Annotated in this window: 53 protein-coding genes, 2 pseudogenes and 1 CRISPR repeat array (2 of these 56 only partly in view); of the genes and pseudogenes, 34 read left to right on the forward strand and 21 right to left on the reverse strand. The window is 66.6% G+C overall.

Going from position 1 to position 55,256, the window contains the following annotated elements:
• A protein-coding gene (locus tag ACFPU0_RS19945; RefSeq protein WP_377695006.1) for a hydroxymethylpyrimidine/phosphomethylpyrimidine kinase crosses the window boundary here: on the reverse strand, nt 1–522 show its 5' portion. Its footprint begins 276 nt before the window's first position; 522 of the gene's 798 nt are visible here — the first part of the coding sequence; its start codon is at nt 520–522; its stop codon lies off the left edge, out of view.
• Nucleotides 523–776: 254 nt separating this feature from the next.
• Here ACFPU0_RS19945 and ACFPU0_RS19950 point away from each other — a divergent pair, with 254 nt between their 5' ends.
• The 14 genes from ACFPU0_RS19950 (at nt 777) to amn (ending at nt 18,635) form a co-directional block, all read left to right on the forward strand.
• Nucleotides 777–3,173, forward strand: a complete 2,397-nt coding sequence (locus tag ACFPU0_RS19950; RefSeq protein WP_377695007.1) for a hybrid sensor histidine kinase/response regulator — start codon at nt 777–779, stop codon at nt 3,171–3,173.
• 314 nt (nt 3,174–3,487) lie between these two features.
• Nucleotides 3,488–4,135 (forward strand): TetR/AcrR family transcriptional regulator, encoded by a 648-nt coding sequence (locus tag ACFPU0_RS19955; protein ID WP_377695008.1) that lies wholly within the window; start codon nt 3,488–3,490, stop codon nt 4,133–4,135.
• Nucleotide 4,136: 1 nt separating this feature from the next.
• Entirely contained in the window at nt 4,137–5,786 is a 1,650-nt protein-coding gene (locus ACFPU0_RS19960; RefSeq protein WP_377695009.1) for an acyl-CoA dehydrogenase family protein, read from the forward strand.
• Between the two features lie 328 nt (nt 5,787–6,114).
• On the forward strand, nt 6,115–6,366 hold the full coding sequence (locus ACFPU0_RS19965) for a type II toxin-antitoxin system Phd/YefM family antitoxin (RefSeq protein WP_377695010.1): 252 nt from the start codon (nt 6,115–6,117) through the stop codon (nt 6,364–6,366).
• Complete coding sequence (locus ACFPU0_RS19970; RefSeq protein ID WP_377695011.1) at nt 6,366–6,791, forward strand: type II toxin-antitoxin system VapC family toxin; 426 nt, start codon at nt 6,366–6,368, stop codon at nt 6,789–6,791. The genes ACFPU0_RS19965 and ACFPU0_RS19970 overlap by 1 nt, the downstream gene beginning before the upstream one ends.
• Nucleotides 6,792–6,961: 170 nt before the next feature.
• Nucleotides 6,962–9,643: a CRISPR-associated helicase Cas3' gene (gene cas3 / locus ACFPU0_RS19975; RefSeq protein ID WP_377695012.1), complete on the forward strand. Its 2,682-nt coding sequence runs from the start codon at nt 6,962–6,964 to the stop codon at nt 9,641–9,643.
• A complete protein-coding gene (casA, locus tag ACFPU0_RS19980; RefSeq protein ID WP_377695013.1) occupies nt 9,640–11,193 on the forward strand; it encodes a type I-E CRISPR-associated protein Cse1/CasA in 1,554 nt (517 codons plus the stop codon). Before cas3 ends, casA begins: the two co-directional genes overlap by 4 nt.
• Entirely contained in the window at nt 11,190–11,732 is a 543-nt protein-coding gene (gene casB / locus ACFPU0_RS19985; protein WP_377695014.1) for a type I-E CRISPR-associated protein Cse2/CasB, read from the forward strand. Before casA ends, casB begins: the two co-directional genes overlap by 4 nt.
• A gap of 10 nt (nt 11,733–11,742) precedes the next feature.
• The gene (gene cas7e / locus ACFPU0_RS19990) at nt 11,743–12,885 is read left to right on the forward strand and encodes a type I-E CRISPR-associated protein Cas7/Cse4/CasC (RefSeq protein ID WP_377695015.1); all 1,143 of its coding nucleotides are present in this window, start codon (nt 11,743–11,745) and stop codon (nt 12,883–12,885) included.
• 2 nt (nt 12,886–12,887) lie between these two features.
• The gene (gene cas5e, locus ACFPU0_RS19995; protein WP_377695016.1) at nt 12,888–13,550 is read left to right on the forward strand and encodes a type I-E CRISPR-associated protein Cas5/CasD; all 663 of its coding nucleotides are present in this window, start codon (nt 12,888–12,890) and stop codon (nt 13,548–13,550) included.
• Entirely contained in the window at nt 13,525–14,139 is a 615-nt protein-coding gene (gene cas6e, locus ACFPU0_RS20000) for a type I-E CRISPR-associated protein Cas6/Cse3/CasE (RefSeq protein ID WP_377695017.1), read from the forward strand. Before cas5e ends, cas6e begins: the two co-directional genes overlap by 26 nt.
• Nucleotides 14,139–15,053 carry a type I-E CRISPR-associated endonuclease Cas1e gene (gene cas1e, locus ACFPU0_RS20005; RefSeq protein ID WP_377695018.1) on the forward strand — a complete coding sequence of 305 codons (915 nt, stop codon included), beginning with the start codon at nt 14,139–14,141 and terminating at the stop codon, nt 15,051–15,053. Before cas6e ends, cas1e begins: the two co-directional genes overlap by 1 nt.
• On the forward strand, nt 15,053–15,352 hold the full coding sequence (gene cas2e / locus ACFPU0_RS20010; RefSeq protein ID WP_377695019.1) for a type I-E CRISPR-associated endoribonuclease Cas2e: 300 nt from the start codon (nt 15,053–15,055) through the stop codon (nt 15,350–15,352). The genes cas1e and cas2e overlap by 1 nt, the downstream gene beginning before the upstream one ends.
• Nucleotides 15,353–15,418: 66 nt before the next feature.
• Nucleotides 15,419–16,912: direct repeats of the CRISPR family, unit length 29 nt; unit sequence GTGTTCCCCGCGCCAGCGGGGATGAACCG.
• A 241-nt stretch (nt 16,913–17,153) separates the two neighbouring features.
• Nucleotides 17,154–18,635, forward strand: coding sequence for an AMP nucleosidase (gene amn / locus ACFPU0_RS20015; protein WP_377695020.1), 1,482 nt, complete (start codon nt 17,154–17,156; stop codon nt 18,633–18,635).
• Between the two features lie 169 nt (nt 18,636–18,804).
• On the opposite strand, the gene ACFPU0_RS20020 is transcribed toward amn, so the two are convergent.
• Nucleotides 18,805–19,851: an MBL fold metallo-hydrolase gene (locus ACFPU0_RS20020; protein WP_377695021.1), complete on the reverse strand. Its 1,047-nt coding sequence runs from the start codon at nt 19,849–19,851 to the stop codon at nt 18,805–18,807.
• A 153-nt stretch (nt 19,852–20,004) separates the two neighbouring features.
• Here ACFPU0_RS20020 and ACFPU0_RS20025 point away from each other — a divergent pair, with 153 nt between their 5' ends.
• Complete coding sequence (locus ACFPU0_RS20025; protein ID WP_377695163.1) at nt 20,005–20,571, forward strand: pseudouridine synthase; 567 nt, start codon at nt 20,005–20,007, stop codon at nt 20,569–20,571.
• 101 nt (nt 20,572–20,672) lie between these two features.
• Here the strand turns inward: ACFPU0_RS20025 and ACFPU0_RS20030 are convergent, their stop codons facing one another.
• The 4 genes from ACFPU0_RS20030 to ACFPU0_RS20045 form a co-directional block, all read right to left on the reverse strand.
• On the reverse strand, nt 20,673–20,876 hold the full coding sequence (locus ACFPU0_RS20030; RefSeq protein WP_377695022.1) for a DUF2788 domain-containing protein: 204 nt from the start codon (nt 20,874–20,876) through the stop codon (nt 20,673–20,675).
• Between the two features lie 175 nt (nt 20,877–21,051).
• Nucleotides 21,052–21,531, reverse strand: coding sequence for an Lrp/AsnC family transcriptional regulator (locus ACFPU0_RS20035; RefSeq protein ID WP_377695023.1), 480 nt, complete (start codon nt 21,529–21,531; stop codon nt 21,052–21,054).
• Between the two features lie 383 nt (nt 21,532–21,914).
• Complete coding sequence (locus tag ACFPU0_RS20040) at nt 21,915–22,802, reverse strand: cation diffusion facilitator family transporter (protein WP_377695025.1); 888 nt, start codon at nt 22,800–22,802, stop codon at nt 21,915–21,917.
• 87 nt (nt 22,803–22,889) lie between these two features.
• On the reverse strand, nt 22,890–23,309 hold the full coding sequence (locus tag ACFPU0_RS20045) for a polyribonucleotide nucleotidyltransferase (RefSeq protein WP_377695027.1): 420 nt from the start codon (nt 23,307–23,309) through the stop codon (nt 22,890–22,892).
• Nucleotides 23,310–23,436: 127 nt separating this feature from the next.
• Between ACFPU0_RS20045 and hrpB the strand changes: the two genes are divergently transcribed.
• Nucleotides 23,437–25,959, forward strand: coding sequence for an ATP-dependent helicase HrpB (hrpB, locus tag ACFPU0_RS20050; RefSeq protein WP_377695028.1), 2,523 nt, complete (start codon nt 23,437–23,439; stop codon nt 25,957–25,959).
• A gap of 251 nt (nt 25,960–26,210) precedes the next feature.
• Here the strand turns inward: hrpB and ACFPU0_RS20055 are convergent, their stop codons facing one another.
• The gene (locus tag ACFPU0_RS20055) at nt 26,211–27,296 is read right to left on the reverse strand and encodes an endonuclease/exonuclease/phosphatase family protein (RefSeq protein WP_377695029.1); all 1,086 of its coding nucleotides are present in this window, start codon (nt 27,294–27,296) and stop codon (nt 26,211–26,213) included.
• Between the two features lie 88 nt (nt 27,297–27,384).
• Here ACFPU0_RS20055 and ACFPU0_RS20060 point away from each other — a divergent pair, with 88 nt between their 5' ends.
• Entirely contained in the window at nt 27,385–27,633 is a 249-nt protein-coding gene (locus tag ACFPU0_RS20060; protein WP_377695030.1) for a CDGSH iron-sulfur domain-containing protein, read from the forward strand.
• A gap of 26 nt (nt 27,634–27,659) precedes the next feature.
• On the opposite strand, the pseudogene ACFPU0_RS20065 reads toward ACFPU0_RS20060, so the two are convergent.
• The 4 genes and pseudogenes from ACFPU0_RS20065 to ACFPU0_RS20080 form a co-directional block, all read right to left on the reverse strand.
• Nucleotides 27,660–27,831: pseudogene (locus tag ACFPU0_RS20065) on the reverse strand (VOC family protein); the annotation flags it as partial.
• A 47-nt stretch (nt 27,832–27,878) separates the two neighbouring features.
• Nucleotides 27,879–28,541 carry a YciC family protein gene (locus ACFPU0_RS20070; RefSeq protein ID WP_377695031.1) on the reverse strand — a complete coding sequence of 221 codons (663 nt, stop codon included), beginning with the start codon at nt 28,539–28,541 and terminating at the stop codon, nt 27,879–27,881.
• Nucleotides 28,542–28,676: 135 nt separating this feature from the next.
• Entirely contained in the window at nt 28,677–29,402 is a 726-nt protein-coding gene (locus ACFPU0_RS20075; protein ID WP_377695032.1) for a substrate-binding periplasmic protein, read from the reverse strand.
• A 161-nt stretch (nt 29,403–29,563) separates the two neighbouring features.
• Nucleotides 29,564–30,136, reverse strand: a complete 573-nt coding sequence (locus ACFPU0_RS20080; RefSeq protein ID WP_377695033.1) for a cysteine hydrolase family protein — start codon at nt 30,134–30,136, stop codon at nt 29,564–29,566.
• 79 nt (nt 30,137–30,215) lie between these two features.
• Here ACFPU0_RS20080 and ACFPU0_RS20085 point away from each other — a divergent pair, with 79 nt between their 5' ends.
• Both ACFPU0_RS20085 and ACFPU0_RS20090 read left to right on the forward strand, forming a co-directional pair.
• Complete coding sequence (locus ACFPU0_RS20085) at nt 30,216–30,695, forward strand: NYN domain-containing protein (RefSeq protein ID WP_377695034.1); 480 nt, start codon at nt 30,216–30,218, stop codon at nt 30,693–30,695.
• A gap of 22 nt (nt 30,696–30,717) precedes the next feature.
• On the forward strand, nt 30,718–31,329 hold the full coding sequence (locus ACFPU0_RS20090; RefSeq protein WP_377695035.1) for a PolC-type DNA polymerase III: 612 nt from the start codon (nt 30,718–30,720) through the stop codon (nt 31,327–31,329).
• Nucleotides 31,330–31,421: 92 nt separating this feature from the next.
• Here ACFPU0_RS20090 and ACFPU0_RS20095 read toward each other — a convergent pair whose 3' ends face one another.
• Nucleotides 31,422–31,898 (reverse strand): Lrp/AsnC family transcriptional regulator, encoded by a 477-nt coding sequence (locus ACFPU0_RS20095; protein ID WP_377695037.1) that lies wholly within the window; start codon nt 31,896–31,898, stop codon nt 31,422–31,424.
• Between the two features lie 162 nt (nt 31,899–32,060).
• Between ACFPU0_RS20095 and yedA the strand changes: the two genes are divergently transcribed.
• From yedA to ACFPU0_RS20135, 8 genes are all read left to right on the forward strand, one after another.
• Entirely contained in the window at nt 32,061–32,987 is a 927-nt protein-coding gene (gene yedA, locus ACFPU0_RS20100; protein ID WP_377695039.1) for a drug/metabolite exporter YedA, read from the forward strand.
• 61 nt (nt 32,988–33,048) lie between these two features.
• The gene (locus ACFPU0_RS20105) at nt 33,049–34,368 is read left to right on the forward strand and encodes a DEAD/DEAH box helicase (protein WP_377695040.1); all 1,320 of its coding nucleotides are present in this window, start codon (nt 33,049–33,051) and stop codon (nt 34,366–34,368) included.
• Between the two features lie 272 nt (nt 34,369–34,640).
• Nucleotides 34,641–35,465 carry a response regulator transcription factor gene (locus ACFPU0_RS20110; protein ID WP_377695041.1) on the forward strand — a complete coding sequence of 275 codons (825 nt, stop codon included), beginning with the start codon at nt 34,641–34,643 and terminating at the stop codon, nt 35,463–35,465.
• 472 nt (nt 35,466–35,937) lie between these two features.
• On the forward strand, nt 35,938–37,056 hold the full coding sequence (locus tag ACFPU0_RS20115) for an ABC transporter ATP-binding protein (RefSeq protein ID WP_377695042.1): 1,119 nt from the start codon (nt 35,938–35,940) through the stop codon (nt 37,054–37,056).
• A 53-nt stretch (nt 37,057–37,109) separates the two neighbouring features.
• A complete protein-coding gene (locus tag ACFPU0_RS20120; protein ID WP_377695043.1) occupies nt 37,110–38,255 on the forward strand; it encodes an ABC transporter substrate-binding protein in 1,146 nt (381 codons plus the stop codon).
• A 112-nt stretch (nt 38,256–38,367) separates the two neighbouring features.
• Nucleotides 38,368–39,279, forward strand: coding sequence for an ABC transporter permease (locus ACFPU0_RS20125; RefSeq protein ID WP_377695044.1), 912 nt, complete (start codon nt 38,368–38,370; stop codon nt 39,277–39,279).
• Nucleotides 39,279–40,091: an ABC transporter permease gene (locus tag ACFPU0_RS20130; protein ID WP_377695045.1), complete on the forward strand. Its 813-nt coding sequence runs from the start codon at nt 39,279–39,281 to the stop codon at nt 40,089–40,091. Before ACFPU0_RS20125 ends, ACFPU0_RS20130 begins: the two co-directional genes overlap by 1 nt.
• A 19-nt stretch (nt 40,092–40,110) precedes the next feature.
• On the forward strand, nt 40,111–41,577 hold the full coding sequence (locus ACFPU0_RS20135; protein WP_377695046.1) for an aldehyde dehydrogenase family protein: 1,467 nt from the start codon (nt 40,111–40,113) through the stop codon (nt 41,575–41,577).
• An 88-nt stretch (nt 41,578–41,665) separates the two neighbouring features.
• Here ACFPU0_RS20135 and ACFPU0_RS20140 read toward each other — a convergent pair whose 3' ends face one another.
• From ACFPU0_RS20140 to ACFPU0_RS20150, 3 genes are all read right to left on the reverse strand, one after another.
• Entirely contained in the window at nt 41,666–42,127 is a 462-nt protein-coding gene (locus ACFPU0_RS20140; RefSeq protein ID WP_377695047.1) for a PAS domain-containing protein, read from the reverse strand.
• 3 nt (nt 42,128–42,130) lie between these two features.
• On the reverse strand, nt 42,131–43,105 hold the full coding sequence (locus ACFPU0_RS20145) for a response regulator (protein ID WP_377695164.1): 975 nt from the start codon (nt 43,103–43,105) through the stop codon (nt 42,131–42,133).
• 183 nt (nt 43,106–43,288) lie between these two features.
• Complete coding sequence (locus ACFPU0_RS20150) at nt 43,289–44,527, reverse strand: TIGR03862 family flavoprotein (RefSeq protein WP_377695048.1); 1,239 nt, start codon at nt 44,525–44,527, stop codon at nt 43,289–43,291.
• A 353-nt stretch (nt 44,528–44,880) separates the two neighbouring features.
• Here ACFPU0_RS20150 and ACFPU0_RS20155 point away from each other — a divergent pair.
• The 5 genes and pseudogenes from ACFPU0_RS20155 to ACFPU0_RS20175 form a co-directional block, all read left to right on the forward strand.
• A pseudogene (locus tag ACFPU0_RS20155) lies at nt 44,881–45,027 on the forward strand (GNAT family N-acetyltransferase); the annotation flags it as partial.
• Between the two features lie 2 nt (nt 45,028–45,029).
• Complete coding sequence (locus ACFPU0_RS20160) at nt 45,030–46,634, forward strand: nitroreductase family protein (protein ID WP_377695049.1); 1,605 nt, start codon at nt 45,030–45,032, stop codon at nt 46,632–46,634.
• A gap of 31 nt (nt 46,635–46,665) precedes the next feature.
• A complete protein-coding gene (gene tesB, locus ACFPU0_RS20165) occupies nt 46,666–47,535 on the forward strand; it encodes an acyl-CoA thioesterase II (protein WP_377695050.1) in 870 nt (289 codons plus the stop codon).
• 47 nt (nt 47,536–47,582) lie between these two features.
• Nucleotides 47,583–48,140: an HAD family hydrolase gene (locus tag ACFPU0_RS20170; protein ID WP_377695165.1), complete on the forward strand. Its 558-nt coding sequence runs from the start codon at nt 47,583–47,585 to the stop codon at nt 48,138–48,140.
• An 82-nt stretch (nt 48,141–48,222) separates the two neighbouring features.
• Nucleotides 48,223–48,561, forward strand: a complete 339-nt coding sequence (locus tag ACFPU0_RS20175) for an endonuclease domain-containing protein (RefSeq protein ID WP_377695051.1) — start codon at nt 48,223–48,225, stop codon at nt 48,559–48,561.
• Nucleotides 48,562–48,685: 124 nt separating this feature from the next.
• Here the strand turns inward: ACFPU0_RS20175 and ACFPU0_RS20180 are convergent, their stop codons facing one another.
• The 3 genes from ACFPU0_RS20180 to ACFPU0_RS20190 all read right to left on the reverse strand — a co-directional run bounded on the left by ACFPU0_RS20180 (nt 48,686) and on the right by ACFPU0_RS20190 (nt 50,973).
• Entirely contained in the window at nt 48,686–49,558 is an 873-nt protein-coding gene (locus ACFPU0_RS20180; protein WP_377695052.1) for a neutral zinc metallopeptidase, read from the reverse strand.
• 67 nt (nt 49,559–49,625) lie between these two features.
• Nucleotides 49,626–50,480 (reverse strand): PhzF family phenazine biosynthesis protein, encoded by an 855-nt coding sequence (locus ACFPU0_RS20185; protein ID WP_377695054.1) that lies wholly within the window; start codon nt 50,478–50,480, stop codon nt 49,626–49,628.
• Nucleotides 50,481–50,538: 58 nt separating this feature from the next.
• On the reverse strand, nt 50,539–50,973 hold the full coding sequence (locus ACFPU0_RS20190; protein ID WP_377695055.1) for a DUF411 domain-containing protein: 435 nt from the start codon (nt 50,971–50,973) through the stop codon (nt 50,539–50,541).
• A 141-nt stretch (nt 50,974–51,114) separates the two neighbouring features.
• Here ACFPU0_RS20190 and ACFPU0_RS20195 point away from each other — a divergent pair, with 141 nt between their 5' ends.
• Nucleotides 51,115–51,501 (forward strand): DUF4345 domain-containing protein, encoded by a 387-nt coding sequence (locus ACFPU0_RS20195; protein WP_377695056.1) that lies wholly within the window; start codon nt 51,115–51,117, stop codon nt 51,499–51,501.
• A 183-nt stretch (nt 51,502–51,684) separates the two neighbouring features.
• Here ACFPU0_RS20195 and trmA read toward each other — a convergent pair whose 3' ends face one another.
• Nucleotides 51,685–52,779 (reverse strand): tRNA (uridine(54)-C5)-methyltransferase TrmA, encoded by a 1,095-nt coding sequence (trmA, locus tag ACFPU0_RS20200; RefSeq protein ID WP_377695057.1) that lies wholly within the window; start codon nt 52,777–52,779, stop codon nt 51,685–51,687.
• Entirely contained in the window at nt 52,779–54,071 is a 1,293-nt protein-coding gene (locus tag ACFPU0_RS20205) for an NCS2 family permease (protein ID WP_377695058.1), read from the reverse strand. Before ACFPU0_RS20205 ends, trmA begins: the two co-directional genes overlap by 1 nt.
• Nucleotides 54,072–54,266: 195 nt before the next feature.
• Here ACFPU0_RS20205 and ACFPU0_RS20210 point away from each other — a divergent pair, with 195 nt between their 5' ends.
• Nucleotides 54,267–54,833, forward strand: a complete 567-nt coding sequence (locus ACFPU0_RS20210) for a DJ-1 family glyoxalase III (RefSeq protein WP_377695059.1) — start codon at nt 54,267–54,269, stop codon at nt 54,831–54,833.
• 126 nt (nt 54,834–54,959) lie between these two features.
• Here ACFPU0_RS20210 and ACFPU0_RS20215 read toward each other — a convergent pair whose 3' ends face one another.
• Nucleotides 54,960–55,256: the final stretch of an MFS transporter gene (locus tag ACFPU0_RS20215; RefSeq protein WP_377695060.1), read on the reverse strand. It continues 912 nt past the right edge of the window; only the last 297 of its 1,209 coding nucleotides appear in the window; the start codon falls outside the window, past its right edge; the stop codon is at nt 54,960–54,962.

Consider the following 55,256-nt stretch of genomic DNA (forward strand, 5'->3'; position numbering starts at 1 on the left):
GATCAGCAGGTTGCGGCAGAAGGGCAGGAGCTTTTCCGCACACTGGTCCGGGGTGCCTTCCGGCAGTTCGGCGAGGATGCGCGCTTCCGGCAGGTTCGGGGTGGCGATGGCGGCCACCGGCAGCAGGCGTTCGCGGATGGCGTAGCCCACTTCGTCCTTGCCCAGGGCGCCGCCGCCGCCGGCGCGCAGCACCGGGTCGCAGACCAGCGGCACGCCCGGCAGCGACTGCATGATTTCCAGCACGGTCTCGACCATCTCCACCGAACCGAGCATGCCCAGCTTGACGGCGGCTACCGGCAGGTCGGCGATCACGGCACGGGCCTGGGCCAGCACCCATTCGCGGTCGAGCACGCGGAAGTCGGAAACGTTGACGGTATCCTGCACGGTCAGGGCGGTCACCGCCGGGGCGGCGTGGCAGCCTTGCGCGATCAGGGCTTCGATATCCGCCTGGAGACCGGCGCCACCACTGGGGTCGTGGCCGGACAGGCAGAGGACTACGGGGCGAGAGTTGGTCGTTTTCATGGTCGGCGAGCTTACCACTAATCATCTCGCCGGGCCGCACCGGCGGCGCTTTGCCTCAGGCCCGCCGTGCTGCCTTCCGTCCGCCGCGTTGAAAGTACCGGGATAGAGCTGTTCGTGGGTGATGGCAATGTGCAGCTTTCAGCCGCCTTGCGCTGTGCTAGAGTGGTCGCATTTCGAACAACCTGGCCCTGGGTGGCGCGTCAGACAAGGAGGTGGGGCTCCAGGACGCGGTCAATAGGCCATTGCGGGGCTGCATGCGTATCGTCCTCCTTCTGTTCCTTTGCCTGTCGGCGAGCCTGGCCAGTGCCGTGGAGTTCGACGAGCAGCTGCGCAGCCTTGCGCTGGGCCGGCACCTGGACGTGTTCGAAGACGTGCGCGGCGATGCGAGCATCGAAGACATCAGTTCTCCCGCCCTGGAGTCCAGCTTTCGCCGCAACGAAAAGGCCGTGCTCAACGCCGGCTATTCGCGTTCGGTGTTCTGGTTGCGCGTCGACCTGGACTATCGCCCGCGCAGCAAGGGTGGCTTGCAGAAGTGGCTGCTGGAACTGGCCTACCCGCCACTGGATCACCTCGATCTCTACCTGCCGGACGGCCAGGGCGGCTACGCGCTCGTCCAGCGTACCGGCGACGCCTTGCCCTTCTCCAGCCGGGAGATCCGGGAGAACAACTATGTCTTCACCATCGACCTGCAGCCCAACCAGTCGCAACGGGTCTACCTGCGCCTGCAGAGCGAGGGCTCGATCCAGGCACCGCTGACGCTCTGGTCGCCCCAGGCCTTCCTCGAGGAGCAGCCGAGGCGCATCTATGTGCTCGGCATCATCTACGGCGTGCTGCTGGTGATGCTGATCTACAACCTGTTCATCTACCTCAGCGTCCGCGACACCAGTTATCTCTACTACATCCTCTATATCGCCTCCTTCGGGTTCTATCAGATATCGGTCAACGGGGCCGGCATCCAGTACTTCTGGCCGGACAACCCCTGGTGGGCCAATGCGGCCACGCCCTTCCTGATCGGGTCGGCGGCGCTGTTCGGCTGCCAGTTCTCCCGCAGTTTCCTGCACACCGCCGACCACAGCCCCTGGATGGACCGCGCACTCCTCGGCCTGATGTTCCTCGGCGGGCTGGCGATGGTCCTGGCGCTGACCGCCAGCTATGGCCTCGCGCTGCGCCTGGCCACCTCCCTGGCGCTGATCTTTACCGTGGTGATCTTCGCCGCCGGCGTGCTCGCCTGGCTGCGCGGCATGCGCGTGGCGCGCTACTTCATCATCGCCTGGAGCGCCTTCCTCCTTGGCGGGGCGATCAATACCCTAATGGTGCTGGGCTACCTGCCCAACGTCTTCTTCACCATGTACGCCAGCCAGATCGGTTCGGCACTGGAGGTGGGCCTGCTGTCCCTGGCACTGGCGGACCGCATCAATGCCATGAAGGAGGAGCGCACGCGCATCCTCCAGGACGCCGGCCGCAAGCTGGAGGCGCTGAACCAGGAACTGGCCAACAGCAACCGCTTGAAGGATGAGTTCCTCGCCACCGTCACCCACGAGCTGCGCACCCCGATGAATGGCGTGATCGGCTCGCTGGAACTGATGCAGACCCTGCCGCTGGACGACGAACTGGAGCAGTACCAGCGCACCGCCGCCAGTTCGGCGCGGGACATGATGCGGCTGGTCAACGATATCCTCGCCATGACCGAACTGCAGGCCGGCAAGCTTTACCCCAGGCGCGAGCCCTTCAGCCTGCGCGGGCTGGTGGACAGCCTGCGGGTGCAATACGAACCCCGGGCGATGGAGAAGGGCCTCACCTTCGAACTGGAACTCGACCACAAGCTTCCGGACACCCTCGAAGGCGACGCCGGCAAGCTGGCCCAGGCCCTCGGTTACCTGCTGGACAACGCCATCAAGTTCACCAGTCGCGGCAGCGTCGGCCTCCGGGTCAGCGGCCAGGAACCGGTCGACGGCAGCCTGGCCTTGAGCATCGAGGTGACGGACACCGGTATCGGCTTCACCACACCGTCGGATGGCCGGCTCTATCGCCGTTTCTTCCAGCTCGATGGCTCCATGACCCGGGAGTATGGGGGGCTGGGCATCGGCCTGGCCCTCAGCCAACAGCTGGTCGAACTGCTCGGCGGCAGCCTGGCGCACCAGTCCCAGCCCGGCTGCGGCAGTACCTTCACCCTGGCGTTGAACCTGGTGCTGCCGGCCCAGGCACCGGCCATACCGCTGCGTCGCCCCGGCGGCCAGCCCCTGCGCGGCCCGGAGCAGTGCACCGTGCTGGTGGTGGAGGACAACGCCATCAACCAGTTGGTGACCCGCGGCATGCTGCTCAAGCTCGGTTACCGGGTGCGCACCGCGGACAACGGTGCCGAAGCCCTGGAGCAACTGCGCCGCGAGCCCATCGACGCCGTGCTGCTGGACTGCCAGATGCCGGTGATGGACGGCTTCGCCACCTGCCGCGCTCTGCGTGCCATGCCCGGTTGCGCCGACCTGCCGGTGCTGGCCATCACCGCCCACAGCCACAGTGGCGATCGCGAGCGCTGCCTGGCGGCGGGCATGAGCGACTACATGGCCAAGCCGGTGAAATTCGAGGAGTTGCGCGCGTTGCTCCACGACTGGCTGCTGTGCCGGCAGCAGCAGAGCCTGAAGTCCCTGGGCTGAGCAACTGGGCAGGCCGTTTCGCGAATGAATTCGCTCTTACAAGGTGGCGCTATGTCAGCCGTGTAGGGTGGATAGCGCTTTTCTATCCACCAGCGAGGCGGTGCAAGACACTGATGGTGGAATTCCCCAAAGGGCTTTCCACCCTTGCGCTGAGCCGGTGGGCAGGCCTTCGGCCTGCTCGGCGAATGAATTCGCCCCTACAGGATAATCCACAGCCCATTCGCGGCAGTTCTGCCGCCTTTCGCGGCATGTATCCCTCTTTCTGCAAAGTCTGAATCCTGATTCACTGAAAGAAGTGAACCAGGATTCAGATCATGGCCTACCGCATTACCGCTTCCCGAATCGACCGTGACCAGGCGCTGCGTGGCCGCATCCTGGCCTGCGCCCACGAGCGGGTGGTGGAGGGCGGGTTCGCCGCGCTGACCATGCAGGCCCTGGCCGAGGACGCCGGCATCGCCACCGGCAGTCTCTATCGTCATTTCGGCAACAAGGGGGAGTTGGCGGCGGAGGTCTTCGCCCGGGCCAGCCAGCAGGAAGTGGACAGCCTGGCCCAGGTGCTGCGCGGCGAAGGCCCTGCCGCCGAACGCCTGGCGAGGGGGCTGCGCCAGTTCGCCGCCCGTGCCTGGCACAGCCGGCGCCTGGCCTTCGCCCTGATCGCCGAGCCGGTGGACCCTGAAGTGGACGAGCAGCGCCTGCGCTACCGCGAGGCCTATGCCGAACTGTTCGGCCGCCTGCTGGAGGAAGGCCGGGCCAGCGGCGAGTTCCAGGTGCCCTCCATTCCCCTGACCGCGGCCTGCCTGGTCGGCGCCATCGCCGAATCCCTGGTGGGCCCGCTGTCGCCCCAGGCCCGCGCCCAGCGTGAAGCCGATCACGCGCCGGACGACCTCGAAGCCGTCTGCGCCAACCTCGTCACTTTCTGCCTGCGCGCCCTTGGCGCCAGCCAACCTGCCCCGGAGACCTGAGATGAGCCTGCACGAGTTCGCCGAAACCCACGAAGTCTTCAACCAGGTGCCGCCACTGGATGGCGCCAACCTCTATCGCGTCGACCTGCCGCTGCAGGAGTGGGTGCGCCGCTACCAGGGCGGCTGGGCGGAACAGCGCCTCGATATCTACGGCGCCTTGGCCGGCGGTCCGCTGATGGCGGCGGGCTTCCTCGCCAACGAGAACAAGCCGGTGTTCAAGAGCCATGACCGCTACGGCCACCGCATCGACCTGGTGGAATTCCACCCGGCCTACCACGAGCTGATGCGTGCTTCCATCGAACACGGCATTCCCTCCATGCCCTGGACCGATCCCCGCGCTGGCGCCCAGGTGGCCCGCGCCGGCCTGAGCTACCTGCACAGCCAGGCCGAGGCCGGCACCGGTTGTCCGCTGACCATGACCTTCGCCAGCGTGCCGGCGCTGCGCCTGCAGCCGGATATCGCCGGGAAATGGCTGCCGAAGATCCTTTCCACCGAGTACGACCCGCGCAATGTACCCATGGAGCAGAAGGCCGGCGTCACCATCGGCATGGCCATGACCGAGAAGCAGGGCGGCACCGATGTCCGCGCCAACACCACCCGTGCCCATCCGATCGGCGTTCCCGGTCCGGGCCAGGCCTACGAGCTGGTGGGGCACAAGTGGTTCTGTTCGGCACCCATGTGCGATGCCTTCCTCACCCTGGCCTACACCGACAAGGGCCTGTCCTGTTTCCTGCTGCCGCGCCACCGTCCGGACGGCAGTCGCAACCAGTTCTACATCCAGCGGCTGAAGAACAAGCTGGGCAACTGGTCCAACGCCTCCAGCGAGGTGGAATATCGCGGCGCCCTGGCCTGGATGATCGGCGAGGAGGGCCGTGGCGTGCCCACCATCATCGAGATGGTGGCCCTGACCCGCTTCGACTGCATGATCGGCTCCAGCGCCCTGATGCGCCAGGCCCTGACCCAGGCCGCGCACCACTGCGCCCACCGCAAGGTCGGCGGCCGGGTGCTGGCCGAGCAGCCGCTGATGCAGAACGTGCTCGCCGACCTGGCCCTGGAAAGCGAAGCCGCGCTGGCCCTGACCATGCGCATGGGCCGCGCCCTGGACAATGCCCACGACGAGCAGGAGGACAAGTTCGCCCGCCTGGTCACCGCCGTGGGCAAGTACTGGATCTGCAAGCGCGCCCCGGCGATGATCAACGAGGCCGCCGAGTGCCTGGGCGGCGCCGGCTACGTGGAAGACACCATCCTACCGCGCCTCTACCGCGAGGCGCCGGTGAACTCCACCTGGGAAGGCTCGGGCAACGTGCAGTGCCTGGACGTGCTGCGCGCCCTGTCGAAGGAGCCGGGCGTGCTCGATGCGCTCTTCGCCGAGCTGGGCGACGGCCATGGCGATGCGCGCCTGGCGGCCTTCATCGGCAACCTGAAGAAGGGCTTCGCCGACACCGCCGACATCCAGTTCCGCGCCCGCCAGCTGACCGAGGACGTGGCGGTGGCCCTGCAGGCCAAGCTGCTGCTGGAAGCGGGCAACGCCACCGTCGCCGACGCCTTCATCGGCAGCCGCCTGGAAGGCCACGGCCGGGTCTACGGCACCTTGCCGCGCGGCGTCGACGTAGAGGCGCTGGTGGCGCGCTCCACTCCGCATCTGGCCTGAGGCGCATTTGTCCTGATTATTCACAAGGAAAGATCGGCAGGTTTTTAGCCACCGATTTTTCCTTTTGAGAACGCCTTGGGGGAACTCATGTGCTTGATCTGCATGTTCCCCGCGTTACAAGCCTCGCGCAGCTGTTACCAGTTGTAGGAACACCTGCATTTACCCTGTCGTCGAAGGCGGGAGCGCCCTGTTCGGCGGGGTGATGCAAGAACGGCGAAGCACGGGCAATCTGCTGAGACGCGGCGAGAGCTGCATTGGTAAAGGTTGCCAGTCGGTATTAGCGATCTAGAATGTAGAAACGTTTATACATTTTGGCGAGAGGTGGAGCATGCAAACCATACTCAGTAGTCGCGAGTTCAATCAGGACACCAGTGGCGCCAAGCGGGCTGCCGAGCATGGTCCGGTATTCATCACCGATCGTGGCAAGCCTGCCCACGTCCTGCTGAGCATTGAGGAGTACCAGCGTCTGACCGGTGGTGCCGGCAGCATCATTGATCTGCTGGCCATGCCGGGCGTCGAGGACATCGAGTTCGAGGCGCCGCGAATTGGCAATCTGTTGCGTCCGGCGGACTTCTCCTGATGTTTGTGCTCGATACCAATGTGGTGTCCGAACTGCGCAAGGCGAAAGCCGGCAAGGCCGACCCTAGCCTCACCGCCTGGGCGCGTACTCTGCTACCGGGTCAGTTGTTCATCTCGGCGATCACCGTGCTGGAGTTGGAGACCGGGGTGTTGCTGAGCGAGCGCCGCGACCCGGCCCAGGGAGCCATGCTGCGCACCTGGCTGGAGGGGCACGTGTTGCCCGGGTTCGCCGGGCGGGTCCTGCCGGTCGATACCACTGTGGCGCAATGTTGTGCCCGCCTGCACGTTCCCGATCCGCGGGCTGAGCGTGATGCGCTGATCGCTGCCACCGCGATGGTGCACGGCATGACCGTTGCCACGCGCAATCTGGCGGACTTCACGCCTACCGGAGTGGCACTGGTCAATCCCTGGGAGTTTCGTGTCTAGCTTGATCCTCTGTTGGGAATGATGGCACCTTGATGCGCCAGGTGACTTGATCCTTGATCTGGTTATAGGAAGGTTCAAATGGATTTGTGCGTTCTGTGCCTGGATCGCCACGGCGCACCCCGCCAGTCATTAAATGGCCGCCTCGGGGCAATGCCTGCAGACAGCGTCGTATGACGGCATCGACAGTGGCGCGCTTCTCGGAGCTGTCTGGCCAGGCTCGCAGGCTTTGGGCCAAGAGTGGCGAAGGCTTCGGCCATGGGGTGCTGGCGCACCTGCTGGATGTGGCTGCGGTGGCCGAATGCATCCTGCAGCGCGAACCTGCAAGCAGTCTCGATTGGGCAGCACAGGTCCTGGGTCTGGAGCGTCAGCATGTGGTGCGGTGGATTGCCTGCCTCATAGGCCTGCATGATTTCGGCAAGGCCATTCCCGGTTTCCAGGACAAGTGGCCCGAGGGGCGGCAGGCTGATGAGGCCTTGGGCTTGCCTTTTCCCGCTCGTTCGTTGAGCGTCACCGATCATGCCTGCGCCAGCGCCGCGTTGCTGTGGGAACACCTGCCGCGCCAGGGAATTGGTCATCTGTTATGGATACGCCATGTGCTGCAGGCCATCAGTGCCCACCATGGCTATAACTTCAGCCAGGCTGAATTCAATCGCGCCAAGCCTCCCTTCGAACCCCCTGTCTGGGGAGAGGCACGCCGGGAAATCTTCGATGCTTATTGGGCTGTGTTGGCGCCGCAAGGCGCGCCGCAGGTCGAGGCTCTGTCGCAGTCGGCCGTGCAATGGCTGGCTGGATTGACCAGCGTGTCCGACTGGATCGGTTCCAACCCCGAATGGTTTCCCCTGGGGGAGCGCCATGAGCTGCTGGCCGCTCATTACGCCGATGCGCGAGTGCGTGCGGACAAGGCCCTGGCTGCAGTCGGCTGGTCGCACTATCGCGCATTGCTGAACGAGCCGGCCGACGCCGACCGCCTGGTCGGGCGCATCGTCCAGCGCCCTGAGTTCAGCGCCCGGCCCTTGCAACGCGAGGCCGATCGTCTGCTCGAAGGTGTACAGGGGCCGGCCTTGATGCTGGTCGAGGCCCCCATGGGCGAGGGCAAGACCGAGCTGGCCTTTCTCGCCCATCTGCGCTTGCAGGCGGCTAACCAGCATCGTGGCCTGTATGTCGCCCTGCCGACCCAGGCCACCGGCAATGCGCTGTTCAGTCGCGCCCTGACCTTTCTGCGCAGCTTTGCCGGCGATGCAGTCGTGGATATGCAATTGGTGCATGGCGGGGCGATGCTCAACGAGCAGGTCGTAGCGTTGCGTGGCATTTATGGCTCGCCTGGAGACAGTGTGGCCTCGTCCGCCTGGTTCTCCCAGCGCCGCCGCCCTCTGCTCTCGCCCTACGGCGTCGGCACCGTGGATCAGGCGCTGTTCGCCGCGCTCAACGTCAAGCATCACTTCGTTCGCCTTTGGGGCTTGAGCAACCGGGTGGTGGTGCTCGATGAGGTGCATGCTTATGACACCTACACCGGCGGCCTGATCGAAGCCCTCCTGCGTTGGCTGAAAGCCATGGGCAGCTCGGTGGTGCTGATGAGCGCGACCCTGCCCCAACTGCGCCGTGATTCCTTGCTAGGTGCCTGGGGCGTAGCCAATGAGACGATCCCTGATTTGCCCTACCCACGCCTGCTACTGGCTGATAGCCGAGGTTTGCATGGCGCAACCTGCGAATCACGGCCTCTGCCACCGATCAGCCTGCAGGCGGTCGCCGAGAATCTCGACAGCCTGGCCGCCTGTGCGCTGGAGCGCTTGCAGTTCGGCGGCTGCGGCGCGCTGATCGTCAATACCGTGGACCGTGCCCAGGCTTTGTATCTCAAGCTGAAAGAGCAACTGGGCGCGAGTGCGAAGCTGCTGCTGTTCCATGCCCGCATCCCCGCCGACCGGCGCGGCGAAGGGGAACAGGAGGTGCTGGCCAGTTTCGGCCAGGGCGGCGAACGGCCGGCCAAAGCCCTGCTGATCGCCACCCAGGTGGCCGAGCAGAGCCTGGATATCGACTTCGACTTCATGCTGACCGACCTGGCACCGGTCGACCTGATCCTGCAGCGCGCCGGTCGTCTGCATCGCCACCAGCGGCAAAGGCCGGCAGCCCATGCCGAAGCACGCTTATTCGTCGCCGGTCTTGACCCCGAGCGGCTGCCCGATCTGAAAACCACCGCCTGGGAATATGTCTACGAGCCCTACATCCTCGGCCGTACCTGGGCGCTGCTGTCGCGCGAATCCGTAGTGCAGTTGCCACAGGATATCGATCGCCTGGTGCAGGCGGTGTATGGGTATGACGAGTTGCCGGCCGACCTTGCCGAAGATGATCGCGCCTTTATTGAAGATGAGTCTTATGGCAGTCACATCGGTAAACGTCAGACCGAGCGAATGATGGCGATCAATGTGGCGATCGACCCGGATGACGAGCCGCAGAATGCCTATTTGCAGAAATGCAGAGGATATGAAGACGGTGAGGAGGGCCTTGGCCTGCCCAACTACACCCGCCTGGGTGAGGAGTCCATCACCCTGGTTCCGGTGCATAAGGTCGCGGGTGGCTGGAGCCTGACGCCCGATGGTTCCGCATTCGATCCCGAGCAATTGTTGTCCGATGCCATGGCTCAAGCGCTTTATTCCCGCCAACTCAAGACTTCGCACAAGGCGCTGGTCAAGCACGTCCAGGCTGAGGATGCGCCTCGGGCTTTTTCTGAACATCCGTTGTTGCGTCATCTTAAACCGCTGCAATTGGAGGACGGCTTTTTGCACATCGGCCGGTTGAGGGTTCAGCTGGATGATGAGTTGGGCCTGGTTTATCAAAGGAGTGAGGACAAGGAATGAGTGTGAGCTTCAACCTGCTCGATGAGCCATGGTTGCCGGTGCGCCTGCAGGATGGGCGTGTCTGTGATCTCGGCCTGCTGGAGCTGTTCGAACGTGCCGGCGAGATCAGTGCCCTGGCGGAAACCGCACCACCCAGCCTGATTGCCCAGTACCGCCTGCTGCTGGCCATCACCCATCGCGCGCTGAGCCACACTCAGGGGCGCTGGACGGATGCCGACAGGGCGCGCTGGCATCAGAATGGTTTGCCGGTCGAGGCCATTCGTGAGTATCTGGAGCATTGGCGCGAGCGCTTCTGGCTGTTTCATCCGCAGCACCCCTTTATGCAGGTGGCCGCGCTGGCCGAGGCGGAGGAAACCCGCGACAAGCAAAAGCCCTGGACACAGATATCCCTGGCCAGCGCCAATGGCAATGCGCCGGTGGTATTCGACCACTCGTGCGATCTGCTTCCCGTGTCGACTTCGGCCGCCAATGCCATACGTACCCTGCTGGGCTTCCTGCAGTTCACCCCGGGTGGCTTGGTCAAGACCATACGTGACTCCGACAAGGCTGGGGCCTTGGCCAACACCGCCGCCGTTATGCCCCTGGGCACCTCATTGGCGCAGAGTCTTTGCCTGGCGTTGCACTCGCCTACTCAGGCCGGTCACGAGGACCTGCCTTGCTGGGAACAGGGGGCACCGAGCGTTGCGCAACTGCGTGGTGAACCGCAACTGGCGTCGGGTCCCAACGATCGTTACACCCGTCAGGCCCGTGCCGTACTGCTATTGCCCAATGAACAAGGGCAGGTGCAGTGGATACGCTTCGCCGCCGGTATCGCCCTGGCCGATGATGTCCAGGCCCCCGATCCCATGGCCAGTTACCGTGCTGGCAGCAATAGCCTGGTTCGACTGAGCTTCACCGAAGGGCGAGCTTTCTGGCGTGATCTACCGGCGCTACTGCCCGATGCCGAGGGTCTGGCCGCCAAGCCGGCGGCAGTCTTGGGCTGGGCAGCCAACCTGCAGTTTCTGCTGGGCAGCAGCGAACAGCCTTTGCTGGTGGCCGGCCTGGCCAGCGATCAGGCCAAGCTGTTGCGCTGGCGCTACGAGTTCATCGGCTTGCCGGTGGCTCTGCTGGCTTCTGTGGATTGTGCGAACGAATTGCGTCGACAGGTTCGCCTGGCGGAAGAGCTGTTCGGAGATATCCGCAAGATCGCAGCAGGCATGCTTGCCGAAACCCTGCCCGATCCTGGCAGCAAGGACACCTGGGCCAGGGCGCGCAGCCTGTTCGACACTGGTCCGGGGCCCGCGCTGTTCTTCGCCTCCGCTGAGCGCTCACTGGGGCGCGTCATGTGCTTGCTTGGCATCGGTGATATCGACGAGGCCGAAGCCTTATGGCGGCAGGCCCTGCTGGCTGCCGGACAGGCTGCCTGGCAGGTGAGCCTCGATGGCCTGGGGCGTTCGCCACAAGCTCTGCGTGCCGAGGCCAAGGCCTACCCGCGCCTGCTGGCTCGGCTAAATCCATTGCGTCCCCCTGAAAACAACCTGTCCGCCGTCGCCAAGGAGGCCCGAGCATGAGCGAGTACGCGCAGAGTTTCATTGCGCATCTGGAGCGTTTGCATGAGCGCGATCGCGGAGCCTTGGCGGTACTGCGGCGCAGCCTGGGATTTGCTCCCGGCGCCTATGCCCCGGCCTACCCCTATATCGAGCGTTTCGTTGCTGCTGAGCGGCATGCCCAGGATGCTTCGCGCCTGGCGCTTTATGTGGTGGCCGGCCTTTATGCCATGCATCCCAGGCAGGCTGCGAAGAGCCTGGCCACAAGCCTGGGCGAACTGATGCGCAAACGTGATAGCGCCAGTATCGAGCAGCGCTTTGTCGCCTTGCTGGGGGCCGATGCGGAGAACCTGGCGGTCTATCTGCGCCAGGTGATCAGTCTGCTGGCCGCGGGCGACCAGCCGCTGGATTACGGCGTCTTGCTCCGAGACCTGAGAGTCTGGCTTGAGCCACAAATCGACCCTGAGCGTCGCGATGCGGTGCGGCAGCGCTGGGCGCGGGACTTCTATCGGGCCCTGGCGGCCACCTCTAACGAACAAGCTTCAGCATCGGCCAACGATTGAGAGGGACATCATGAGTCTGTTTATCGAATTCCACCTGATCCAGAACTTCGCCCCGTCCAACCTCAACCGTGACGACACCGGGGCGCCGAAGGATGCCCTGTTTGGCGGTCATCGACGTGCGCGAGTGAGCAGCCAGTGCTTCAAGCGTGCGATTCGCCTGACCGCCCGGGAGCATGACTTGGTGGCGCCGGAGTTCCGTGGCGTGCGTACCAAGAAGCTCAAGGCCTTGCTGCTGGAACGCTTGGTCGGCCGTGATCCGCGCGAGGCGGAAGGCAAGATCGAAACCGCCCTGGCCGCCGCCGGCCTCAAGCTCAAGGATGATGGCAAGACCGAATATCTGCTGTTTCTGGGCGAGGCGGAAATTGCCGGCTTCGCCGCACTGATCGAGCAGCATTGGGACGAGCTGGCTGGTGCAGCCGCCGAGGGCGAGAAGAAGGGCAAGAAGGAAGCCAAGGCCAGCGCGCCGGTCGAGGTGGTGAAAAAGGCCAAGGCCCTGCTTGATGGCGGCAAGGCGGTGGATGTGGCGCTGTTCGGCCGAATGCTGGCTGACATGCCGGAGGTCAACCAGGACGCGGCCTGCCAGGTGGCCCACGCTATCAGTACCCACCGTGTCGAGCGCGAGTTCGACTATTTCACCGCGGTTGACGACAAGGGGGCTGCGGACGAGACCGGCGCAGGGATGATCGGTCAGGTGGAATTCAATTCCGCGACTCTATACCGCTATGCCGTGGTCGATTCCCACAAGTTGCTGGGTAACCTGCAACAGGATCGTGAACTGACCCTGTCGGCTTTGGAGGCCTTTACTCAGGCTGTGGTGCGGGCGATTCCCACGGGTAAGCAGAACACCTTCGCCGCCCATAACCTACCCAGCTTTGTCGGGGTCTGCCTGCGCCACGGCGGCCCGCTGAATCTGGCCAATGCTTTCGAAAAGCCGGTGAGCCCGCGGGCGGACAAATCGCTGAGCAGCCAGTCGGTCGAGCTGCTCGCCAGACATGAAGAACAGTTGGCTACGGTGTATGCCGACGGCCGTGACCAGTGGGCCTATCTCGATCTGAGCGATGCCTGGCCAGCGCAAAAGGGCAAGCGGGCGACGAACCTGGGCGAGCTGGCTACCTGGGTGCGCGAACAGGTTGCTGCCCGACTGGAGGCCTGAACATGGCCACCCTGCTGATGCGCCTGCAAGGGCCGTTGCAGTCCTGGGGCACCACCAGCCGTTTCGATGAGCGTGACACGCAACTGGAGCCGTCCAAGTCCGGGGTACTGGGCTTGGTATGTGCCGCCTTGGGGCGTGACCGCAGCGAACCGGTGGATGATCTGGCGGCTCTGCGGATGGGCGTGCGGGTCGATCGCGAAGGTGTGCCGATGCGCGACTACCAGACCGCGACCGGCGTACTGATTGCTACCGGCAAAGCCGATCTGCGGCGCACTGTGGTCAGCCCGCGTTTCTACCTGGCGGATGCGGCTTTTCTGGTAGGCCTGGAAGGCGAGGATGAAAGCTTGCTGGCCCTTATCCATAAGGCATTGCGTGCGCCAGTCTGGCCTCTGGCCTTGGGGCGCAAGAGCTTTGTGCCGGGCTTGCCGGTATGGCTGGCGGACGGTTTTTTGCCTTTACCGCTGGAGCGAGCCCTGGCCAGCTATCCGCGGCTGGCAGCGGCACAGCGCGCCGATCGGGAGCAGCCCCTGCGCTGCCTGCTGGAGGATGACGAAGAGGGTGCCATTCGTCTGGATCAACCGGTAGCGCCGTTCGCCGAACGACGCTTTGGCCCACGTTTCGTGAAATCGGGAGTGCTGCATGCACCTGAGCAGACTGACGCTTGATCCGCGGAGTACCCAGGCCCGCCGTGATCTGGGTGACGCCTATGAAATGCACCGGACACTGGTGCGGGCCTTTGTGGTGGATGGGCACAGCGCACCGGCGCGCTTTCTCTGGCGGCTTGAGGCCGGCGGCAACGCCTGGGCCACCCCGGTGGTGTTGGTGCAGGCTGCCGTCGAAGCTGATTGGTCGGTACTGCAGGGGTTGCCCAGCTATCTGCAGCGGCCCGTCGAGAGCAAGCGACTGGCGCTGGAGGAATGGGTTGAAGGCGGCGGGCGCTACCGTTTCCGCCTGCAGGCCAATCCGACCGTCACCCGCAGGGGGAAACGCCATGGATTGGTGGGCGAAGCCGAGCAACTGGCTTGGCTGGGCAGGCAGGGCGAACGGCATGGTTTCAGCGTCGAGGCTGCACTGGTGACGGCCAGCGATGTACTGGCCAGCCGCAAAGGGGAAGGGCGCATCAGTGTACAGCGGGCCTGCTTTGAAGGCGTGTTGCAGGTGCAAAGCCTGGATACCTTCAGTCGGGCGCTGATAGCGGGCATAGGCCCGGCCAAAGCCTTTGGTTGTGGTCTGCTCAGCGTGGTGCGCTGCTGATGCTGCCACCACTCAAGCCCCTGCCGATGAAGGATCGGGTGTCGATGATCTTCGTCCAGTACGGGCAGATCGACGTGCAGGACGGTGCCTTCGTGGTGATCGACAAGACCGGTGTGCGCATGCATATCCCGGTCGGCTCGGTCGCCTGCATCATGCTCGAGCCGGGGACGCGGGTGTCCCATGCTGCCGTGCACCTGGCATCCACCGTCGGCACCCTGCTGGTGTGGGTGGGGGAATCCGGCGTGCGCCTATACGCCAGCGGCCAGCCGGGCGGGGCGAGGGCGGATCGCCTGCTCTACCAGGCCAAGCTGGCGCTGGACGACGAGTTGCGCCTGAAGGTGGTGCGCAAGATGTACGAACTGCGTTTCCAGGAGCCGGCGCCGGCTCGGCGCAGCGTCGAGCAATTGCGTGGTATCGAAGGTGCGCGGGTGCGCGAGACCTACAAGCTGTTGGCCAAGCAGTACGGGGTCGAGTGGCGGGCACGCAACTATGACCGCAAGGAGTGGGACGCAGCGGATATCCCCAACCGCTGCCTGTCTGCCGCCACCTCCTGCCTGTACGGCATTACCGAGGCGGCCGTGCTGGCGGCGGGCTATGCGCCGGCGGTGGGCTTTATCCACACCGGCAAGCCGTTGTCGTTCGTCTACGATATCGCCGATCTGTTCAAGTTCGAGACCGTGGTGCCGCTGGCTTTCCGCATAGCCGCCAAGGCTCCGCCACAGCCCGAGCGGGAAGTGCGCCTGGGCTGCCGCGACCTGTTCCGCTCCAGCAAACTGCTGGGCAAGATTATCCCGACCATCGAAGAAGTACTGGCCGCTGGCGGTATTTCACCGCCGGAAGCGCCGCCTGAGTCGGTACCGCCAGCCATCCCAAACCCGGAAAGCATCGGCGAGGCCGGGCACAGGGCGCAGTGATGAGTTTCCTTGTCGTGGTCACCGAGAATGTCCCACCGCGCCTGCGTGGACGTATGGCCATCTGGTTGTTGGAAGTGCGCGCGGGAGTTTATATCGGTGATGTTTCCAAGCGCACTAGGGAAATGATCTGGGAGCAACTGCGCGAGGGCCATGAAGACGGCAATGTGGTGATGGCCTGGGCCAGCAACCATGAGTCTGGCTACGAATTCCAGACCCTGGGACCCAATCGGCGCCTGCCGGTGGAGTTCGACGGCCTCCATCTGGTCGCTTTCCACCCCCTGGAAAACCCCGATCTTTAACAAGGAAAATTTAGTAGATTTTTAGTGGCCGATTTTTCCTTTAAGGAACAGCCGGTTACGCTAAGTGTGTTCCCCGCGCCAGCGGGGATGAACCGACCGACAACCAGCCGGTCGACGAGAGCCCACGGTGTTCCCCGCGCCAGCGGGGATGAACCGCCGACGTCCCCCTTACTGAACGCCCACGACGCGTGTTCCCCGCGCCAGCGGGGATGAACCGGATGCTTCCAGGTACGCTTCGGGGGTCTCCCAGTGTTCCCCGCGTCAGCGGGGATGAACCGGCTCAGGGCACGGGCCGGGCCACTGGCCAGAAGTGTTCCCCGCGCCAGCGGGGATGAACCGCAGCAGCGTCCTCGCTGTATGCCCAGCTGGTGGTGTTCCCCGCGCCAGCGGGGATGAACCGCCATGACCACCACTGAAAAGGCATTCGCCTTCGTGTTCCCCGCGCCAGCGGGGATGAACCTCAGGTTATTCGCGGGCGGACCGTGAAAAAAAGGTGTTCCCCGCGCCAGCGGGGATGAACCGATCGATTCTCGGTCTGTGATGCAAGACAAGATGTGTTCCCCGCGCCAGCGGGGATGAACCGGTTCGTCGCATTGGTCTGTAGTTTGTTATTGCGTGTTCCCCGCGCCAGCGGGGATGAACCGTCTGCGAGGTGTTCTGGCGCCGGCCGGGCGACGTGTTCCCCGCGCCAGCGGGGATGAACCGCTATAGCCGGTGGTGGGCAGGTCGATCTCCAGGTGTTCCCCGCGCCAGCGGGGATGAACCGTCGCTCGAAGGGTTCGACGCCTTCAACGAGAAGTGTTCCCCGCGCCAGCGGGGATGAACCGATGCCGCCGCCTTGACAGTTCTCGAAATTGATGTGTTCCCCGCGCCAGCGGGGATGAACCGTTGTAGATTTGCGCGGCCAGGCGTTCCGCTTCGTGTTCCCCGCGCCAGCGGGGATGAACCGCTGGTCATGGTCATCGCCCACGCCTCGGCCTCGTGTTCCCCGCGCCAGCGGGGATGAACCGTCGCCGGTGCTGTAGTTCAGCGTGCCGTCGAAGTGTTCCCCGCGCCAGCGGGGATGAACCGCCGGCAGCACGCATAGACGGCGGCGCTACGCTGTGTTCCCCGCGCCAGCGGGGATGAACCGCGCTGGAGGCACAAGAGCGGATCAAGCTGCGGGTGTTCCCCGCGCCAGCGGGGATGAACCGACCTCGACGTAGCACTCATGGGGCGGGAACAGGTGTTCCCCGCGCCAGCGGGGATGAACCGGAGATTGAGGCCCTGGAGCCCTGCCACGACGGGTGTTCCCCGCGCCAGCGGGGATGAACCGGTTGATCGCCTCCCAGCGGCAGCGCGGGCAGGTGTGTTCCCCGCGCCAGCGGGGATGAACCGCAGCTGCCCTTCGCCATCGCTCTGGCCCTGACGTGTTCCCCGCGCCAGCGGGGATGAACCGGCGCCGACGCCCGACATGAAGGTGGTCAGGACGTGTTCCCCGCGCCAGCGGGGATGAACCGAGGCGCTTGCGGATGGTCGGGGCGCCGGCATTGTATTCCCCGCGCTAGCGGGGATGAACCGTGGCCGATGATTCCCGCAGCACTCCCAGTGCTGTGTTCCCCGCATCCGTGAGGATGGAACCATGGCAGATCCAGCAGGAATGCGAGCTGTCCATGCCTCCCGCTGTGCCTGAACGGCAAAGCGCGCACCCCTGCGTATCTCCGGAGATCGGCATCCGCCCTGCGGAGTTGGGAAGACCTTGGGATCGGCTATGCCGCTTGCCTATTTAGCAGGCAAGATAAGGACACTGTGAACAGACAGGATGCCGACCGTGAGCCTCGAACCGACCGATTTTGTGATTGCCGAAACCGCCGAGGAAGCCGTCGATCGCCTCGCCGAGCTACACCGGCAGGCCACTGGTGCCCTCAGTCAGGCGCTGAAGCGCTACATCAAGGAACGCATCGAGCCGGACGCCGGACAGCGCGCGCTGTTCCGCTACCCGCTGCTGCGCATCACCTACCGTTGCCAGGGCGAGGTGCCGTCCACCACCCGCGCCTTCGCCAAGATCCAGGTGCCGGGCAACTACTGCGTCACCGTCACCCATCCGGATGCCTTTCGTACTTACCTGCTGGAGCAGCTGCGGCCGCTGATGCATGACTTCACCGTGCAGGTGGAGGTGGGCATCAGCCCGCAGAACATTCCCTACCCCTATGTCGTCGAGCATGGCGAGGAGCTGGCCGGCTCCGGGGTGACCGCTGCCGAACTGGCGCGGGTGTTCCCCAGCACCGACCTGTCCGCCGCCACCGATGGCGTGGCTGACGGCCTCTACGAATGGGAGAACGCCGACCCGCTGCCGCTGGCGCTGTTCGACGCCGCCCGGGTGGATTTTTCCCTGCGCCGGCTGGTCCATTACACCGGCAGCGACTGGCGCCACGTGCAGCCCTGGATCCTGTTGACCAACTATCACCGCTACGTCGACCAGTTCATCCGCCATGGCCTCGACCAGCTCCGCGATGATCCGCGCTTCGTGCGCATGGTGCTGCCGGGCAACGTGGTGGTGGAGCGGGGCATGGACGAGGGCGAGATGCAGGCCATCATCGATGGCGTAGTCTGGCACCGCTACCAGATGCCGGCCTACCACCTGATCGCGACCGACGGCCATGGCGTGACCCTGGTCAACATCGGTGTCGGCCCGTCCAACGCCAAGAACATCACCGACCACCTGGCCGTGCTGCGCCCGCACTGCTGGCTGATGATCGGCCACTGCGGCGGCCTGCGGCAGTCGCAGACCATCGGCGACTACGTGCTGGCCCACGCCTACATGCGCCGCGACGGCATCCTCGACCGCGTGCTGCCGCCGAACATCCCGCTGCCGGCCCTGGCCGAGGTGCAGCAGGCGCTGCAGGAAGCCGCTGCCCAGGTCACCGGCGAGCGCGGCGAAGACCTCAAGCGCCGCCTGCGCACCGGCACCGTGCTCACCTACGACGACCGCAACTGGGAACTGCGCTGGGCCCAGGAGCGGCCGTTGATCAACCTGTCGCGAGCGGTGGCGGTGGACATGGAAAGCGGCACGGTGGCGGCCCAGGGCTACCGCCTGCGGGTGCCCTACGGCACCTTGCTGTGCGTATCCGACAAACCGCTGCACAGCGAAATCAAGCTGCCCGGCTCGGCCAGCGCCTTCTACCAGCGCGCCGTCAGCCAGCACCTGCGCATCGGCGTCGCCGCCCTCGAACTGTTGCGTAACCAGTTGAACGCCCTGCACTCGCGCAAGCTGCGCAGCTTCGACGAGCCGCCGTTCCGCTGATTGGCACAGCGGCTTCGTGCGGGGCTTCTGTGTGGGCGAATTCATTCGCCTGGGAGCGCAACGCGGTCCTTTGGGAGATCGCAGGGCAGACCTTCGGCCTGCTTGGCGAATGAATTCGCCCCTACAGGGTTCCTGCCGGTGGCGGGGGGCGCGCGATGCGGCCCCATTTTCACTGCGTCAAAGGCGGGATCAGCCACTGATACCCCGGCGTCGGCACGCGGAAGGCGTCGGCGTCCACCTGCCAGTCGGCCAGGGCCTTGGCCAGGTCCCGCGGCGGGGCGAACTGGCCTTCGTCGGTGAGGTTGAAGGTGCCGAAGTGGATCGCCAGGCTGCATTGGGATTCCAGTTGCTGGTGGGCCTGCACCGCATCGTCCGGGTTCATGTGGTTATCGCGCATGAACCAGCGCGGTGCATAGGCGCCGATGGGCAGCGCGGCAAAGCGCATCGGGCCGAAGCGCTCGCGGATCAGGCGGAACTCCGGGCCCAGGCCGGTATCTCCGGGAAACAGGAAGGGGCCGTCCGGCGATTCGATCACGAAGCCCATCCAGAGTGTCTCGTTGGTATCGCTGCGGGTCCGCGCCGACCAGTGCTGGACCGGTACCGCATGCAGTTTCAGGCCGCCATCCAGCGGGAGCTCCTGCCACCAGTCCAGTTCCACCACCTGCTTGAAGCCGGCTTCGCGGATCAGCATCCCGTTGCCCAGCCCGGACACCACAGTGGCCAGCGGGAAGCGCTCCACCAGCGAGCGCAGGCTTTCCAGGTCGAGGTGGTCGTAGTGGTTGTGGCTGACCAGGATCAGGTCGATGGGCGGTAGCTGGTCCAGTTCGAGCCCTGGCGGATGGTGGCGCTTCGGACCGACGAAGGTGAAGGGACTGACCCGCTGCGACCAGACCGGGTCGGTGAGGATGTTCAGTCCACGGTGCTGGATCAGCAGGGTAGCGTGGTTGATATAGGTGACGCGCAATTCGTCGCCCTCCACCCGCGCCGGCACCTCGGGGGGCACGGCCGGACCCGGCTGGTCGATCCAGTCCGCCTGCTGCTCGCGACTGAATTGCCAGCGCAGGAAGGCACGCAGGTCCTTGTGGGCCTTGGGCTCGAGGTTGCGGAAGCGACGGCCGTCGAAATTGCCCGAGACCGGACCCCGATAGGGCGAACGGTGATAGCCGGCGAGGGTCATCAGGCTGATCAGCCAGGTGGGGCGTAAGGCGCGCGGCATGTCCTTCTCTCTTGCGGCGGGGGGGCAGTCAACCTAGCATGCCTCTCCCATTCCCAGACCGCCAACCCGTTTCCAGGCATGTCGCGACCACCTCGTCCCGCCCGTCCCGCCCGTCCCGCCTCTCGTCGCCCCGGAACCGCCGCGCCGCGCCGCGTGCCCAAGGCGCCGCCCGCCGAGCCGCGCCTGTTGCTGTTCAACAAGCCCTTCGACGTGCTGACCCAGTTCAGCGACGGCGAGGGCCGCGCGACGCTCAAGGACTACATCCCCATTCCCGGCATCTACCCCGCCGGGCGGCTGGACCGCGACAGCGAAGGCCTGCTGCTGCTGACCAACGACGGCCGCCTGCAGGCGCGCATCGCCGATCCGAAGCACAAGCTGCCGAAGACCTATTGGGTGCAGGTGGAAGGTGAGCCCAGCGAAGGGCAGTTGCAGCGACTGCGCGAGGGCGTCGAACTGAACGATGGGCCGACCCTGCCGGCCGAGGCGCGGCTGCTGGACGAACCGCAACTCTGGGAGCGGAATCCGCCGGTGCGTTTCCGCAAGAGCGTGCCGACGGCCTGGCTGGAACTGGTGATTCGCGAGGGGCGCAACCGCCAGGTCAGGCGCATGACCGCAGCGGTGGGGTTGCCCACCCTGCGCCTGGTGCGGGTGCGCATCGGCCCCTGGAGCCTCGACGGGCTGGGGCTGGGCGAGTATCGGGAGGTCCCTGCCAAGCTTTGAGCCGGCCCCGGGCTGCTGCGCGTCGGCGATACGGCGTTGCCGGCAATCTCGCTCTAGCTCGCGAGCCCGGGAGATTGTGCGTAGGCTCGGGGAGGAGGGGCTCAGAGCCCTTCGAGGCCGCCGATTACCAGGGTCTTGATCACGAAACCGAGTACGCCCAGGCCCAGGGCGAGGAACAGGATCATGGTGCCGAAGCGGCCGGCCTTGGACTTCTTGGCCAGGTCCCAGACGATGAAGGCCATGAAGGCCACCAGCGCGGCGATCATCGCCGTCATCATCAACTCTTCGAATTTTTCCGGGCTCATCGCATACCTCGAGGGCTGAATACAGGCTGCACCCGCATGGCCGTTGGGCCGGGCGGAAGGCGGGCGGTGCGCTTGTGGTTCTGCGAGCCGGAAGGCTCTTATGGGGCGGGGCCGCGCGGAGGGTACAGCAAAGCGCGGCGATTATACGCCATGCCGGCCCCCACGCGAGGGCCATTCAGCTGCGCAGGTGGTCCAGCGGCAGCTCGGTGCTGCTCAGCACCTGGCTGAGGACGAAGCTCGAGCGCACGCTGGTGACGCCCTCGATGCGGGTCAGTTGGCCAAGCAGGAACTGCTGGTAATGGTCCATGTCTGGCACCACCACCTTCAGCTGGTAATCCGCCTCCATACCGGTGACCAGGCTGCACTCCAGCACTTCCGGGCACTGGCGGATCACTTCCTGGAAGTGCTCGAAGCGCTCCGGCGTGTGCCGGTCCATGCCGATCAGCACATAGGCGGTGAGGCTGAGGCCGAGCTTCTTGCGGTCCAGCAGGGCCACCTGGCGGACGATATAGCCGTCATCTTCCAACTGCTTGACCCGCCGCGAGCAGGGTGAGGGCGACAGGCCGATGCGCTCGGCCAGCTCCTGGTTGGAGATGCGCGCATCGCGCTGCAGTTCGGCGAGGATCTTGAGGTCGTAGCGATCGAGTTTTTCCATGGCGAGCTGCTCGCTTTCTTTGTGATTGCGTTTAATGCTGCTCCTTTAGTGATTAATTGCGCAAGTTGCGTGAATATGAGCAATCTTCGCAATCATTCGTCCCGCGCCTCACCGTAAGATTTCCCTCAGTTTCACGGCCCGGACAGCAAGTCCACCCGACCCGCCCAATCAGGTGCGTCGGCGCCGCCGATCCAACCGGTTCGAGCAGGCCCCCGGGTCCGCGCTGCCCAATCAGGCAGGCGATGAAAGCGGCGACACAATCGCCAGCACAGGACGAATTTCCCGAAGGGGGCCCCGCAGTTTGGGGCTCCCTTTTTTATTTCCCGCAAAAGCACTTCAGCGGGGGCGACGCCATTTGTGAACCGGGGCCGGCAAGGTGCGCGCTAGGCGCGTTTCACCACTTCGCTGGGATCGGCATGCACCAGTACTTCGGCACGGGGATAGCGGGCGGTGATGGCGTCCGCCGCCTGTTCACACAGCGCGTGGGCGCGGGACAGCGGCAGCTCGCCGGGCAGCTCCAGGTGCAGTTGCACGTACCAGCGGGTACCGGAAATCCGTGTACGCAGGTCATGGGCACCGAGCACGCCGGGGACCGCGCAGGCCAGGCGTCGCATGTCGGCGCTGATCTCCGGCGACAGCTCCTCGTCCATCAGCACCGATACCGATTCCCGGGCGATGCCGAAGGCGCTCCAGAGGATGTAAGCGGCGATACCCAGGCCGAACAGGCCATCGGCCTGTTGCCAGCCGAGGCTGGCCAGCACCAGGGCCAGGAGGATGCCGCTGTTGAGCAGCAGGTCCGAGCGGTAGTGCAGGGCGTCGGCGCGGATGGCGGTGGAGCCGGTGGCGCGGATCACCCGGCGCTGCAGTGCGAGCAGGCCGGCGGTGAGCAGCAGCGACAGGATCATCACGCCGATGCCGAGCATCTCGGCGCCCAGCGGTTGCGGCTCCACCAGGCGCGCATAGGCCTGGGTCGCCACCAGCACGGCGCTGACCCCGATGAACAGCGCCTGGGCCAGCCCCGCCAGGGATTCGGCCTTGCCGTGGCCGTAGCGGTGGTCTTCATCCGCCGGCTTCAGCGCATAGCGCACCGCCAGCAGGTTGAGGAAGGAGGCCGCGCTGTCCAGCAGCGAGTCGGTCAGGCCCGCCAACAGGCTGACCGAGCCGCTCATGGCCCAGGCCACCGCCTTGGCGATCACCAGGATGATGGCGACGGTCAGGGACGCGCGGGTGGCCATGCGCAGCAGCTGCGCATGTCGTCGGGCGGAGGTCATGCCGGCTCCGGTCGCAAGGGAGGCAAGTCAGGAGCCAGGGAAGGGGCCCGGCCGCGATGTACCGGGCGGCGGGCCGGATTGTCCACGTCAGGCTGCCGGGTGCAGGCCGTAGGCGGCCAGTTGCCGCAGGTCGCCGCTGTGCTGGAGCAGTTGCGGATTGTCCAGCGGCAGGCTGCGTCCGGTTTCGTGCTCGATGATGGCCTTCAGGCGGGCGTTGTCCACCTTGCCATCGGCGCCAATGGCTTCCTCGAGTTTCTCGGGGGCTACCTGGGCGTTCTGGCCTTCGGGCAGGTAGATGGCACCCGTGGCGAAGTCGACGGCGAAGGCGATCAGGCCGGGGATGACGTAGAAGAGGATGCCGATGGCATCGAGGCCGGCGACCACCGGATCGATCTTGCCTTCGATCTGGCCGCGTCGATCCGGGTAGAAGAGGGTGCCGCAGGCGGTGAGCTGGGTGAGCAGGGTGGCGGCAACCAGGCCGCCAATCAAACGGGAAGGCATGCGCATGAACATCTCCTGATCGAAAGTACGCAACTATAGCAAGGTCGTTGTTTCAAAACTGCCCGCTATAAGTAAGACCCCGCCTGGGACAGGGCGGTTCGCCGCTATACTTGCGCGCCCGCCCGGAGTGCCCATGAATCCCTTACCCATAGATGCCGTCCTGCCCGACTTGCGGGCTGCCCTGCAATCCCGCCACGAAGCCGTGCTGGAGGCGCCGCCCGGCGCCGGCAAGACCACCCGGGTGCCGCTGGCCCTGCTGGACGAACCCTGGCTGGCGGGGCAGGGCATCCTGATGCTCGAGCCGCGCCGCCTGGCCGCCCGCGCCGCCGCCGAGCGCCTGGCCAGCGAATTGGGCGAGTCGGTGGGCGAGACCGTCGGCTACCGCATCCGCCTGGAGTCCAGGGTCGGTCCCCGTACTCGCATCGAGGTGGTCACCGAAGGCATCCTCGCCCGCCGCCTGCAGGAGGACCCGGCGCTGGAAGGCGTCGGCCTGGTGATCTTCGATGAGTTCCACGAGCGCAGCCTGGATGCCGACCTGGCCCTGGCCCTCTGCCTCAACGGCCGTGCCCTGCTGCGCGACGAGCCGCCGCTGAAGGTCCTGCTGATGTCCGCCACCCTGGAGGGCGAGCGCCTGTCGCGCCTGCTGGGCGACGCGCCGGTGGTGCGCAGCGCGGGGCGCATGTTCCCCGTCGAGCAACGCTGGGGACGGCCCAGCCAGCCGGGCGAGGCGCTGGAACCCCGGGTGGTGCAGGCGGTGCTCCAGGCCCTGGTCGACGAGCCCGGCAGCCTGCTGGTGTTCCTCCCCGGCCAGGCGGAGATCCGTCGTGTCGCCGATCAACTGGGCGAGCGTCTGGACGGGCGGGGCGACATCCTGCTGTGTCCGCTGCACGGCGAACTCGACCTGGCCGCCCAGCGTGCCGCTATCGAGCCGGCCCCTGTGGGCAAGCGCAAGCTGGTGCTGGCCACCAACATCGCCGAGACCAGCCTGACCATCGATGGCGTGCGCGTGGTGGTGGACGCCGGCCTGGAACGGGTGCCGCGCTTCGATCCCGCCAGCGGCATGACCCGCCTGGACACCCAGCGCATTTCCCGTGCTTCGGCCACCCAGCGCGCCGGGCGTGCCGGGCGCCTGCAGCCGGGTGCCTGCTACCGGCTCTGGTCCGAGGCGCAGCATGAACAGCTGGCCGCCCACGGCAGCGCGGAAATCCTCCAGGCCGACCTCGCCGGCCTGGCCCTGCAACTGGCGCGCTGGGGCGTGGCCGACCCCAACGAACTGGCCTGGCTCGATCCGCCGCCGGCCGCGGCCTATGCCCAGGGCCGCGACCTGCTGCAACGCCTCGGTGCCTTGGCCGAGGACGGCAGCCTGACCCGCCACGGCCAGGCCATGGCCGAACTGCCGGCCCACCCGCGTATCGCCCATCTGCTGCTGCGCGGCCAGGCCCTGGGCCTTGGCACCCTGGCCTGCGACCTCGCGGCATTGCTCGGCGAACGCGACATCCTGCGGGGTGGCGGGGCCGACCTGCACAGCCGCCTGGCCCTGCTGGCCGGCGAAGACAAGGCCGTGCGCGGCGCCCGTGGCGGTGTGCAGCGGGCCCGGCAGCTGGCGCGACAGTTCCGCTCCTACCTGCGCGGCCCTGCCAGCGAGCCGGTGGCCGACCCGGACCATCCGCGCTGGCTCGGCTGCCTGCTGGCCTTCGCCTACCCGGACCGCATCGCCCAGCAGCGCCGCGCAGGTGGTGCCGACTACCGCCTGGCGAACGGCCGCGCGGCGACCTTCGGTGAACCGGACGCACTGATGAAGGAGCCCTGGCTGGTGATCGCCGACCTGGGCAGCCGCCAGGGCCAGCGCGAGGAGCGCATCTACCTGGCTGCCGACCTCGACCCGGCGTTGTTCGAAGGAGCGCTGGCGGAACAGGTGAGCCGTCAGGACCTGCTGGACTGGGACGAGCGCGAAGGCGTGCTGCGTGCCGAACGCCAACTGCGGGTCGGCGAACTAGTGCTGGCCCGCGAGGCCCTGGCCGACCTGGACGAGGATGCCCGGTCGCGGGCGCTGCTCGGCCTGGTGCGGCGCAAGGGCCTGGAACTGCTGCCCTGGACGGCGGAGCTGCGCCAGTGGCAGGCACGGGTGGCGCTGTTGCGCCGGCTGGACCTCGCCGACAAGGGCGACAGCGAATGGCCCGACCTGTCCGACGCCGCCCTGCTGGCCAGCCTGGAAGACTGGCTGCAACCCTGGCTGGGCAAGGTCAGTCGCCTGAGCCACTTCGCCAACCTGGACCTGGCCGGCATCCTCCAGGGCCTGTTGCCCTGGCCGCTGCCGCAACGCCTCGACGAGCTGGCGCCACGCACCCTGGAAGTTCCCTCCGGCTCGCGCATCCGCCTGGATTACAGCGAGGAAATGCCGGTGCTCGCCGTGCGCCTGCAGGAGCTCTTCGGCCTGGCCGAAACCCCGCGCATCGCCGGCGGCCGCCAGGGCGTCAAGCTGCACCTGCTGTCCCCGGCCCAGCGTCCGGTGCAGGTCACCCAGGACCTGGCCAGCTTCTGGCGCAACACCTATGCGGAGGTGAAGAAGGACTTGAAGGGGCGCTACCCCAAGCACTATTGGCCGGACGACCCGCTGGTGGCCGAGCCGACAGCGCGGGCCAAGCCGAGGAAGTGAGGCGGAGGAACCGCACTTTTGTGGGGGCGATTTCAATCGCCAAGGGACGCGAAGCGGCCCCTGCAATCTGGAAGGGCAGACCTTCGGTCTGCTTGGCGAATGAATTCGCCCCTACAGCCGTGTAGGGGGATAGCGCTTTTTCTATCCACCAGCGAGGCCGTGCAAGACACCGAAGGTGGAAATCCTCAAAGGGATTTCCACCCTACGCGCCGATTGACATGGAATCCCACAGGACAGGTGCTCCCTGTGCATCAATGCGCCGACGGCAGGAAGAACCTGGCCGTCAGCGGCAAGTGGTCGGAGATGCGCAGGGTATCGTCCTGGCGCACCCTGGCCTCGATGCGGGTCAGGTTGGGGCTGTGGAAGAAGTAGTCGAGGGTACGGTCAGGGCCTTTCACCCGCGGGTCGTTGGGGTAGTGGGTGAACCACTGGGCCCGCTGCGCGCCGCTGGCTTCCTCGACGCTGGGGATCATCGGGTACCTGCTCCAGAGCGTTTTCAGCTCGCCGTCGGGGGTGTAGCGGCTACGCTGCGCATCCGCCAGGCGCTCGTACTGGCCGGGGGGCAACTGGCTGAAGTCGCCGCCCAGTACCCAGGGCATGCCTTCGGCCTGTAGCTGATCGAGCAGGCCGCGGGTCATGGCCACCTGGCGCTCGAGGGTTTTCTGGTCGTCGGCCAGGGCGTCGAGGTGGGTGTTGATCGCCGCCAGGCGGCCGCCGCCGCGAATCGGCAGGTAGCTCACCAGCAGGGCGCGCTTCTTGTCGAACTGGCGGCTGATGGGGTCGTTTTCCTCCAGGGGCAGTTGCAGACGTTCGGCGCGCTCGATGCGGAAGCGGCTCAGCGTCGCCAGCTTCATGCCGACGCTGCCGAGGATGCGTGGGTGGGGCACGAAGGCGGCCTTCCAGTAGAAGGCCTGGCTGGCGCAGGGGTAGACGTCGGCCAGGCGCTCCTGGAGCAGGGCCAGTTGATCCTGGTAGTCGGTGGCCCGAGCGCCTTCGTGCAGTTCCTGCAGGTTGACGATGTCCGGTTGTTCCTCGCGTATCACCCGAACCACCTCGTCCAGGCTGTAGGCCAGGTCTTCGGCGGTGGGGCGTTCGTCCGGGCCTTCGCGGTCGGGCAGGTCGTAATAGAAGACGTAGCGCTTGCCGGCCAGGTACTGCAGGTTCCAGGTCATCACCTTGAGCGCCTGGCCGGGCTGCAATTGCGGCGCTTCCGCCTGGCATTGCAGGGGGGCGGGTTCGCGGGCCGCCGGATGCCAGGAAAGCGCATAGACCAGGGCGACCAGACCAAGGGCGAGGAGCAACAGGCTGAGCAGGACGGAACGCAGGACTCGGGGCATCGGCGAGGGCCGGGAACTATGCTGGAAGAGGGCGAGCATACCCGAGCGGCCGCCGAGGCCCAAGCCAAGCGCGCCCGGGAGGAGCGCCGTGAGCAGTGAAGCGCTGATCGCGCAGCGGGGGCCCTACGAGGTTGAGGTGGAGGCCGGGCAGGACTACTTCTGGTGCCGCTGTGGACACAGCCAGCAGCAGCCGTTCTGCGATGGCTCGCACAAGGGGACGGGCCTGTTTCCGCTCAAGTTCCATGCAGAGGTCAGCGAGACCCTGTACCTGTGTGGCTGCAAGCACAGCCATTCGCCGCCTTGCTGCGATGGCACCCACAACGAATTGCAGGATTGATACACAAGGCGCCATCGGCCCGGTGCTCAGTGGGCGTGGGGCTCGACCTGGAGTGCGTAATCCTCGCGCCGGATCCCTGAAGGCCGCCTCGATCTTGTGCCAGTCCGGGGCGCGGACGAAACAGCCGTAGTAGGGCTCGCCGTATTCCGGTCGCGGGCCGGGTGCGCCGTCGCCCTTGCCGCCGGCATCCAGCGCGGCCTCGGTCCGGACCTGGCATCAGGTCCTTCGAGCGCCCCGGACCGATCTCACTGCTCGGTCGCCTGTTCGGTCACCAGGGTGAACATCCGGTACAGGGCGATGCTGACGAACAGCTGGAAGAAGCTGTTGAAGGTCTCCAGCACGACGGTGCCTACCGGGTCGGGGTTCTCCCCCAGCTCGCGGTAGGCGAACCAGTCCACCAGCCAGATCGGTCCCATCACCATCAGCACGCAGGCCAGGATGGTCCAGAAGTGCCCGTTGGTGAGGGCGAAGCTTTCCTTGATGGCGTCCAGCGGCGCCCGTCCTTCCAGCACCAGCAGGTACTCGGCGAAGGCCAGTTTGATCATCACGTAGAGGCCGGGAAGGATCAGCATCCAGGCGCCGACCATGATCAGCAGGGTGCTGATGGCCGCGAGCACGGCGAAGGCGGGCCAGCGCGCCAACGCCATTTCCAGCACCTGGCGTGGCTTGAGGCGGATGCGGTGGCTGCGGCTGTCGACGAAGATGATCAGCGAGCCGACATAGACGGGATAGAACAGCATGCTGACCACGATGGACGCGCCCTGGGACTTGTCCGGGCCGAGCCAGGCGATCAGGCCCTGCTGGGAAATGGCCTCGATCAGGATGGTCGGCAGGCAGAGCAGGGCGATTTCGCCCGCATTGCGGGAAAAGAAGTACCAGGAGGCACGCAGCAGCTCTAAGGGATTCATCGGCAGGCATTCACATCTTGCGGCAGTCAGTCTTGGGCACTTTAGCCCAAGCCGTGGCCGCCTCCAAAGGTCGGCTCAAGCGCAATGGTAGTGCAGCACCCGGGAGCCGGGACGGGAGCGCCATGATAGTCCTCTTCAAGGCGGGCTGAGGTCATCCAGTCCGGCGTCGTGCAGTACCTGCCGCTCGATTTCCCGAAGACGGCCGCTCCTCGCCATGTGCTGCAGGACCTCCTCCAGGCGCGGTGCCAGCTCGCGATGACGCGGGTTGAGGTAGTGGTGCATGGAGAATCGCTCCAGCACCGGGTGCAGCGGCTGGACGCCGCGCATGCCGCTCTGGCGCAGTATGCACATCCCCGAGTAGTAGTCCTCCACATGCACGTCCACCCGACCGCCGGCCAGCTTGCGCATGCCGTTCTCCACGCCATTGGACGGTGACTGCCGGACGCCCTTCAGGCGTAATTCCAGGGCGGCCTTGCCGCGCTCGAAGCCCACCAGGTAGGGCTTGAGGCTGGACCAGCCGTGCAACTGCAGCGGGCGGCTGGCGAAAGCCACGGCATGGGACTCGAACAGCGGCGTGCGGATCAGCAGCAGGTCGCTGCGCTGTTCGGCGATCAGGCTGGTGCGGCAGAGTTCACCGTCGTTCAGGCCGCGCTCGGCGTACTGCAGGGCGCGCGCGGCCGGCGCGGCGCGGGTTTCGATGCGGATGCCGAGCGCCCCGTAGGCTTCCTCCATGATGCGCTTGCAGATCTGGAACAGGGGCAGGCCCTGGTCCGGAAAGGCACTGAACACCAGGCGTGCCTCGGCCTGGCAGGGAGCGGAGAGCAGCAGCAGGGCAAGCAGGCAGCATCCATGAGCGCGCATTGCAGAGTTGCCTGGGGCACGGCCTGCGCTGGAGTGACTGCCAGACGGCGCCGCCTGCCATGGCGAGCGCCTTGCTCCCTGCAACAGACCCATGCGGTGGGTCGCGGCGTCGTCCCCTTGTCAAAGCTCGCGGGGTCAGCTGCAACTATAGACGTCCGCTTTCAGGGTGTCGGCCAGGCCGCCAGCAACTCATCCGCCCGCAACACCCTGGCGTATTCCCCCTGCAGGTTGGCCATGGCCATGTCGTGCACCTCCTCGGCGCTGCGCGGACGGCCGGCGAAGTCGGGCTTGGCGAAGGTGTAGCAGGCGTCCTCCACCACAGTGGTGGCGAAACCCAGGTTGCCGGCACTGCGCGCGGTGGCCTCCACCGAGTTCTCGCTGGCCACGCCCACTATCACCACCGCGTCCAGGCCGCGCACCCGCAACCAGCGTTCCAGGCCGCTGTTGATGAAGGCGTCGGGGACATTCTTCTCCAGCACCTGCTCACGTTCCCGGGGCGCCAGGGACGGCTGGAACAGTGCCCCCGGCTGGCCAGGGGCGAAGACCGAATCCGCTTCGCGGGAGATATGGCGGATATGCACCAGCGGCCAACCGGCCTTGCGCCAGTGGTCGAGCAGGGTGGCGATGCACCGCTCCGCGCCGGGATTGTTGCGCGGCTTGTCCAGGCGCTGGATTCCCTGCTGCTGGTCGATGATCAGCAGGGCACCAGGCGACTTCTGCAGGGTCCTATCCACTTTCCATTCCCCGAGGCTGGCATACTGGCCGCAATCTACCCTTAACCAGTCGCCGCCAGCCAGCTACCGAGGAGCCGCGTTGAAGAAGATCGCAGTATTCGCCGACGTGCAGAACCTCTACTACACGGTGCGCCACACCTATGGCTGCCACTTCCACTACAGCGCCTTCTGGCAGAGCGTCAGCGCCGAGGGCGACATAGTCGAAGCCAACGCCTACGCCATCGATCGGGGCGACCCGCGCCAGCAGCAGTTCCAGCAGATCCTCCGCAACCTGGGTTTCACCGTGAAGCTCAAGCCCTTCATCCAGCGCAGCGACGGCTCGGCCAAGGGCGATTGGGATGTCGGCATCACCATCGACGTGCTCGACGCCGCGCCCCGGGTGGATCTGGTGGTGCTGGCCTCGGGCGACGGCGATTTCGACCTGCTGCTGGAACGGGTGGCCCAGGCCCATGGCGTGGAAACCCTGGTCTACGGCGTACCCGGCCTCACCGCCCAATCCCTGATCCGTGCCGCCAGCCGCTACCAGCCCATAGAGGGCGGCCTGCTGCTGCGCAACTGACCGAGCCAACCTGGAATCACCCGTGGACCCCATCGCCGTCATCGACTTCGAAACCACCGGCATCACGCCGGGCAACAGCTGCCGCGCCACCGAGATCGGCGTCGTCATCCTGGAGGGCGGACGCATCGTCGACCGCTACCAGAGCCTGATGAACGCCGGCATCCCGGTGCCCGCCTTCATCCAGGGCCTGACCGGCATCACCACCGCCATGCTGCGCGACGCGCCGCCGGCGGAGCAGGTGATGGGCGAGGCCGCCGACTTCATCGGCGACCTGCCGCTGCTGGCGCACAACGCCTCCTTCGACCAGAAGTTCTGGGATTTCGAGCTGGCGCGCATCGGCCGCTCCCGCCGCCAGGCGTTCGCCTGCTCCCTGTTGCTCGCCCGCCGCTTGCTGCCCGAGGCGCCCAACCACAAGCTCGGCACCCTCAATGCCTGGGCGCGCCTGCCGGACACCGGCAAGGCCCACCGTGCCCTGGCCGATGCCGAGATGGCGGCCAATCTCACCTTGCACCTGGTCGGGCGACTGCGGGACAAGCACGGCATAAGCAAGGTGTCGCACCAGCTGTTCTGCAGCCTGCAGAAGGTGCCGGCGGCGAAGATTCCCGAGGCGCTCAGGCGACATCGCGACGCCTGATGGGATCGATGGTGGAAATCCGCTTCGTGGATTTCCACCCTGCGGCAGGCCCATCCAAGGGTGGATAGCGCTGTTCTATCCACCAGATTGAGCTACCCCTTCACCGTCCTCAGCGTCTCCACCTTGCCGCGCTCCTGCAGCACACCGGGAATCCGTTGCTCGAAGGGCGTGGAGAGGATCAGCGAGGTCTTGGTGGCGCCGTATTTGCCGATCTGGTCGATCAGGTCCTGCAGCTCCGGCATCGAGGCCACGGCGGCCTTGATCAGCAGGCAGGCGTCGCCGGTGACGCGGTGGCAGAGGGTGAGCTGGGGGATGTTCTCCAGGGCTTCCTGGGTGCGCTTGTAGTCGCGGTCGGTGATGCGCAATTCGATCACGCATTCGATGGGCAGCCCCACCTTCGCCAGGTCCACGCTGGCGTGGTAGCCGGTGATGATGCCGGCGGCCTCCAGCTTGGCCACCCGGTCGGCCACCGCCGGCGGCGACAGGTTGACCCGGCGCGCCAGGTCGGCGAATGAAGCGCGGCCATTCTCGATGAGCGCCGCAAGCAGCAGGCGGTCGTATTTGTCCACAGGGGCCTCCGAAATCGGCTTCTGTCGAATCAACGGCAGAAGCCGGTGAAAACAATTCTTTCCAAGGTTAAAGGCAGCATGAATAAGGTTTTCGTCCTTATTTAGCGCTTATCGCCTTACTTAGAATAGACACCTCATTCCTGCCTGTGTCGAGTTCCGATCATGCCTGCCCGTCGCTTACCGCTCCTGCTCATCGGGGCCTTCATCGCGCTCTACCTGATCTGGGGTTCCACCTACCTCGCCATCCGTATCGGTGTCGAATCCTGGCCTCCGCTGCTGATGGCCGGCATCCGCTTCGTGGTGGCCGGCGCGCTGATGTACGGCTTCCTCCGCTGGCGCGGCGTGCCCAACCCGAGCTGGCCGGAGTGGAAGTCCGCCGCCGCCATCGGTTTCCTGCTGCTCAGCTGCGGCAACGGCGGCGTGACCCTGGCCGAGGACCTGGGTGTGGCCTCCGGTGTCGCGGCGCTGGCGGTGGCCACGGTGCCGCTGTTCGCCCTGCTGTTCGGGCTGATCTGGGGCCAGCGCACCACCCGCCTGGAATGGGCCGGCATCCTCCTCGGGCTGGCGGGCATCGGCCTGCTCAACCTCGGCTCCAACCTCCAGGCCAGTCCCCTGGGCGCGGCGCTGATCATCTTCGCCGCGGCGGCCTGGTCGTTCGGCTCCATGTGGAGCAAGAACCTCAAGCTGCCCGCCGGCCCCATGGCCAGCGCGGTGGAAATGCTCGCCGGTGGTTTCGCCCTGCTGGCCGGCAGCCTGCTCAGCGGCGAGCGCATGGTGGCGGCGCCCACCCCGGCGGGCTGGGGCGCGCTGGCTTACCTGATCGTGTTTGGCTCGATCATCGCCTTCAGTTCCTATCTCTACCTGCTGAAGAACGTGCGCCCGGCCGCGGCCACCAGCTACGCCTACGTCAATCCGGTGGTGGCGGTGCTGCTGGGCATCGGCTTCGCCGGGGAAAGCATCGGCATCGAGGAAGGCCTGGCCATGCTGGTGATCATCGGCGCCGTGGTGCTGATCGGCCTGCCGCAATGGCGCGAGCGCAAGGAAGAGAAGATGCCCAAGGCAGAAGCTCTGCAAGAGCAGACCAGCTGATCACGGCGGGGGCGGGCGGCCTGATAGAATCGCGGCTTTTCCGCACACTATGGCTGCCCCCATGACCTTCGCTTCCCTCGGCCTGATCGAACCCCTGCTGCGCGCCACCGAGGCGCTCGGCTACCAGACCCCGTCGCCGGTGCAGGCCGAGGCGATTCCCGCCGTGCTCAAGGGCCGCGACCTGATGGCCGCGGCCCAGACCGGCACCGGCAAGACCGCCGGTTTCGCCCTGCCGCTGCTGCAGAAGCTGACCCAGGAAGGCCCGCAGGTGGCCAGCAATTCGGTGCGCGCGCTGGTGCTGGTGCCCACCCGCGAACTGGCCGAGCAGGTCAACGAGAGCTTCCGCGTCTACGGCCAGCACCTGCCGCTGCGCAACTACGCGGTCTACGGCGGCGTCAGCATCAATCCGCAGATGATGCGGCTGCGCAAGGGCATCGACATACTGGTCGCCACCCCCGGCCGCCTGCTCGACCTCTATCGGCAGAACGCGGTGAAGTTCAACCAGCTCCAGGTACTGGTGCTGGACGAGGCCGACCGCATGCTCGACCTGGGCTTCGCCCGCGAGCTGGACGAACTCTTCGCCGCGCTGCCCAGGCGCCGGCAGACCCTGCTGTTCTCCGCCACCTTCTCCGACGCCATCCGCCAGATGGCCCGCGAGCTCTTGCGCGATCCGCTGTCCATCGAAGTCAGCCCGCGCAACGCGGCGGCCAAGAGCGTGCGCCAGTGGTTGATTCCGGTGGACAAGAAGCGCAAGGGCGAGCTATTCCTGCATCTGCTGGAAGACCGCGGCTGGGAGCAAGTGCTGGTGTTCGTCAAGACCCGCAAGGGCGTCGACCAGTTGGTGGATGAGTTGCAGGCCCGTGGCGTCAGCGCCGACTCCATCCACGGCGACAAGCCGCAGCCGTCGCGGCTGCGTGCCCTGCAACGCTTCAAGGCGGGCGAGGTGCAGATCCTGGTCGCCACCGATGTGGCGGCCCGTGGCCTGGATATCGACGACCTGCCGCTGGTGGTCAACTTCGACCTGCCCATAGTCGCCGAGGACTACGTGCACCGCATCGGCCGTACCGGCCGCGCCGGCGCCAGCGGCGAGGCGGTATCCTTGGTCTGCGCCGACGAGGTGCAACTGCTTGCCGCCATCGAGATGCTGATCCGCCAGACCATCCAGCGCCGCGAGGAGCCGGACTTCATCCCCGATCACCGCGTCCCCATGACCGACGCCACTGGGCAGGTGATCAAGAAGCCGAAGAAACCCAAGAAGCCCAAGGAACCCCAGGCTGGCGCTGGCAAGGGCGCGGCCCTGGGGCGCTGGATCGACAGCGAGAAGCCCAAGGTGAAGTCGGTGCGCAAGGCGCCGGGGTTTGGGAAGGCGAAGAAGGGCTGAGAGCGTTTCAGGGCTCGGTTGCTGACTGTGGGAGCGAGCTTGCTCGCGAATTTGCGCCACCCCGTTCGCCAGCAAGCTGGCTCCTACCTGTGGCATTGGGTGACGCTTTCCAGGGCAGCGGCTGCCCGGATGGGGCAGGGCGGGGCGCAGGCACCCCCGTGCCAGAGCGGCCGGTCGGGCATTCCGGATATTGGCGCACTTCCTGCATTTTTGTGCGAATTGCTGAACGCCTATAGTGATTGAAGCGCGGCCCAACCTCAGGCAATTCCTACATGCGCCACAAGGAACTCAAGCACTGGACCACCGGTGTCGCCCACCTGCTCGCCCTGCCGGCAGGTCGGACCCGTCTGCTCGGCCTCAGCCAGTGGTTGCAGCAGATCTGCCATGTCGACCACTTCGTGCTCTTCGTCTACGAGGGGAACCACCGGCCCCTGGCACTGTTCGATACTTTTCCGCCGGACAAGCGCCATGTCTACGTCGAGGACTACCAGGTCGGCCCCTACCTGCTCGACCCCTTCTACCTCGCCTGCACCCGTAACCAGGCACCGGGTCTCTGGCGCCTGCGTCAGTTCGCCCCGGACCACTTCTATCTGGGCGAGTACTACGTCACCTACTACCAGCAGACCGGCCTGACCGAGGAGATCGCCTTCTTCGTCGACCTGGTCGACGGCGCCAAGGCGGTGCTCTCGTTGATGCGCAGTACCTGCAGCCCGGCCTACAGCCGCGACGAGATGCAGTTGCTGGACTGTGCCCAGCCGGTGGTGGTCCAGGTGGTCAATGAAGCCTGGGAGCTGGCACGCGCCCATGCCCCGCGTCCGGCCCAGGACCTGGACTACAAGATTCGCGAAGCCTTCGACCAGTTCGGCGCCCACGTGCTGACGGCCCGCGAGCAGGAAGTGGTGCAGATGCTCCTGCGCGGCCATTCCAGCGCCTCGGTGGCCGAACACCTGGCCATCAGCCCGGGGACGGTGAAGATCCACCGCAAGAACATCTACGCCAAGCTCGGCATCGGCAGCCAGTCGGAGCTGCTGGGCCTGTTCGTGCGGGAGCTGGGCGGCCAGCGGGACGAGCCGGAGCCCCTGCGCACAGCGGTCTAGCTTTATCGCCTTTGGCGATTAACAGGGTGCTGATCAATAACCGCGCAGTCTTGACCAAGCCAGGCACCATCGGCGTTCTGCGCAGGTGCCCACGACTTATCCACAGTGATCTGCACAGAATTTGTGGGCAGTGGTGCGGGCGATTCGTTGCATTTCTGTAGGGGCGAATTCATTCGCCAAGGACAGCGCAGCTGTCCCCTGGCCTTGCAGGGCAGACCTGCGGTCTGCTTGGCGAATGAATTCGCCCCTACAAGGGAATGCGTCACGCGGGTGAGCTGGTGCTCAAAATCCAACCACCCACCCCAAACCCCCGCCGCGCATAGCCCGCAGCCCATCATCCATAACTTATCCACAATGGATTCCACAGTTTCTGTGGAGGGCGCGCCTATCCCCGGAGGGATATATACAGCCGAAAACCGCCATCGCTAGCCTGTTGCCACATGCCTGGAGCAGCTGCCAAAAGGGGCCGGCCGTGGACGATGCGAGCGAGTTCTTCGATATCGAGTTCCGCCATGTGGTCAAGCGCTATGGCGCGGTCACGGCGGTCAACGGCCTGAACTTCAGGGTGCGGCGCGGTTCCTTCCATTCCTTCCTCGGCAGTTCCGGCTGCGGCAAGACCACCACCCTGCGGATGATCGCCGGCTTCGAGCAGCCCAGCGCCGGCGAGGTGCTCCTGGCCGGACGCCCGGTGGCCGGGGTGCCGGCGCACCAGCGGCCGGTGAACATGGTGTTCCAGAGTTATGCACTGTTCCCGCACCTGACGGTGGCGGAGAACATTGCCTACGGCCTGCGCTACCACCCATCGCGCCCGGACCGCGCTGCGCAGCGCCGCCTGGCCGACGGGGCGCTGGAGATGGTGCGGCTGTCCGGCTTCGGCCAGCGCAAGCCCCATGAACTCTCCGGCGGCCAACAGCAACGGGTGGCCCTGGCCCGCGCCCTGGTCAACAAGCCCACGGTGCTGCTGCTGGACGAGCCCCTGGCAGCCCTGGACCGCAAGCTGCGCAAGGAAATGCAGTCCGAACTGCTGCGCCTGCAGCGCGAGGTGGGCATCACCTTCGTGCTGGTCACCCATGACCAGGAAGAGGCGTTGTCCATGAGCGACAGCATCAGCGTCATGCAGGATGGCCAGATCCTCCAGAGCGCCAGCCCCGAGCAGCTCTACGAAACCCCGGCGAGCCGCTACGTGGCCGACTTCATCGGCGAGTCCAACCTGTTCGACGGCACGGTGCGGCGCATCGAGGATGGCCGCGTCCTGCTGGAAACCACCCACGGCCTGCAACTGGCCAGCCCGCAGACACCCACCGGGCCGGCGCTGAAGGCCGCCGAGCCGGGCTGCATCGCGGTGCGCCCGGAGCTGATCGCCATCGGTGCAGGCAGCGAGACGCTGCCCCGCGAGATCAGCCTCCCCGGCGAGGTGGTGGACCGCATCTACCTGGGCAACCTCACCGAGTACCGGGTGCGCACCGAGCCCTTCGGCATTGTCTGCGTGCGGGTGCCGCGCCATGGCCAGCACGAACGCTCGGCGTTCGAACATGGCTCGCCGGTGCGCATCGGCTGGGACCAGGCCAGCGGCCTTGCGATGACGTTGTAGAGAAGCAGTACGGAACGGAAATCACCAACACTCCACAGGCGGGGTAACACGCAATGGATCGGAAAGACTTCATCAAGCAACTGCGCAGTTGGCAGAACGGCTCCATCAGCCGTCGCGAGTTCCTTGGCCGTACCGGCCTCGGCCTGGCCATGGCGGTGATGGCTGCCAATATGCCGGGCCTGCTCACCGGCAACCGGGCTTTCGCCGCCGAGAAGGGCTCCATCGGCGACCGCGTGGTGCTGGCCACCTGGCCGAACTACCACAATGCCGAGAATTTCGCCGCCTTCGCCGAGCAGACCGGCGCCCAGGTGCAGATGAACGTGTTCGGCTCCAACGAGGAGATGCTCGCCAAGCTCCAGGCCGGCGGCAGTGGCTGGGATGTCTTCGTGCCCACCAACTACACCATCAGCACCTATGCCGAACTGGGCCTGATCGAGCCGCTGGACCTGTCGCGCATCCCCAACTTCGACCCGGCCTCCTATGAAAAACGCTTCATGGAACAGGGCGTGATCAACGGCAAGACCTATGCCGTGCCCAAGGACTGGGGCACCACCGGCTTCGTCTACGACAGCCAGAAGATCAAGGCCCAGCCCACCACCTGGAAGGAGTTCTGGGCCCTGGCCAAGGGCGATGCCACCGGCCGGGTGATGGTCCATGACTACCAGCTGACGGTGATCGGCAACGCGCTGAAATCCTTCGGCTACAGCTTCAACTCCATCGACCCGAAGGAACTGGCCGATGCCGAGAAACTGCTGCTGGAGGTCAAGCCGCACCTCTTCGCCATCAACTCCGACTACCAGCCGTCGATGCGCAACGGCGATGCCTGGATGGCCATGTGCTGGACCGGCGACGCCTCGCAGCTGCACCGCGACCTGCCGCAGATGCAGTACGTGCTGGGCCGCGAGGGCGGCGAGATCTGGAGCGACTTCTTCGCCATTCCGAAGAGCGCCGAGCGGCCGGATGCGGCCTATGCGTTGATCAATTTCCTGCTCGACCCCAAGGTGAACAAGCGCGAGGTGGAGGCCCACGGCTATCCCAGCGGCGACAAGCGGGTGGATGCCCTGCTGCCCAAGTCCATGCTCGAAGACCCGATCATGTATCCGGCGGCGGACCTGCTCAGCGCCCTGGAGTTCGGCGCGGCGGCCACGCTCACCAGCCCGGCGCGGGCTGAGCTGATGGCGCGCTTCAAGGCGGCCTGATCGAGCGCCCCCTTCCGCAGAGGTGGGGCCGGGGAGCGCGCAAGCCCTCTCCCCGGCCCTCTCCCTGAAGGGAGAGGGGGAGAGCGGCTCCGTGCGATTAAAGGAATCACCCATGAACATCGCCCTCAGCGCCTCCGCGCCGGCCGATGCGGCCCAGGCCGCGCCCGCCGAAAGCCGCAGCCTCGGCCGGCGCGTCACGCTGCTCCTGCTGTTGCCGTCCACCCTGTGGTTCCTGCTGCTGCTCCTGCTGCCGCTGGTGATCATCCTGGTCTTCAGCCTCGGCGAGCGCAGCCCGGTGGGGGGCTACAGCGCCGCGCTGACCCTGGAGAACTACCTGAACCTGGGCTCGCGGGCCAAGGCCTTCTACAACACCCTGCTGCTGGCGCCGCTCGGCACCCTGGTGTGCCTGCTGGCGGCCTACCCGCTGGCCTACTTCCTGGCGGTGAAGGTGCAGCGCAGCCGCTCCCTGCTGCTGACCCTGGTGATAGTGCCGTTCTGGACCAGCTTCCTGATCCGCACCTACGCCTGGATCTTCATCCTCGGCGGCAAGGGCATCCCGGCGCTGCTGGCCATGGTCGGGCTCGATGACGTGCGGCTGATCAACACGCCCACCGCGGTGCTGATCGGCATCGTCTACGGCTACCTGCCGCTGATGGTGTTCCCCATCTACGTCAGCCTGGAGAAGCTCGACAAGCGCCTGCTGGAGGCTTCCTCCGACCTCGGCGCCAGCGCCTTCGAGACCTTCCGCCGGGTGACCCTGCCGCTCTCGGCCCCCGGCGTCATCACCGGCGCCATGCTGGTGTTCATCCTGCTCATGGGCGAGTTCCTGATCCCGGCCATCCTCGGTGGCGGCAAGGTGTTCTTCGTCGGCAACGCCCTGGTCGACCTGTTCCTGCAGTCGCGCAACTGGCCCTTCGGCAGCGCGGTGGCCATGACCCTGGTGGCGATGATGCTGGCCATCATCGCCCTCTACCTGAAGCTGGTGGCGCGCTACGGCAAGCGCGGCACGGAGGGGATGCTCTGATGTGGCTGCGCAGCTATTCCACCTCGCTCTACCTGTTCCTCTATGCGCCCATCGCGCTGATCGTGCTGTTCTCCTTCAACGCCGGGCGCAGCGGGCTGTCCTTCGAATGCTGCTCGACCCAGTGGTTCGGCCGTGCCTTCGGCAATCCCTTCATCATGGAGGCCCTGGGTACCAGCGCGCTGATCGCCTTCAGCTCGGCGGTGATCGCCACCCTGTTCGGCACCCTGGCGGTGTTCGGCCTGCAGCGGGCGGGCAAGCGTGTGCGGCTGTTCTTCGACGCCATGACCTACTGCGCGATCATCATCCCCGGCATCGTCATCGGCATCGCCACCCTGATCGCCTTCATCAGCCTGTTCGAAGCGGTCAATCCGCTGCTCGACCTGCTGCTGGGCGCCGGCCTGCCGCGCCTGCGCATGGGGTTGTTCACGGTGATCGCGGCGCACTCGCTGTTCACCATGGCGCTGGTGATGGTGATTGTCCGCACCCGCGTCGAGGCTTTGGACCAGGCCCTGCTGGAGGCTTCCGCCGACCTCTACGCGCCGCCGCTGGAAACCTTCCGCCGGGTGACCCTGCCGCAGATCGCCCCGGCGATCCTCGCCGGGTTCCTGCTGGCGTTCACCTTCAGCTTCGACGATTTCATCATCGCCTTCTTCGTCGCCGGCTCGGAAACCACCCTGCCGATCTACATCTTCTCGTCGATCCGCCGGGGCATCACCCCGGAAATCAATGCCATCTCCACGGTGATCATCTGCGTCTCCCTGGCGCTGCTGTTCACCTCCCGCCATCTGCAGAACCGCCGCAGCGGCGCCTGAGCGCCCATGGAGAAATGCCATGCGTGACCAGCTGTACATCAACGGGCAATGGGTCCGCCCCGACCTGGGCGGCTATTTCGAAGTGCTGGACCCCAGCAATGGCGACCTGATCCAGCGGGTGCCGGCGGCCACCGAAGAGGACGTCGACCACGCCGTGCACGCCGCCCGCCAGGCCTTCAACCGTGGCTGGGGGCAGAGCAGCGGGGCCGAGCGCGCCGCCTGGCTGGAAGCCCTGGCCGCTGAACTGGAAGGCCGCCAGGACGCCCTGGCGGTGCTGGAGGTGCGCGACAACGGCAAGCCGCTGCCGGAGGCGCAGTGGGACATCAGTGACGCCATCGGCTGCTTCCGCTACTACGCCGAGCTGGCGCGTGAGCTGGACGGCCGCCAGGACCAGCCCCTGGCGCTGCCGGATGCGCGTTTTTCCTGCCGCGTACGCTACGAGCCGGTGGGAGTGGCGGGGCAGATCATCCCCTGGAACTACCCGCTGCTGATGGCCGCCTGGAAGGTGGCGCCCGCGTTGGCGGCGGGGGCCACCTGCGTGCTCAAGCCCTCGGAGCTGACGCCCCTGACCGCCCTGGAGCTGGCCGGCGCCGCCGAGCGCATCGGCCTGCCCTCCGGTGTGCTGAACGTGGTCACGGGCCTTGGCAGCGAGGCCGGCGCACCCCTGAGCCAGCACCCGGGGGTGGACAAGCTGGCCTTTACCGGCAGCGTGCCGACGGGGGCGAAGATCATGTCGGCGGCGGCCGCCGACATCAAGAACATCAGCCTGGAGCTGGGTGGCAAGTCGGCCTTCATCGTCTTCGACGATGCGGATATCGAGGCAGCGGTGGAGTGGATCATGTTCGGCATCTTCTGGAACCAGGGCCAGGTGTGCAGCGCCACCTCGCGCCTGCTGGTGCAGGAGGGCATAGCCCCGCGGCTGGTCGAGCGCCTGGTGGAAGAGACCCGGCGCATCAGCATCGGCCCCGGCCTGGAGCGCGGCGTGCTGCTGGGCCCGCTGGTGAGCGCCGGGCAGTACCAGAAGGTCATGGGCATGATCGAGCAGGGCCGCCAGGAGGCCAACCTGCTCACCGGCGGCAAGCGTCCGGCGCACCTGTCCCACGGCTACTTCGTCGAGCCGGCGGTATTCGACGAGCCGGCGGACAGCGCCCGCCTCTGGCGCGAGGAAATCTTCGGCCCGGTGCTCTGCGTGAAGCGCTTCAGGACTGAAGCCGACGCCCTGCGCATGGCCAACGACAGCCGCTTCGGCCTGGCCGCCGCGGTGATGAGCGCCGACCTCGAGCGCGCCGCGCGGGTGGCCAACGGCCTGCGCGCCGGCATTGTCTGGGTCAACTGCTCGCAACCCACCTTCACCCAGGCGCCCTGGGGCGGGATGAAACAGAGCGGCATCGGCCGCGAGCTGGGCCGCTGGGGCCTGGACAACTACCTGGAGGTCAAGCAGGTGACCGAGTACCGCAGCCAGGAGCCCTGGGGGTGGTACCTGTAGGGGCGAATTCATTCGCCATGCAGGCCGAAGGGCTGCCTTGCGGAATTCAAAGGGGCCGCTGCGCAGCCCTTGGCGAATGAATTCGCCCCTACAAGGAGTTCGCTCCACCCGCCTCCGCCAGGCGCCGCTTCAACCGCGCCACCTCGGTCATGTCGTAGATCACCAGGCACACCCGCTCCGCCTGCCCGCCGGACGCGGCCAGGGGGATGAGGGTGAGGTTCTGGTACATGAAGTCCTCTTCGCCGGTGATCGGCCGGTAGTTCTCGAAGCGGATCAGGTAGGGCCGCTGTTCCCACAGGCTGAAACCGCGGGTGCCCAGTTGCAGCACGCTGTCCACCTTGCGCCTGAGCCAGTGGCGGTCGATCTCCGGGAACAGCTCGAAGAGGTTCTTGCCGCGCACTCGGTCGGGGCCCAGGCCCGAGTGGTTCTCCATGAAGCCGTTCCAGACCTCGATGCGGTACTGGCGGTCGACCACCACCACGCCGACGTCCAGGCACTGGACGATATCGAGCAGCCAGTGGAGTTCCTTGAAATCGATTGGAGCCGGCATGGGTCAGTCCATCAGGTAGTGGATCTTCTGGGTCAGGCGCGCGATGGAGGTTTCGGTGAAGAGCAGCAGCAGGTCGAAGTGCAGGTCGTGGTCTTCGACGGCGTAGCTGATCTCCACCGCCAGGGTCTTGCGCCAGCGCCGGTTGTTGAGCTGGAACAGGCGATCGATGGAGCTGTGCTGGCCGAGCAGTTGAGGGTGGCCCTGGGAGAAGCGCACATCGATCTGTTCGGCGATGCCGGCCAGGCAGGCGCCGATCAGGATGCTCGCCAGGTCCAGCAGCATCTCGGCTCGCGCGCTGTCGTCCTGGGGCTGCCAGCCGAGCAGGCGGGCGATTTCGGTGCTCTCGGCGTCATGGAACAGCAACAGCGCCTCGCCGGCGATGGATTCGCCGATGAAACCCTGGCACACCGCGGAGAGCCGCTGGCCGCGCTGGGCATCGGCCAGGGCCATGTGCAGCTCGCTGACATCGAAGAGGTTGACGTTGGGGACCGGCAACCGCACGAACACGCCGAGCACCCGCGCCAGCAGGGCGGCGGCGCGCCCCATGGCGACATTGCTCACCTCGCGCAGGGCGTCGCGGAAGTTCACCCGCAGGTCCGGGTCGGCGCGGCCGGGGATGCCGGTGACCGGGCTGGTGGAGGGTGCCGGGCGCAGCAGCCCGAGCCTGATCAGGGTCTCCCGCAGCTCGTCGGGGTCGGCCGGCTTGCGGATGAAGGCCAGTGCGCCCAGCTCGTGGACGCGGCGCTGGGCCTCTTCCTGGATGTCCCCGGAAACCACCAGCACCTTGGCGCTCAGGCCTTCGGCCCGGAGGCGGCTGAGCACCTGGTAGCCGTCCATGATCGGCATGGTCAGATCCAGCAGAACCACCTGGCCGTGTCCGTGGCGGATGGCCGCCAGGGCTTCTTCGCCGTGGCTGGCCTGGGTGATGTGCACCGGCCAGTCCAGCGGCAGCGCGCGGATCAGTTGCTTGCGCGCCATCATCGAGTCGTCGCAGACGAGGAGGGGGATCACCTTGGGGGCACCGCACGGAGAAGCTGGGCTCTGGGCAAGCATAGACGCTGGCAGCATGCCAGCCTGTACCGCGCGACCAGCTTCCGATCAGCTGTGTCCCGCGACCGATCGGACGTTCTGTCCGATGCGCCAGAGTACGGGCGCTGGACGCTATTGCAGGGCGTGCGACTCCGATAGCCAGCGCAGCACACCCTGTGCGGCGACGCGGCCGCTGGCGAAGCAGGCGGTGAGCAGGTAGCCGCCGGTGGGGGCCTCCCAGTCGAGCATCTCGCCGGCGCAGAAGACCCCCGGCAGATCCTTGAGCATCAGCCCTTGGTCCATTGCCTCGAAGGGCACGCCGCCGGCCGAACTGATGGCTTCGTCCAGCGGCCGTGCCCGCACCAGCCTCAGTGGCAAATGCTTGATGGCGTTGGCCAGGCGCGCGGCATCGAGGAAGTCCTCCTTGTTCGACAGCTCCCGCAGCAGCCCTGCGCGGGCGCCGTCGATGCCCAACTGGCTGTGCAGATGCTTGGCCATGGAGCGCGAGCCGCGTGGGCGGGCCAGGGCCTTGGCGATCTTGTCCACGCTCTGGTTGGGCAGCAGGTCCAGGTAGAGGGTAGCGCTGCCGCTGGCATCGATCCGCTCACGGATGGCTGCGGAAAGCGCGTAGATCAGGCTGCCTTCCACGCCCGTCGCGGTGAGCACGAACTCGCCCTGGCGCGGTGCTTCGTCATCCAGGCCGATGGCCACCGGCTTGATCGGCGCGCCGGCGAACTTCTCCTGGAGCAGCGGGCTCCAGCCTTCCACCTCGAAGCCGCAATTGCTCGGTTGCAGCGGCGTGACGGAAATACCGCGCGCCTCCAGCAGCGGCACCCAGGCGCCGTCGGAACCCAGCCGCGCCCAGCTACCGCCGCCCAGGGCCAGCACACAGGCATCGGCCTGGACGGCTGATTCGCCGTCCGGCATGGCGATGCGCAGGGCGCCATCGGTGTTCCAGCCGAGCCAGCGGCTGCGGGTATGGATCACCACCCCCTGCTCGCGCAGGCGCTTGAGCCAGGCGCGCAGCAAGGGCGCGGCCTTCATGTCGGTGGGGAAGACCCTTCCCGAGCTGCCGACGAAGGTTTCGATGCCGAGGCCATGGATCCACTCGCGCAGTTCCTCGGCGCCGAAGTCCTGCAGCAGGGCGGCGACTTCATCGCGGCGCTTGCCATAGCGGCCGACGAAGGGCGCCCTGGGCTCGGAGTGGGTGATGTTCATCCCGCCGACACCGGCCAGGAGGAACTTGCGGCCCACCGAGGGCATCGCATCGAACAGCTCCACCCGGGCGCCGCCCACGGCCAGGGCTTCGGCGGCCATCAGGCCGGCAGGGCCGCCGCCGATGATGGCGACGAAGGGGGTGGAGTCTTTCATGGGGGCAAGGGTGCTGAAATGGGGGAGGGGGCGCATTTTACTTCAGGGCTCGGTGCCCGGGGCGAGCCATTTGTGGGGGCGAATTCATTCGCCAGGGGTGGCGAAGCCGCCCCCGACGAACTCGACAAGGCAGGCCTGCTCAGCGATTGAAATCGCCCCCACTGTGTATAGCCCGGATGCAATCCGGGGGCGAAGGTGCCGGCGATTCCCGGATTTCATCCGGCTACGGGCTCCGCCGGAAAGGGCGGGCTGTAGTCGTCGTGGTAGACCAGCGGCAGGAACATCGATGGGCACTCGGCGTGGTTCGCCGGCAGTATGATGGGGCCCTCGCGCCGTGCTCAAGAGACCGACCCGTGCCACCGATCGAACTCCACACCCCGCGTCTGCGCCTGCGTGCCTGGCGCGACGAGGACCTGCCGGCCTTCGCCGCGCTGAACGCCGACCCGGAGGTGATGCGCCACTTCCCCGCTTGCCTGGGCCGTGCCGAATGGGAGGCGCTGCGATGACCAATGCCGTGCGTGCCTACCACGAACTCAGCAAGCATCGCCCGGACCGTTTCGCCCCGGGGCCCGGCCAGCTGGACTGGGCGACCCAGCCGGCGCCCTTTCGCCGCTACGCCGGGGCGCGATTGCTGGAACTCTGGCAGCGTCCCCTGGAGGAAACCCCGCCCTACGACGCGGTGTTCGCCGGGCCCATCGGCGCGCCCGCACCTCTGAATCGCGAAAGCCTGTCCCAGCTGCTCTACGACAGCCTGGCCATCTCCGCCTGGAAGGAGGCCGGCGGCAGCCGCTGGGCGCTGCGGGTCAATCCGTCCTCGGGCAACCTGCACCCCACCGAGGCCTATCTGCTGCTGCCGCCCGGCGCGGTGGAGGAGGCCGGCCTGCTAGCCCACTACGCGCCGGACCTGCACGGCCTGGAAGTCCGCGCCGAGTTGCCGGCGCCCCTGGCCGCGCTGTTGGCGGCGGACCTGCCGGCGGGGGGCTTGCTGCTCGGCCTGGCCAGCATTCCCTGGCGCGAGGCGTGGAAGTACGGCGAACGTGCCTATCGCTATTGCCACCACGACCTGGGCCACGCGCTGGCCGCCCTGGCCATCGCCGCCAGCGCCCTGGGGTGGCAGGTGCGCGTCATGAACGGGGTGGCCGAAGAGCTGCTGGATGGCCTTCTGGGCCTGGACCGCCCCGACTTCATAGAGCGGGAGTACGCCGACGCGTTGCTGTGGATTGGCCCTGCCCAGGATCGGGAGTTTGCCGTCAGGCAGCCACTGCTCCACGGCCTTGCCGCGCTGGAGCTCCAGGGCACGCCCAATCGCCTGTCCCGCGAGCAACGCCACTGGCCGGAGCTGGAGCGCGTCCATGGCCTGTGCCGCGCGCCGCGCCTGCCGCCAGCGGACTGGCGCGCGCCGGAGGCCGCCGCCACTGTGGATAACCCCGGCCTGCCCTTGCGCCCGCTGCTGCACCGGCGGCGCAGCGCCCAGTCCCTGGATGGCCGCAGCGGCATCCAGGCCGAGCTGCTGCTGGCCTGGCTGCGGCGCCTGCTGCCGCAACATTCGCCGGTGCCCTTCGCCGGTCTGGGCGCTGCGCAGGTGGACCTGCTGCTGTTCGTCCACCGCGTCCAGGGCATGGAGCCAGGCCTCTATTGGCTGGCGCGCGGCGCCGCGCCGGAAGCCGAGTTGGCCCAGGGCCTGCGCGGGGATTTCCTTTGGCAACGCGCCGACGACGAGCTGCCGCTGTACCGCCTGCTGGAAGGCGACGCCCGCGGCCTGGCGGGCTTTCTCTCGTGCGGCCAGGACATCGCCGCCGATGGCTGCGTCGCCCTGGCCATGCTCGCGCGCTTCGATGCTGCCCTGGAACAGGGCGCCTGGCATTATCCACGGCTGTACTGGGAATGCGGGCAGATCGGCCAGCTGCTCTACCTCGAAGCCGAGGCGGCCGGGCTCTCCGGTACCGGCATCGGCTGTTATTTCGACGATTCGGTACATGAATTGCTGGAGATTGCCGACAGCCGCTGGCAAAGCCTTTACCATTTCACCATCGGCCGCGCCCAGTGGGACGAGCGCCTGACGACGCTGCCGGCCTACCCCGAACTACGAAGACCGCCCCGGCCATGACCGGAGCGGCAGCCTTGCAGAGGAGATCCCCATGACCCAGGTGCTCGACGAGCTGGTTGCGCTGCTGAGCCTCGAATCCATCGAAGAGAACCTGTTCCGTGGCGTCAGCCAGGACCTGGGATTCCGGCAGCTGTTCGGCGGCCAGGTGCTGGGCCAGTCCCTCTCGGCCGCCAGCCAGACGGTGGAGCCCGAGCGCCACGTGCACTCGCTCCACGGCTACTTCCTGCGTCCGGGCGACGCCACCCTGCCGGTGGTCTATTCGGTGGAGCGGGTGCGCGACGGCGGCAGCTTCAGCACGCGTCGGGTCACCGCGGTGCAGAAGGGCCAGCAGATCTTCACCTGCAGCGCATCCTTCCAGCAGGACGAGGAGGGCTTCTCGCACCAACTGGCGATGCCCGAGGTGCCAGGTCCGGAGAACCTGCCCAGTGAACTGGAGATCGCCCGGCAGAACGCCCATCTGTTGTCCGAGCGGGTGCGCGACAAGTTCCTTTGCGCCAAGCCCATCGAGATTCGCCCGGTCACCGCCGACAACCCCTACGACCCCGCGCCCGGCGAGCCGATCAAGCACCTCTGGTTCCGCGCCGATGGCACCCTTCCCGACGTCCGCGCCCTGCACAAGTACCTGCTGGCCTACGCCTCCGACTTCGGCCTGCTGACCACCTCCATGCTCCCCCACGGCGTGTCGGTGTGGCAGAAGTTCATGCAGGTGGCCAGCCTCGACCACGCCCTGTGGTTCCATCGCGATCTGCGCGCCGACGACTGGCTGCTGTACTCCATGGACAGCCCCTGGGCCGGCAACGCCCGTGGCTTCTCCCGTGGCAGCATTTTCAATCGCGCCGGCCAACTGGTGGCATCGGTGGCCCAGGAAGGGCTGATCCGCCAGCGCGAGGAGTGGAAGTGACGACTACTACTACCGGACTGGCGCAGTACCGCCACTGGGTGTTCGACATGGACGGCACCCTGACCCTCGCCGTGCACGACTTCGCCGCGATCCGCGTGGCCCTGGACATCCCCCCGGAGGACGACATCCTCCACCACCTGGCCGCCCTGCCCGAGGATGAGGCCGCCGCCAAGCACGCCTGGCTGCTGGAACACGAACGGGAACTGGCCCTGAACGCCTGCCCCGCGTCCGGCGCCATCGAACTGGTGCGCGAACTCCACGAACGTGGCTGCCAGCTCGGCATCCTCACCCGCAATGCCCACGAACTGGCGCTGCTGACCCTCGAGGCCATCGGCCTGGGTGACTGTTTCGCCACCGACGACATACTCGGCCGCGGCGAAGCGCCGCCCAAGCCCCACCCCGGCGGCCTGCTGCACCTGGCCGAGCGCTGGCAGGTCGCTCCACGGCAATTGGTGATGGTCGGCGACTACCGTTTCGACCTCGACTGCGGCCGCGCGGCGGGAGCGGGCACCGTGCTGGTGAACCTGCCGGAAAACCCCTGGCCAGGACTGGCGGACTGGCATGCGCGCGATTGTGGGGAGTTGCTGGGGATGGTGAGGGGGTGAGGGCGGGGTAGGCACGAATGGCCCCCTCTCCCGCTTGCGGGAGAGGGCGGGGGGAGAGGGGCATTACGAGCAAGGAGGCTCAATGGAACTCAGAAACTACGCGAAAGCTCTGCGCAGCAACATGACCGAAGCCGAGCGTCATCTTTGGTACTACTTGCGTGGTCACCGATTCCTCGGTCTCAAGTTCAAGCGACAGAAGCCTATGGGGCGCTACATAGTCGACTTCATTTGCCTGGAGCGCAGGTTGGTCATAGAGCTGGATGGAGGACAGCATCAGGAGCAGGCAGAGCGCGATGCCGAACGCGACCGTTGGCTTGCCGAACAGGGCTTTCAAGTGTTGCGTTTCTGGAACCACGAGGTGTTGGGCGAAACCGAATCAGTGCTGGAGGTTATACGCCGTGCCGTGGCTGAACCTGATTGACCCTCTCCCACAAGTGGGAGAGGGAGCAGTCCGTGCCATAGGGAAAATGTTGAGCTGGATGCCGATCCAGGCCCCCTCTCCCGCTTGCGGGAGAGGGTGGGGGGAGAGGGAAAAACGAGCTTGACTAGAGCCGCGCCGTCGAAAACGTATCGCACCTCCCCACTTCCCCACGCTCGTACCCCACCTTGAACCAGCGCACCCGCTGCGCCGAGGTGCCATGGGTGAAGGAATCCGGCACCACCTGGCCGCGGGCCTGGCGTTGCAGGCGGTCGTCGCCGATGGCGTTGGCGGCATTGAGGGCTTCTTCCAGGTCGCCGGGTTCCAGCCATTCCATGCGCTTCTGCGCGTGGTAGGCCCAGACCCCGGCGAGGCAATCGGCCTGGAGTTCCTGGCGCACCAGCAGGCCGTTGTCGCCTTCCACCCGCTCGCCCCGCTGGCGGGCGGCGTTGACCTTGGCGGATACCCCCAGCAAGGTCTGCACGTGGTGGCCCACTTCATGGGCGATCACATAGGCCTGGGCGAAATCGCCGGCGGCCTCGTAGCGCTGGGCCATTTCCTCGAAGAAATCCAGGTCCAGGTACACCTTGCGGTCGCCGGGACAGTAGAAGGGGCCGACGGCGGAGGAGGCGAAGCCGCAGGCCGATTGCACGCCGCCATTGAACAGCACCAGGGTCGGGTCCTGGTACTGGCGGCCGGCGGCCTGGAAGATGGCGCGCCAGGTGTCTTCGGTATCGCCGAGTATGGCGCGAACGAACTCACGTTCCTCCGGCGCGCCGGTGGGCATGGCCGACTGTTGCTGCGGATTGACCGAAGCGTTCTGCTGGGTGATCTGGCCGAGGATCTGCAGCGGGTCTTCGCCCATCAGCAGCGCCACCACCACCACTATCGCGATGCCGCCCAGGCCCAGGCCCTTGCCGCCACCCAGGCGCATGCCGCCACCGCCCATGCCTCCGGCATCTTCGACATTGTCGCTGCGACGCGCTCGTTGCCAGCGCATGATCGTTCTCCAATCCAATGCGAGTGTTCAGTGTTGACGCTGCCGGCGGGGGCCGCCAGCCCGGTCGTCAGCCCAGCTCCGCCGGGGTCGGCAGCAGGCGGGCCTGGGCCAGCAGCTGGACCTTGCCGCCGACCTTCACCCGGTCGTCGTCGCTCACGCAGACGTCCAGCCGGCTCGGCCGGCCGAGGAAGCGCCCCTGGGACAGGGCGAAGGGCTGCCCATGGAACTCCAGCCCCTGCTCGACCATCCAGGCGGCCACCGGCCCGGCGGCGCTGCCGGTGGCGATGTCCTCCACCACCCCCAGCGGGTCCCAGGTGCGGCCCTCACGGGCGTCGACATCGATGAGGAAGACGAAGGCGGCGCCTATGCCGGCCAGCGCGTCATCCAGCAATTCCCGCTGTTTCGCCGCGACGAGGCCGGCGGTGGTCACCGGCAGCAGCAGGTAGGGCAGACCGGTGCTGACCACCTGGGTGGGGAAGCGGCGGTCGCGCTCGCTGCCGAAGGCGGCGGCGAAGGCATCGGCGCTGGTGTCGTCCAGGACCTGGCCGAACTCGGCGCGGCCCTGGTCCATCTCCGCGTAGAAGCCCTTGCCCTGATGGCGGGTGGCGATGCGCACCTGCTTCTCCGAAAGCTGCAGCAGCCAGTCGGCATGGGCCCCGCCGCCGTGCAGGTGATGCAGCAGGGCGGCGGCGCCGAGGATCGGGTGGCCGGCGAAGGGCAACTCCTCCTCCACGGTGAACACCCGTGCGGAGAAGGCATTGGGGGCATCCAGCGGTGCCAGGAATATCGATTCGAACTGCCGCAGCTCGCGGGTCAGTTCCTGCATGGCGGCCGGGGAGAGGCCGCGGCAATCGGGAAAGACGGCCAGGCCGTTGCCGGCCAGGACTCGTTCGGCGAAGACATCGACTTGCCAATAGTCCATTTCAGGCTCCAGAAGAAAGAACGGCCGCATCAGGCGGCCGTCGGTGGAGGGGGATCGCTCAGCGTGCAGGATACTCGCTCAGGACGCTCTGCTTGCCGCCCGGGGCCACGCCTATCACCTGGTAGGCATCGACGCGGTCGCCCATTTCCATGCCGGGCGAGCCCACCGGCATGCCGGGCACGGCGGCGCCCAGCAGGTCGGGGCGTTCACGCAGTTTCAGCACATCGCTGGCCGGTACATGGCCTTCGACGAACTTGCCGTCGACGACGCCGGTGTGGCACGAGCCGAGGTTGTAGGGTACGCCGATGCGCATCTTGACGGAGGCCATGTCGGTTTCCTCGTGGTCGCGGACCTGGATGCCGTTGTCGCGCAGGTGGCTGATCCAGGCCTTGCAGCAGCCGCAGTTGGGGTCGCGGTAGACATCCATGGTGACGGGCTCGGCGGCCTGGGCGATGCCGGCGAAGAGGGTGGTGAGGAGGAAGAGGGAACGCATGCTGAGCTCCATGGGGCCAGGCAGGCCGGTGACAAAGAAGGGCAGCATAGCGCCGTGCCCGGCAGGTCCCAAGCGCAGGTCTGTTTCAGACTGTTCCCCGGCGGCCTATGCTTTTTCCTGCACTCCCCCGGAGATCAGGCGATGCTGTTCACCCGCATCCTGCTGGGCCTGCAGGCTCTCATCCTCACCGTCGCCGGCCTGGCCTACTTCATCCGTCCGGAGCAGATGGCCAGCCTCAGCGGCATGCTGCTGATGGACCCTTCGGCAGTCACCGACGTGCGTGCCTATTACGGCTGCCTGCAGCTGGGCTTCGCCGCCTTCCTGCTGCTGGCCCAACTGCGCCTGCAACTGGCGCGGGCGGCGCTGGACCTGCTGGTGCTGGTCTACGTCGCCCAGGCCCTGGGACGGATCAGCGGCCTCTGGCTGGATGGCAGCCTGGGGCAGACCTTCAACCTCTACGCGCTGCTGTTCGAGGTGGTCTCGGCGGGGCTGGCCTTCGCGGCATTGCGCAAGCTCGATGGCGCGTAGAGGGCAGCATCCTGCCCCGTGCCCTGCATTCACCGTCTGGCTCCGAAGTCGGGCCGAGAGTCACCCCTCTCCTCTTCAGGGGTGAAGAGGCACGCTTTCGGAAGCAGCGCTTCCGGTGCCGATGAACGCCGGAGCGCGAAGCGATCAGGCTGGGGCGCAGGGCGGGGGCCGGGGGAGAGGGTGTCAGCGCCTCTCCAACAGCACACCCGACTCCATGTGGTGGGTATAGGGGAACTGGTCGAACAGGGCGCAGCGCGTGACCTTGTGGCTATCGCTCAGCTGCTGGATGTTCGCCGCCAGGGTCTCCGGATTGCAGGAGATATAGAGGATGCGATCGAAGCGGCGGGTCAGCTCGCAGGTGTCGGGGTCCATGCCGGCGCGCGGCGGGTCGACGAAGACGCTGCCGAAGTCGTAGCCCTTCAGGTCGATGCCGGCCAGGCGGCGGAAGGGGCGGACCTCGTTCAGCGCCTCGGTCAGTTCCTCGGCGGACAGGCGCACCAGGGTGACGTTGTCCACGCCGTTGTCGGCGAGGTTGGCCAGGGCGGCGTTGACCGAAGTCTTGCTGATCTCGGTGGCCAGCACCTTGCGCACCCGGGTGGCCAGCGGCAGGGTGAAGTTGCCATTGCCGCAGTAGAGCTCCAGCAGGTCGTCCTGGCGCTCGCCGAGTACGTCGTAGGCCCAGGCCAGCATCTTCTGGCATACCTCGCCGTTGGGCTGGGTGAAGGCGCCCTCCGGCTGGCGATAGCGGAACAGGCGGCCGGCGACCGTCAGTTGCTCTTCGACGTAGTCGCGGCCGATGACGATGCGCTTGCCCTTCGAGCGCCCCACCAGGGAGACGCCCAGCTCGGCGGCGAGCTTCTCGGCTTCGGCCTGCCAGGCCTCGTCCAGCGGACGGTGGTAGCAGAGGGTGATCAGCGCATCGCCGGCCAGGGTGGTGAGGAATTCCACCTGGAACAGCTTGAAGGAGAGCACGTGGCTCGCCTGCCAGCCGGCCTTGAGACGCGGCATCAGCTCGTTGATGCGGCGGCTGGCGATGGGAAAGTCCTCGATCAGCACCGGGGTGAACTTGTCGCCGGCCTCGAACATGGCGTAGTGGCGGTTCTCGTTGCCGGTCTCGCGCCACAGGCGGAACTCGGCACGCAGGCGGTAGTGCTCGCGGGGGGACTCGAAGACTTCGGGCTCCGGCGCATGGAAGGGCGCCAGCAGCGCCTTCAGGCGCTGCGTCTTCTCGGTGAGTTGGGCGGCGTAGGCCGCCGGATCGAACTGGGGACGACTCATCAGTGGAAGAAACCCATCTTGATAACGAAGAGCACAGCCAGGATCACCAGCGCCGGGCTGAGCTCCTTGAAGCGGCCGGCCAGGGTCTTGATCGCGGCCCAGGCAATGAAGCCGAAGGCGATGCCGTCGGCGATGGAATAGGTGAAGGGCATGGCCAGGGTGGTGATCAGCACCGGCGCGGCGGTGGTCAGGTCATGCCAATCGATCTCGGCCAGGCCCGAGGCCATCAGCACGGCGACGAAGAACAGCGCCGGGGCGGTGGCGAAGGCCGGCACGCTGCCCGCCAGGGGCGAGAGGAACAGGGCCAGGAGGAAAAGCACGGCCACCACCAGGGCGGTGAGGCCGGTGCGGCCGCCGGCGCTGACGCCCGCGGCGGATTCGATGTAGCTGGTGGTGGTGGAGGTGCCCAGCAGCGAGCCGCCCATGGCGGCGGTGGAGTCGGCGATCAGGGCGCGGCCCATCTTCGGCATGTAGCCGTCGGCGCGCATCAGCCCGGCCTTCTTGGCCACGGCGATCAGGGTGCCGGAGTTGTCGAACAGGTCGACGAAGAGGAAGGCGAAGATCACGCTCACCAGGCCGATTTCCAGCGCCCCCTTGATATCCAGCTGGAGGAAGGTGGGCGCCAGCGACGGCGGCATGGAGAAGATGCCGCCGAACTGCGACACGCCGAGGGCGATGCCGGCAATGGTCACGGCGAGGATGCCGATCAGCACGGCACCGGTCACCTTGCGCGCTTCCAGGGCGACGATCAGGAAGAAGCCGAGCACCGCGAGGATGGGCTCCGGCTTGGTCAGGTCACCGACGGTCAGCATGGTCACCGGATGGGCAGCGACTATGCCGGCCTTCTGCAGGGCGATAAGGCCGAGGAACAGGCCGATGCCCGCGGCGATGGCCGAGCGCAGCTCCAGCGGGATGCTGTTGATGATCCACTCGCGGATCTTGAAGATCGACAGCAGGAAGAACATGCAGGCGGAGAGGAACACCGCGCCGAGCGCCACCTGCCAGGTGTGCCCCATCTGCAGCACTACGCTGTAGGTGAAGAAGGCGTTCAGACCCATGCCGGGAGCCAGGGCGATGGGGTAGTTGGCGATCAGCGCCATGGTGGCCGAGCCGATGGCGGCGGCCAGGCAGGTGGCGACGAAGATCGCGCCCTTGTCCATGCCGGTCTCGCCGAGAATGGCCGGATTGACGAAGAGGATGTAGGCCATCGTCAGGAAGGTCGTCAGACCGGCCAGGATCTCGGTGCGCACGTTGGTATCGTGCGCCTTGAGTTGGAACAGCTTCTCCAGCATCTGTGGGCTCCCCGTAACGCACTGCGTCGTTGTCATTCAGCTGGCGAAAAGCAAAGCACAATTGCACGGCACGCGCGGGCGCCATGGACTTTTCTCTGCCAGTCTGGAAAAAGGCGCGCATCATACCAGCTCACCTGGAAGCGGTGAATTTATGACCGGACGGACAGCTTCGGTTTCCAGGAAAAGGAGAACGCCATGCATACACAACCTCATCTCCAGGCCCTGATCGCCGTCGCCGAAGGCGTGGAGGACCTGGAAACCGTGACCCTGATCGACGTGCTGCGGCGCGCCGAGGTGAAGACGGTAGTGGCCAGCATCGAGACCCGCCGCATGATCACCCTGGCTCGTGGCACCCGCCTGACCGCCGACACCATGCTGCTGGATGTCCTGGCCCAGGACTACGACCTGATCGTCCTGCCCGGCGGCATGCCCGGCGCCCAGCGCCTTGGCAAGCACGAACCGCTGGCCGAGAAGGTCCGCGAGCAGGCGAAGGCCGGCCGCCTCTTCGCCGCCATCTGCGCCTCCCCGGCCATGGCCCTGCAACCCTACGGCGTGCTGCGCCAGCGGCGCATGACCTGCTACCCGAGTTTCAGCGACCGCCTGTCCGGCTGCACCTTCGTCGACCAGCCGGTGGTGGTGGACGGCAACTGCATCACCAGCCAGGGCCCCGGCACCGCCCTGGCCTTCGCCCTGGCCCTGGTGGAGCAGCTGTGCGGCAAGGCCAGGCGCAACGAGATCGCCAAGGCGATGCTGGTGGGGTGAGGGGGGCTTTTCCTGTAGGGGCGAATTCATTCGCCAAGGGCGGCGCAGCCGCCCCCGATGTTTTGCAGGCAGCCCTTCGGCCTGCTTGGCGAATGAATTCGCCCCTACAAGCTATCTACCTGCCCGTCAGTGCAATCTGTCCCGCTTGGCCAGCGTCGGGAACAGCTTGATCCACAGCCCGGTCACCAGCAGGGTGCCGACCCCGCCCATGACCACCGCCGGCACGGTGCCGAACCAGGCCGCGGTCACGCCGGACTCGAACTCCCCAAGCTGGTTGGAAGCACCGATGAACAGGCCGTTCACCGCGCTGACCCGGCCGCGCATCTCGTCCGGGGTGTGCAGTTGCACGAAGGCGCCGCGGATCACCATGCTGATCATGTCCGCCGCGCCGAGCACGGCCAGCACCGCCAGGGAGAACCAGAA

The organism is Pseudomonas sp. GCM10022186, from assembly GCF_042656385.1.
In the GTDB taxonomy this organism is placed as follows: Bacteria; Pseudomonadota; Gammaproteobacteria; order Pseudomonadales; family Pseudomonadaceae; genus Metapseudomonas.

What these genes read in the sequence shown, in the direction of transcription:
- hrpB (WP_377695028.1), top strand. Translation starts at nt 23,437, where the DNA reads ATGAATCCCTTACCCATAGATGCCGTCCTGCCCGACTTGCGGGCTGCC.
- ACFPU0_RS20020 (WP_377695021.1), bottom strand. Translation starts at nt 19,851, where the DNA reads ATGCCGCGCGCCTTACGCCCCACCTGGCTGATCAGCCTGATGACCCTC.
- ACFPU0_RS20040 (WP_377695025.1), bottom strand. Translation starts at nt 22,802, where the DNA reads ATGACCTCCGCCCGACGACATGCGCAGCTGCTGCGCATGGCCACCCGC.
- ACFPU0_RS20135 (WP_377695046.1), top strand. Translation starts at nt 40,111, where the DNA reads ATGCGTGACCAGCTGTACATCAACGGGCAATGGGTCCGCCCCGACCTG.
- cas5e (WP_377695016.1), top strand. Translation starts at nt 12,888, where the DNA reads ATGGCCACCCTGCTGATGCGCCTGCAAGGGCCGTTGCAGTCCTGGGGC.
- ACFPU0_RS20175 (WP_377695051.1), top strand. Translation starts at nt 48,223, where the DNA reads ATGGAACTCAGAAACTACGCGAAAGCTCTGCGCAGCAACATGACCGAA.
- ACFPU0_RS20140 (WP_377695047.1), bottom strand. Translation starts at nt 42,127, where the DNA reads ATGCCGGCTCCAATCGATTTCAAGGAACTCCACTGGCTGCTCGATATC.
- ACFPU0_RS20120 (WP_377695043.1), top strand. Translation starts at nt 37,110, where the DNA reads ATGGATCGGAAAGACTTCATCAAGCAACTGCGCAGTTGGCAGAACGGC.
- ACFPU0_RS20110 (WP_377695041.1), top strand. Translation starts at nt 34,641, where the DNA reads ATGCGCCACAAGGAACTCAAGCACTGGACCACCGGTGTCGCCCACCTG.
- cas1e (WP_377695018.1), top strand. Translation starts at nt 14,139, where the DNA reads ATGCTGCCACCACTCAAGCCCCTGCCGATGAAGGATCGGGTGTCGATG.
- ACFPU0_RS20180 (WP_377695052.1), bottom strand. Translation starts at nt 49,558, where the DNA reads ATGCGCTGGCAACGAGCGCGTCGCAGCGACAATGTCGAAGATGCCGGA.
- ACFPU0_RS20210 (WP_377695059.1), top strand. Translation starts at nt 54,267, where the DNA reads ATGCATACACAACCTCATCTCCAGGCCCTGATCGCCGTCGCCGAAGGC.
- cas6e (WP_377695017.1), top strand. Translation starts at nt 13,525, where the DNA reads ATGCACCTGAGCAGACTGACGCTTGATCCGCGGAGTACCCAGGCCCGC.
- ACFPU0_RS20075 (WP_377695032.1), bottom strand. Translation starts at nt 29,402, where the DNA reads ATGCGCGCTCATGGATGCTGCCTGCTTGCCCTGCTGCTGCTCTCCGCT.
- ACFPU0_RS20195 (WP_377695056.1), top strand. Translation starts at nt 51,115, where the DNA reads ATGCTGTTCACCCGCATCCTGCTGGGCCTGCAGGCTCTCATCCTCACC.
- ACFPU0_RS20130 (WP_377695045.1), top strand. Translation starts at nt 39,279, where the DNA reads ATGTGGCTGCGCAGCTATTCCACCTCGCTCTACCTGTTCCTCTATGCG.
- ACFPU0_RS20035 (WP_377695023.1), bottom strand. Translation starts at nt 21,531, where the DNA reads ATGGAAAAACTCGATCGCTACGACCTCAAGATCCTCGCCGAACTGCAG.
- ACFPU0_RS20185 (WP_377695054.1), bottom strand. Translation starts at nt 50,480, where the DNA reads ATGGACTATTGGCAAGTCGATGTCTTCGCCGAACGAGTCCTGGCCGGC.
- ACFPU0_RS20105 (WP_377695040.1), top strand. Translation starts at nt 33,049, where the DNA reads ATGACCTTCGCTTCCCTCGGCCTGATCGAACCCCTGCTGCGCGCCACC.
- ACFPU0_RS20030 (WP_377695022.1), bottom strand. Translation starts at nt 20,876, where the DNA reads ATGAGCCCGGAAAAATTCGAAGAGTTGATGATGACGGCGATGATCGCC.
- ACFPU0_RS19950 (WP_377695007.1), top strand. Translation starts at nt 777, where the DNA reads ATGCGTATCGTCCTCCTTCTGTTCCTTTGCCTGTCGGCGAGCCTGGCC.
- ACFPU0_RS19960 (WP_377695009.1), top strand. Translation starts at nt 4,137, where the DNA reads ATGAGCCTGCACGAGTTCGCCGAAACCCACGAAGTCTTCAACCAGGTG.
- ACFPU0_RS20055 (WP_377695029.1), bottom strand. Translation starts at nt 27,296, where the DNA reads ATGCCCCGAGTCCTGCGTTCCGTCCTGCTCAGCCTGTTGCTCCTCGCC.
- cas2e (WP_377695019.1), top strand. Translation starts at nt 15,053, where the DNA reads ATGAGTTTCCTTGTCGTGGTCACCGAGAATGTCCCACCGCGCCTGCGT.
- ACFPU0_RS20170 (WP_377695165.1), top strand. Translation starts at nt 47,583, where the DNA reads ATGGACGGCACCCTGACCCTCGCCGTGCACGACTTCGCCGCGATCCGC.
- cas3 (WP_377695012.1), top strand. Translation starts at nt 6,962, where the DNA reads ATGACGGCATCGACAGTGGCGCGCTTCTCGGAGCTGTCTGGCCAGGCT.
- ACFPU0_RS20205 (WP_377695058.1), bottom strand. Translation starts at nt 54,071, where the DNA reads ATGCTGGAGAAGCTGTTCCAACTCAAGGCGCACGATACCAACGTGCGC.
- casA (WP_377695013.1), top strand. Translation starts at nt 9,640, where the DNA reads ATGAGTGTGAGCTTCAACCTGCTCGATGAGCCATGGTTGCCGGTGCGC.
- ACFPU0_RS20190 (WP_377695055.1), bottom strand. Translation starts at nt 50,973, where the DNA reads ATGCGTTCCCTCTTCCTCCTCACCACCCTCTTCGCCGGCATCGCCCAG.
- ACFPU0_RS19955 (WP_377695008.1), top strand. Translation starts at nt 3,488, where the DNA reads ATGGCCTACCGCATTACCGCTTCCCGAATCGACCGTGACCAGGCGCTG.
- ACFPU0_RS20070 (WP_377695031.1), bottom strand. Translation starts at nt 28,541, where the DNA reads ATGAATCCCTTAGAGCTGCTGCGTGCCTCCTGGTACTTCTTTTCCCGC.
- ACFPU0_RS19965 (WP_377695010.1), top strand. Translation starts at nt 6,115, where the DNA reads ATGCAAACCATACTCAGTAGTCGCGAGTTCAATCAGGACACCAGTGGC.
- tesB (WP_377695050.1), top strand. Translation starts at nt 46,666, where the DNA reads ATGACCCAGGTGCTCGACGAGCTGGTTGCGCTGCTGAGCCTCGAATCC.
- ACFPU0_RS20160 (WP_377695049.1), top strand. Translation starts at nt 45,030, where the DNA reads ATGACCAATGCCGTGCGTGCCTACCACGAACTCAGCAAGCATCGCCCG.
- trmA (WP_377695057.1), bottom strand. Translation starts at nt 52,779, where the DNA reads ATGAGTCGTCCCCAGTTCGATCCGGCGGCCTACGCCGCCCAACTCACC.
- ACFPU0_RS20045 (WP_377695027.1), bottom strand. Translation starts at nt 23,309, where the DNA reads ATGCGCATGCCTTCCCGTTTGATTGGCGGCCTGGTTGCCGCCACCCTG.
- ACFPU0_RS20150 (WP_377695048.1), bottom strand. Translation starts at nt 44,527, where the DNA reads ATGAAAGACTCCACCCCCTTCGTCGCCATCATCGGCGGCGGCCCTGCC.
- casB (WP_377695014.1), top strand. Translation starts at nt 11,190, where the DNA reads ATGAGCGAGTACGCGCAGAGTTTCATTGCGCATCTGGAGCGTTTGCAT.
- ACFPU0_RS20125 (WP_377695044.1), top strand. Translation starts at nt 38,368, where the DNA reads ATGAACATCGCCCTCAGCGCCTCCGCGCCGGCCGATGCGGCCCAGGCC.
- yedA (WP_377695039.1), top strand. Translation starts at nt 32,061, where the DNA reads ATGCCTGCCCGTCGCTTACCGCTCCTGCTCATCGGGGCCTTCATCGCG.
- cas7e (WP_377695015.1), top strand. Translation starts at nt 11,743, where the DNA reads ATGAGTCTGTTTATCGAATTCCACCTGATCCAGAACTTCGCCCCGTCC.
- amn (WP_377695020.1), top strand. Translation starts at nt 17,154, where the DNA reads ATGCCGACCGTGAGCCTCGAACCGACCGATTTTGTGATTGCCGAAACC.
- ACFPU0_RS20145 (WP_377695164.1), bottom strand. Translation starts at nt 43,105, where the DNA reads ATGGCGCGCAAGCAACTGATCCGCGCGCTGCCGCTGGACTGGCCGGTG.
- ACFPU0_RS19970 (WP_377695011.1), top strand. Translation starts at nt 6,366, where the DNA reads ATGTTTGTGCTCGATACCAATGTGGTGTCCGAACTGCGCAAGGCGAAA.